Source organism: Mycobacterium sp. MUNTM1, assembly GCF_054660795.1.
This window is the reverse complement of record NZ_BAAGDE010000001.1, coordinates 114101-171771: the sequence shown is the minus strand read 5'-3', so window position 1 is coordinate 171771 and position 57671 is coordinate 114101. Positions and strand designations below refer to the sequence as shown.

Genomic DNA, 57671 nt, shown 5'->3' with positions numbered 1-57671 from the left:
GCACCCAGCCGTGCAGCACCAACAACAGGGTTTGGGTTGTCGCCGGCCTGACCACATAGCCGACGAGAATGACCTCGACGACGGCGTACATCAGGATGATGAACGCGACGGACGCGCTGGCCTGCGCGGTGACGGATGCCCCCGAGGCCGCGATGATCGCGACGATGAACAGGACACCGTCGACGGGCACCGAGATGATGCCGATCACCCATGCGACCCACGAGGAACCGCTGTCCCATGCGTTGCGCATGCGGCCGAGCAGACGCCGGAACGGCGATCGGTTGTCGGTCGATTCATCCGGCACCCGGGTCAGCAGCCGCGGCATCGCGATCGGCGCACCCGAGACCATCGACAGCTCCCGGGAGCGCGCGTCCTCGGGCGCGGGTTTCGGCGTCGGCGTCCGTGGACGGGTGAGGAAACGCACCGCCATCACCGCGGCGATCGACAGGCCGACCACGCCGAGGCCGATCTGAATCTTGCCGAGGGTCGAGTTTGTCGACGCGGACGCCGAACCGTTCGCAGCGTGTCCGAACATCGGGGTGAAGTTCAGCAGCATCAATGGGATGAGCAATTCGGGGATGCACACGGTCAACCCGCCGAGCCAGTACGCGAGCAGGCTCGGCCCGGGCCGTGGCCGAGAGATCATCAGCAGGGTGAGTCCGAGACGAACAGGATTGAGCGCAGCCAGGATCCCCAAGCCCAGCACCGACCCCCACATGGTTCGAGGCTCTACCCGCGAGTGGCGGGATGTAAACGCCGACGAATCGCACGCGTGAACGTAAAAATTCGGCTCGGCAAAGCCGGCTATGAATCAGCTGTGTGCGCCGAAACTCGATTGTGTCCAACGGATTCGGGCTGCGCCGCGGTGCGCACGGCGGCGCAGGTGAGGGTGCGGATCTGCGAGCCGACGATGCACTGGCTTATGCCAAAGGTTTTGGGGTAACCGCGTTAGCGGGCGCGCGCGGGGCACGTGCGCTGGCGAACTGTGCGCCCACCGCGGGCGCGTGAGATCAATCACAACGGGCCTGCATGACGGGCTGTCCGGTTGCCGGCGGCGGGTGCTCGGCAAACGTAGCCGGCGGCGGGGCGCGTCGGCGCAACCGGATGCGCGAGGCCGGCCCCACTCTGATGCGTCGCCGTGACACGCCGAACATCGGTAGCTACAGACGGACAGGGTCTGGCGCGGTACGCGACGATGACGTGGGCCTTCACCTAGCAAGCCGCCATACGTTTTCCCATGGTGTGCGTGTGGGATTCGACATCTGAGCGATCGACGCTAGGCTGATACGCGAATATCCGTGAATGCGCAGCTAGGAACCATTTGGTGACGTATTTACGGAGACTGCGCTCGGCGGGGCCGCGGGCAACTGTTAGCCGCGCTGGGCGAAATTGGAAGTCGGAAGCAAAGATTGGATTATCACCCCGGCTGCGTTCTGCGCGCGGCCGCGGCAAACGGCCAATGTCGGTGGGCCGGGACGATCGGGCGAGCATCCGGCCCGCGCCCTGGGCAGTGATAAATCCAACATCGGTGCGACACGGTCTTTTGCTGCACGGCAACGCAGTGGTGCGCCGGTAGAATCTGTCGCGGATCGGGTTATGTAAGAACGGAATTCAGATGTTTCGGGGAGTGAGTGTTGGGTATCCGCGCACCGTGGATCGCGACGTCGATGGCTTCGGTGCCGGCGCGCATTGGCTGCGCTGCTCGGTAACCAACGACTGTCGGCTCGGGGCCGGAATGGCTACCGCGACGATCGCGTCGCGGCGCCGCCCCTCACGACCGAGCTCGCCGCCGCCAACGTCCGGCGCGTGGCCTGGTCGACATGCCGGCCAAGCCTGTCGGCTCAATCCCTAAGCGCTGCAAAAACGTTCGGCGCTGCGGGCAGAGAATTCCGGAATTTTCGTTGGTGTAAGGGGGTCCATCCGTTGCCGCTCAATCCGTTCGATGACGACAATGGCCGTTTTTTCGTCTTGGTCAATAACGAAGAACAACACAGTCTTTGGCCAACATTCACTGTCATTCCTGCCGGTTGGAGGGTAGTTTTTGGGGAAGCCGACCGCGCCACCTGCCTGCACTACATCGAAGAAACCTGGCCCGATATACGGGCGAAAAGTCTGCGCGACACGCTGACCGCGCCGGTTCGTGATCATTAGACCAGCGTCGGTATGAAGGGTTTCGGGGTCAACTTTTAGTGGGGGGCGTGTAGTGGTGCGTGCTGACCGGGCACTTCCTGTAACGCGGGGCCAGCTGGACATCTGGCTGGCGCAACAAACGGGCTACTTCGATGTGGCCTGGCAGCTGGGTGTGCTCGTACACATTGAGGGCGCAATAGACACCAATTTGTTGCATCAGGCTATGCGACACGTGGTGAATGAGGCTGAGAGCCTACGGGCTTCGTTCTTCGAGGCCGACGGGCAGGTCTTCCAGGAGGCCGTCGAATACGACGATGTCGATCTGGTCTTCTATGACCTGACCGAGTCGCGGAATGCCGAGCGTGAAGTCCGCGAGACCGCTGCATCGATTCAGAACACGCCGATGCCCCTCACCGGTCCGATGATCAAGTTTGCGCTGTTCCGGACCGCACCCGACGAGTACTACTGGTTCACGACCTGCCATCACATCGCGATCGACGGGATGGGCATCGCGCTGGTCGGTCGCCGGATCGCGGCCATTTACTCCGCGCTCGCCGCCGGGAAACCGATTCCGCCCGCCTTCTTCGGGTCGCTGCACGACCTCGTCAGCAGCGAGTTGGAGTACGAGGCATCAACCAAATTCGTTGAGGACCAAGAATATTGGACCGCTCACCGGCCCGAGGGCGATGGAGCGGATTACCCGGCGAGCGCGGCCGACGACGGGCGCGATCCCTATTCGCCTTCTCCGCCAGTGCAACTGGATCAGTCGGTGGTCGGCAAGCTCAAAGAGCTCTCAAAGGCGCTGGGCGTCCGCCGCTCATCGGTTCTGACGGCCGCCTGCGCTCTTCTGGTACGCGGCTGGTCCGCCGACGGGTCGGACGAAGTCGTGCTCGACTTCCCGGTCAGCCGGCGAGTCGATCCGACATCCAAGACGCATCCCGGCATGCTTGCCGGCGTTGTACCGCTGGTGCTGGAGGCCGCCCCCGACGCGACGTTCGCCGACTTCTGCCGGCACGTCGACACGCGATCACGAGAAGCGCTGCGGCATCAGCAATTTCCGACGCGCACGCTTGACGGAGAAGGCGACTTCAGCGGTCCGCGGCAGGCGCCGAACCGGGTGGTCGTCAACTTCGTCCCGGCCCGCCTCACGCTCAGCCTCGGCGGCGTGCCGGCCACCGCGAAATACACCAGCTATGGCCCGGTGGGTCACTTCGGGCTGTTCTTCCTTGGATTCGGCGACCAGCAGTTCCTGAGCACCGTCGGTACCGGACAGCCGTTCTCGAACTTCGACGTCTCGGACCTGCGGGAGCGGCTGCAGCGGATCCTGGCGGCGATGGTGGCCCATCCCGACAAGCATTTGTCGTCGCTGGACGTGCTGCACGCAGACGAGCATGCCCGCCTGGAAGAGGTTGGAAACACCGGAGTTTTGACCGACCCGGTCGATTCGCCGATGTCGGTGCCGGAGTTGTTCGCCACACAGGTGGCCCGCGCGCCCGGCGCCGCGGCGTTGGTGTGCGAGGGCGTATCGGTGACCTACCGGGAGCTGGATGAGGCGTCGAACCGGTTGGCGCATTGCCTGCTGACCCATGGTGCGGGCCCGGGACAGACTGTGGCGCTGATGTTTTCGAGGTCGGCCGAGGCTGTCGCGTCGATCTTGGCGGTGCTCAAGACCGGGGCCGCGTACCTGCCCATCGATCCCACGTCGCCCAAGGCGCGGATCGAATTCATGCTTGCCGACGCCCGGCCGGTCGCCGCGGTGACGGCGGGGGAGCTGACCGAACGGTTCGACGGCCATGGCCTGACCGTCATCGACACCGCCGATGCGGGGATCGACGCCCAGCCCGCCACGGCGCCGCCGATGCCGACTCCTGACGATATCGCCTACCTGATCTACACCTCGGGAACCACCGGCGTACCCAAAGGCGTTGCGGTGACTCATCGCAACGTCACTGCGCTGATGAGCTCGCTGGATGCGGGACTGCCGGCCGAAGGTGTGTGGTCGCAGTGTCATTCCTACGCGTTCGACGTGTCGGTGTGGGAGATCTTCGGTGCGCTGCTGCGCGGCGGACGAGTGGTGGTGGTGCCCGAGGACATAACCCGATCGCCCGAAGAACTCCACGACGTCCTGGTGGCCGAGAAAGTCAGCGTCCTGACCCAGACGCCCTCGGCGGTCGCGATGCTGTCACCCGAGGGCCTGGAGTCGGTGTCACTGGCCGTGGTCGGCGAGGCCTGCCCGCCCGAGGTGGTCGACCAGTGGGCGCCCGGACGGGTGATGGTCAACGCCTACGGCCCCACCGAGACGACCATGTGTGTCGCGATCAGTGCGCCGCTGGCGCCGGGATCCGGTGTGCCGCCCATCGGTTCGCCGGTGCCCGGCGCGGCCCTGTTCGTTCTCGACGGCTGGCTGCGACCGCTGCCACCCGGGGTCGTCGGTGAGCTGTACGTGGCCGGCGCCGGAGTGGCCGGCGGCTATCTCGGCCGATCCGGGCTGACGGCGTCGCGGTTCGTGGCGTGCCCGTTCGGCGAGCCGGGCGCACGCATGTACCGCACCGGCGACCTCGCGTCCTGGGGCCCCGATGGCCAGCTGCAGTATCTGGGTCGCGCCGACGAACAGGTCAAGATCCGCGGCTACCGCGTCGAACTGGGCGAGGTCCAGGCCGCGTTGGCCGCCTTCGACGGTGTCGACCAGGCTGTGGCGATCGTCCGCGAAGACCGTCCCGGCGACAAGCGTCTGGTCGGTTACATCACCGGGGACGCCGACCCGGCCCAGGCGCGCGCCGCGCTGGCCGAACGGCTCCCGGCCCACATGGTGCCGACCGCGGTCGTGGCAATCGAGGCGCTGCCCCTGACGGTCAACGGCAAGCTGGACACCCGCGCGCTGCCGGCCCCCGAGTACACGGCGCGCGAGTATCGCGCCCCGGGCAACGCGGTTGAGGAGATCCTGGCCGGCATCTACGCCGAGGTGCTCGGTGTGGACCGCGTCGGCGTCGACGAGTCGTTCTTCGAGCTCGGCGGCGACAGCATCTTGTCGCTGCAAGTGGTGGCGCGAGCGCGCGCCGCCGGGCTGACGTGCCGGCCGCGGGACGTCTTCGTCGAACAGACCGTGGCCCGGCTGGCCCGGGTGGCCGGCGCCGCCGACGGGGCGGCCGGTGACATCGACGAGGGTGTCGGCCCGGTGCTGGCCACCCCGATCATGCGCTGGCTGCAATGTATCGAAAGCAGCGGCGGCCCGATCGACGAGTTCAACCAGACCGTGATGGTCCAGGCCCCCGCCGGGGTGACCGAGGCCGACATCGCAATTGTGTTGCAGGCCTTGATGGATCGGCACGGCATGCTGCGGCTGCGCGTCGACGACGACGAAGCCGGCGGCTGGTCGCTGCAGGTGCCCGAGCCCGGCTCGGTGCGGGCCGGCGATTGCCTGCGATCGGTGGACGAGCTGAACGACAAGGTGCTGCTGGAAGCGCGGTCGCGGTTGAACCCCGCCGCCGGGGCGATGCTGAGCGCGCTGTGGGTCGAGTCCACCGGCCAGCTGACGGTGATCATTCACCACCTGGCCGTCGACGCCGTATCGTGGTGGATCCTGTTGGAGGACCTCAACATTGCCTGGGCGCTGCACAGCGCGGGGCAACCGGTGGAGCTGCCGCCGACGGGCACGTCCTTTGCCCGGTGGTCGACGCTGCTGAGCGACCACGCCCACCGTCCCAAGGTGGTCAGCCAGCTGGGCGCCTGGAAGAAGGTGGCGGCGACTCCCGCGGCCCTGCCCGCACCCGACCCGGAGCTTGATACCTACGCCTCCGCCGGGCGCTTGTCGCTGCAGCTCGATGCCGAGACCACCGGGGCGCTGATCGGTGACGTGCCCACGGCGTTCCACGCCGGCATCCAGGACATCCTGTTGATCGCGTTCGGCCTGGCCTGGGCTGAATTCCTGGGTGAGGCAACCGATTCGATCGGCATCGACGTCGAGGGCCACGGGCGCCACGAGGAACTCGCCTCGGATGTCGACCTGTCCCGCACTGTCGGCTGGTTCACCACCAAGTACCCGGTGTCGCTGGGCGTGGCCGGGCTGAGCTGGGCGCAGGTGACGGCCGGCGACGCGGCGCTGGGCCAGGTGATCAAACACGCCAAGGAGCAGCTGCGGGCCCTGCCGGATCCGCTGACCTATGGGCTGCTGCGCTATCTCAACAACGAGGTCGAGCTGACCGGGCCCGACCCGTCGATCGCCTTCAACTACCTGGGACGTCAAGGCGCAGCGTCCGATTCGGCGGGGGAGGGCTGGCGGATCAGCCAGGACGGGCTGTCCCTGATCGGCGCCGCCGCGGCGGTGCACATGCCGCTGATGCACACCGTCGAGGTCAACGCCGGCACCATCGACACCGCCACCGGCCCACACCTGCATGCCGAATGGACTTGGGCGACTTCAGTTCTCGATGCAAGCCAGATCACCCGGCTCAGCCGGCTATGGTTCGAGGCGCTGGCCGGCGTGTGCGCGCACGTGCGTGCCGGTGGGGGCGGTTTGACCCCGTCGGACATCGCGCCCGCCCGCCTGAGCCAGCAGCAGATCGACGAGCTGCAACGCCAGCACCACGTCGCCGACATCCTGCCGTTGACCCCGCTGCAGCAGGGATTGCTGTTCCACTCCAGCACCGCGCAGGGCAGCGACGACATGTACGCGGTACAACTGGATTTCACGCTGACCGGACCGCTGGATCCCGACCGCTTGCGCGACGCGGTGCACACCGTCGTCAACCGGCACCCGCACCTGGCGGCCCTGTTCTGTGAGCAATACGAAGAGCCGGTGCAGGTCATCCCTGCCGATCCCGTCGTCGCATGGCGATACCTCGATCTCGACGGCACCGACGAGGCGGAAGCCGGCCGGCTGATCGAGCAGCTGTGCGTTTCCGAGCGCGCCGCGGTGCGCGACCTCGCCGGCCAGCCGGCGTTCCGGGTGGCGCTGATCCGCACCGCGGACCGCCGGCACCGGTTCCTGCTGACCAATCACCACATCCTGCTCGACGGCTGGTCGCTGCCGATCCTGCTGCGCGAGATCTTTACCAGTTACTACGGCGAGCGGTTGCCCACCGCCGGTTCTTACCGGGCGTTCCTCACCTGGCTGGCCGCTCGCGACCTCGACGCCGCCCGCGAGGCCTGGGGTGAGGTGCTGCACGGCTTCGAAACCCCCACCCTGGTCGCGCCGGACGGCCGATTGGGACAGGGCAGCCGCGGGTTCGAAAAGTCCTGCGTGCCTGAGGAAACCACCAGGGCGCTCACCGAGCTGGCGCGCTCCTGCCACACCACTGTGAGCACCGTTCTGCAGGCCGCCTGGGCGGTGGTGCTGACGTCGCTGACCGGTCAGCACGACGTCATCTTCGGCACCCCGAGATCTCGCGTCGGCCAGCTGGAGGTCGACGACGCCGAATCGATGGTGGGACTGCTGATCAACACGGTGCCGGTGCGAGCCGACATCAGCCCGACGACCACCACCGCGGAGCTGCTGGCCCAGTTGCAGAACAGCCACAACGACGCGCTCGAGCATCAGCACTTGGCGCTCAGCGAGATTCACCGCGTCACCGGCCACGACCAACTCTTTGACACGCTGTTCGTGTACGAGAACTACCCCGTCGAAGACGGGATGACGCTGGGTGCCGACGGGCTGGCCATCGCCGAGATCACCAACCGCGAGTACAACCACTACCCGTTGACAGTGGAGGCGCTGCCCGGCAGCGAGCTCGGCCTGCACGTCGAATACGACGCCGAGGTGTTCGACACCGCCGGAATCGCCTCGCTGCTGGACCGATTCCAGCGCGTACTGGTGGCGATGACGACCGATCCCACCCAGCGCCTGTCGACTGTGGAATTGCTGGCTCGCAGTGAGCGCGAGCTGGTGCTCTCGCAGATGTCGGGCGCCGGTGTCACCGGGCCGGTCGGGGTAGCGCCGCAGCTGTTGGCCGCGGCGCTGGCGACCGCCCCCGACGCGACGGCGGTGGTCGACGGTGATCGGGAACTGTCGTACCGCGAACTGGACGAATGGTCGACGCGGCTGGCGCGCAAGCTGATCGACGCGGGCGTCGGTCCGGAGCGCGCCGTCGGCGTGGCGATGGGCCGGTGCGCCGAACTGGTGGTTGCGTGGTGGGCCGTGGTCAAGGCCGGCGGCATCCACGCCCCGGTGGACCTCGACCATCCGGTCGACCGCGTCGCCTCGGTGCTGAACTCCGTTGACGCGGTGTGCGTTTTGACGCGTGGCGCCGACGAGGTCGCCGGGGCCGGGGCACGCCCGGTCGTGCGGATCGACGGGCTGGACCTGTCCGCGCACAGTGCCGCGCCGATCACCGACGCCGACCGTCTGGCACCCCTGACCGCGCACGACTCCGCCTACGTGATCTTCACATCGGGCTCCACCGGCACGCCGAAGGGTGTGCTGGTGAGCCATGCTGGTCTGCTGGGATGGGCTGCGGCGCAATGCAAGTCGTCTGGCTTGGACGCCGACACCCGGGTGCTGATGGTGGCCTCGCCGACCTTCGACGCCTCGGTCGGCGAAATGTCGATGGCCGCCGCGTCGGGGGCCGCGCTGGTGGTGGCTCCGCCCCAGGTGTACGCCGGCGAGCCGCTGACCGCCTTGCTGCAGAGCCAGCGGGTCAACGCCGCATTTCTGACCCCGACGGTGCTGTCGTCGCTGGATCGCGCCCGGCTGCCCGGCTTCGACAAGCTGATGATCGGGGGCGAGGCCTGCCCCAAGGAACTGGCCGCTGCGTGGGTGCCCGGGCGGCGGATGCTCAACGTCTACGGCCCGAGCGAGACCACCGTGTGGGTCACCTCCAGCGCGCCGCTGTCGGCCGATGGCCCGGTTCGCATCGGCACCCCACTTCCGGGCGTGTGCGTGGTCGTGCTCGACGCCTGGCTGAAGCCGGTTCCGGTCGGCGTGGTGGGCGACCTGTACGTGAGCGGGCCGGCGCTGGGACACGGCTACCTGGGCCGGGTGGACCTGACCGCGGAACGATTCGTAGCCAACCCATTTGGGGCTCCGGGTGAGCGGATGTACCGCACCGGCGACCTGGTGCGCTGGACCCGCGAAGGCGACTTGGACTTCGTCGGTCGCGCCGACAGCCAGATCAAGCTGCGCGGCCAGCGCATCGAGCTCGGCGAGATCGAGAACACCTTGCTGGCCTGTCCGCAGGTCACTCAGGCCGCCGTCACGGTGCGCGACGGCGGCGCCGGCTCCCACCTGGTCGCCTACGTCACGCTCGACCACACCATCAGCGCCGACAGTGACGACGACAACGTCGAAGAGTGGCAACAGCTTTACGATGACCTCTACGGCGCCGACCTCGAGTCGGGCTTCGGCGAGGACTTCCGCGGCTGGAACAGCAGCTACACCGGCGACGCCATCCCGCTCGAGGAGATGGTCGAGTGGCGCGCCGCCACCGTGGACCGGATCAACGCCTTGCAGCCGCGCCGTGTCCTCGAGATCGGTGCGGGCTCGGGATTGCTGCTGTCGCGGATCGCGCCGCAGGCGCAAGAGTATGTGGCCACCGATTTCTCGCCGGTGGCGATCGAGAACCTGGCCCGCTCGATGGAGCGGTTGCAGTTGCCGTGGCGCGACCGGGTTGAGCTGCGAACCCAACCGGCCCATATCACCGACGGGCTGCCTCGCGGTCACTTCGACACGATCATCCTGAACTCGGTCGTTCAGTACTTCCCCAACTCGGGATACCTGGCCGAGGTCATCGACAACGCCATGGAGCTGCTGGCCCCCGGCGGGGCGGTGTTCATCGGTGACGTCCGCAACCACAGCCTGCAGGGCGCGTTCCAGACCGCGATCGCGCTGGCCCGCGGCGGCACCTCCGCCACCGAGGCCGCGGAACTCCGCAAGCGGGTGCGCCACGCCATGCTCGGTGAGACCGAGTTGCTCTTGGCCCCAGAGTTTTTCACCACCTGGGCTGTCAACTGCCCATCGGCCGGTGGCGTCGACATCCAAGTCAAACGTGGATTCGCCGACAACGAATTGAACCGGTACCGCTACGACGTCGTCATCCGCAAGGTGCCGGAACCCGTGCGTTCCGTCGCCGACGCACCCACCTGGTCGTGGACCGAATGCGCGAGCTTGGACGGGCTGCGCGACGTATTGGCGTCCCAACGGCCCACCGTCGCCCGCGTCACCGACATCCCGCACGCCGGCGTGATCGCCGACGTCCGTGTCGAAGCGGCGCTCGCCGAGGGGCAACCGGTGGCCGACGCGCTCGCCCAAGCCGACTCAGTGTCCGACGTCGCGGTTGCCGAAGAGGTGCACCGCATCGGCGAGTCGCTCGGATATCGCGTCGCGGTGACCTGGGGCGCCCAATCCGGCACTCTGACCGCCGTTTTCGTCGATGCCGCCGACACCACGCCCCTGACGGATCTCTACTTGCCGCCCACCGGGATTCGGCGGCGCACCAGCCACGCCAACGACCCGCGCACCAACACCAAGATCGGTGAGGTGCGCGAGCGGCTGAGCGCGTGGCTGCCGGAATACATGGTGCCGACGCACATCGTGGCGCTGGAGGAATTCCCGATGACGTCATCGGGGAAGCTCGACCGCAAGGCCTTGCCGGAACCGGAATACCAGGACGTGGACCGTTATCGCGCCCCGGCCACCGCGGCCGAGGAGATCCTGGTGGGCATCTACGCCCAGGTGCTCGGCCTGGAACGGGTGGGTGTCGACGACTCGTTCTTCGACCTGGGTGGCGATTCCCTGTCGGCGATGCGCTTGATCGCCGCCGTGAACACCAGCATGAATTCGGATCTCAGTGTGCGCGCTGTGTTCGAGGCGCCGACCGCGGCCGAGCTCGCGCTCCTGGCAAGCGGCGACGGTGATCGGCCGGAGCCGTTGGTGGCGGGGGAGCGCCCGGCGGTGATTCCGCTGTCGTTCGCCCAGACCCGACTGTGGTTCATCGACCAATTCCAAGGGCCCTCACCGATTTACAACGTCACCGTTGCGTTGCGGCTGCGCGGGAAGCTCGACGCGGACGCGCTGGCCACGGCGCTGGCCGATGTGGTGGGCCGCCACGAAAGCCTGCGCACGGTGTTCGCGGCAGCCGACGGAATCCCTCAGCAGGTGGTGGTTCCCGCCGAGCAGATCGGCTTCGTCTGCGAGGTCATCGATGCCCGCGGCTGGCCGGACGACCGGGTGCGTGAGCGCATGTCGACGGCTGCTCAGTACGCGTTCGACCTGTCGAGCGAAAGCCCCTTACACACAGAGCTTTTCACCGTCAACGACGACGAACACATGCTGGTGGTCGCGGTGCACCACATCGCCGCGGACGGGTGGTCGATCACGCCGTTCGCGCGTGACCTGGGCGTGGCATACGCCAGCCGGTGCGAGGGGCACGCCCCCGACTGGGCGCCGCTGGCGGTGCAGTACGTCGACTACACGCTCTGGCAGCGTGCGTATCTGGGCGACGTGGAAGACAGCGGCAGCCGCATTGCCGCGCAGCTCGACTTCTGGGCAGACGCTCTGGCCGGTCTGCCCGAATGCCTGCAGCTGCCCACCGACCGGCCCTACCCGCCGGTCGCCGACCACCGCGGCGCGCGGCTGGCGGTGGACTGGCCGGCCGAGCTACAGCAACAGCTGCGCCGGGTTGCGCGCGAGCACAACGCGACGAGCTTCATGGTGATCCAGGCCGCGTTCGCCGCGCTGCTGTCCAAGATGAGCGCGAGTGACGATGTGGCCGTGGGCTTCCCGATCGCCGGGCGTCCCGAACCCGCGCTCGACGAGCTGATCGGATTCTTCGTCAACACCCTGGTGCTGCGTGTCGACGTCGCCGGGGACCCGACCTTCGCCGAGCTGCTGGCCCAGGTGCGCCGACGCAGCCTGGCCGCCTTCGAACACCAGGACGTGCCCTTCGAACTGCTCGTGGAGCGGCTCAATCCCAGCCGCAGCATGACCCATCACCCGCTGATCCAGGTGCTGCTGGGCTGGGAGAACTTCCCCGGGGAGGTCAGCGCCCCCGCGGCCGGGTTGGCGCTAGGCGACCTGCAGGTCACCCCGATGCCTTTGCACACCGACACCGCGCGCATGGACCTGACGTTCTCGCTGGCCGAACGGTTCACCGAGTCCGGTCAGCGCGCCGGCATCGCCGTGACGGCCGAATACCGCACCGACGTCTACAACTCGGACACCGTCGAGGCGATGATCGAACGGCTGCAACGGCTGTTGACGGCGGTGACCGCGGAGCCCGAGCGGCGGTTGTCCTCGGTGGATCTACTGGATTCCGCCGAGCACGCCCGGCTGGCGAAGTGGGGCAACCGGGCCGTCCTGGCCGAGCCGATGGAGCCCGTGACGGTCGTCGGGCTGTTCGCCGAGCAGGCGGCGCGCACCCCGGACGCGGTGGCGCTGACGTTCGAGGACCGGTCGATGACGTACCGCGAACTCGACGAGGCCGCCAACCGATTGGCGCACGTCCTGGTCGACCGCGGCGTCGGCCCGGGAGAGTCTGTCGCACTGCTGTTTTCGCGCTCGGCCGAGGCGATCGTGTCGATCCTGGCGGTGCTCAAGTCCGGGGCGGCGTACCTGCCGATCGACCCCGCGCTGCCGGCCACCCGCGTCGAGTTCATGCTGACCGACGCCGCCCCGATGGCCGCGATCAGCACCGCCGACCTGGCCGCCAAGTTCGGCGGCTTCGACCTGACCGTCGTCGACGTGGCCGATCCCGCCATCGCGACGCGGCCCAGCACCGCGCCGCCCACACCGGCGCCCACCGACCTGGCCCACATCATCTACACCTCCGGAACCACCGGTGTGCCCAAAGGCGTTGCGGTAACCCAACACAACGTCGCGCAGCTGTTCGACGACCTGCGCCTCGGTTTCGCCTTGTCCGCCGAGCAGGTGTGGACGCAGTTCCACTCGTACGCCTTCGACTTCTCGGTGTGGGAGATCTGGGGCGCGCTGCTGCACGGCGGCCGGCTCGTCATCGTGCCCGATTCGGTGTCGCGTTCACCCGAAGAGTTCCACGCCCTGCTGGTCCGCGAGGGCGTCACCGTTTTGACCCAAACCCCTTCGGCCGTGGGATTGCTGCCCACCGACGGCCTGGGCGGGACGTCGCTGGTGATCGGCGCCGAGCCCTGCCCGCCCGAACTGGTCGACCGCTGGGCACCGGACCGGGTGATGGTCAACGTCTACGGCCCCACCGAGACCACGATGTGGGCCTGCAAGAGCACGCCGCTCAAGGCCGGGTCGGGATTCCCCCCGATCGGTTCACCCGTGACCCGCGCGGCGTTCTTCGTGCTCGACGAGTGGCTGCGCCCGGTGCCCCCCGGCGTGGTGGGCGAGCTGTACCTGGCCGGCCAGGGCGTCGGCGTCGGGTACTGGCGTCGCCCCGGGCTGACTGCGTCGCGATTCATGGCCTGCCCGTACGGCGAGCCGGGCGCCCGCATGTACCGCACCGGCGACCTCGTCTGCTGGGGCCCGGACGGGCAACTGCGCTACTTCGGTCGCGCCGACGAGCAGGTCAAGGTCCGCGGCTACCGCATCGAACTCGGCGAAATCCAGGCCGCGCTGTCCGCGCTCGACGGCGTCGAGCAGGCCGTCGTCGTCGCCCGCGAGGACCGTCCCGGCGACAAGCGCCTGGTGGGTTACATCACCGGGACGGCGGCTCCCGGCTCGGCGCGCGCCGCGCTGGCCGAGCGGCTCCCGGCGTACATGGTCCCGGCCGCGGTGGTGGTGCTCGACGCGTTGCCCGTGACGGTCAACGGCAAGCTCGACGCCCGCGCCCTGCCGGCGCCCGATTACCGGGCCGTGGACAACTATCGCGCCCCGAGCACCGCGGTCGAGGAGATCCTGGTCGGCATCTACGCCCAGGTTCTCAATGTCGAACGCGTCGGCGTCGACGACTCGTTCTTCGACCTGGGTGGCGATTCGCTGTCCACCATGCGCCTGGTCACCGCCATCAACGCCGCCCTGGAAAGCGACCTTCCGGTGCGCGTCGTCTTCGAGGCCCCCACCGTCGCGCAGCTGGCACCGCGCGTCGCGGAGAGCGCGGGCGGCCTCGAGCCGCTGCTGGCCTGCGAGCGGCCCGCGGTGGTGCCGTTGTCGTTCGCGCAGAACCGGTTGTGGTTCATCGATCAATTCCAGGGCCCCTCACCGCTGTACAACATGGCGGCCGCGCTGCGGCTGCGCGGGCAGCTCGACACCGAGGCCCTCGGCGCAGCGCTGGCCGACGTGGTGAGCCGCCACGAAAGCCTGCGCACCCTGTTCCCGGCGCACGAGGGAACCCCCCAGCAGGTGGTGGTGCCCGTCGAGCGCGCCGAATTCGGCTGGGACGTCATCGACGCCACCGCATGGTCGGCCGGCCGTCTGGACGATGCCATCAAGGCGGCGACCCGCTACACATTTGACCTTGCCGCCGAAATCCCCATGCGGGCACGGCTTTTCGCGGTCGCCGAGGACGAACATGTGCTGGTGATCGTGGTGCACCACATCGCCGCTGACGGCCTGTCGCTGACGCCGCTGGGCGCCGACCTGAGCGTGGCCTACACCAGCCGGTGCGCCGGGCGGGCCCCCGGCTGGGCCGAATTGTCGGTGCAGTACATCGATTACACGCTGTGGCAGCGGGCCCAATTCGGCGATCTCGACGACAGCACCAGCCGCATCGGCAGCCAGCTGGCCTACTGGGAGCAGGCGCTGGCCGGAATGCCCGAGCGGCTGGCGTTGCCCACCGATCGGCCCTACCCGCCGATGGCCGATCAGCGCGGCGACAGCGTGGTCGTGGAGTGGCCGGCGGAGCTTCAGGAGCAGGTGCGCCGACTCGCTCGCGAGCACAACGCGACCAGCTTCATGGTGGTGCAGGCCGCGCTGGCGGTGCTGCTGTCCAAGCTCGGTGCGAGTTCCGATGTGGCGGTGGGCTTCCCGATCGCTGGTCGCCGCGATCCCGCGCTCGACCAGCTGGTCGGCTTCTTCGTCAACACCCTGGTGCTGCGCATCGACCTGGCCGGCGACCCCAGCTTCGCCGAACTGCTGGAGCGCGTGCAGGCGCGTAGCCTGGCGGCGTTCGAGCATCAGGACGTGCCGTTCGAGGTGCTGGTGGAGCGGGTCAACCCGACCCGCAGCCTGGCGCATCACCCGCTGGTGCAGGTGTTGCTGGCCTGGCAGAACTTCGCCGGGCACGACGACCCGGCCGCCGGTTTGGCGCTGGGTGACCTCGAGGTCACCTCCGTGCCGGTGGAGGACCAGTCGGCCCGGATGGATCTGGTGTTTTCGCTCGCCGAGCGCTGGAACGCCGCCGGCGAGGCCGCCGGCATCGGTGGGCGGGTCGAATTCCGCACCGACGTGTTCGACGCGGCCACCATCGAGACGCTGATCGCGCGGTTGCAGCGGGTGTTGACGGCGATGACCGCCGATCCCACCCACCTGCTGTCGTCGGTGGACCTGCTCGACGAGGCCGAGCGCACCCGCCTGAAAGAGCTTGGCAACAACGACGTTCTGACCGGCCCGGGTAACGCACCCGCGTCGATGCCCGAATTGTTCGCCACCCAGGTCGCCGCCGCGCCGGACGCCGTCGCGCTGGTGTGCGACGGCCTGTCGGTGACCTACCGCGAGCTGGACGAGGCGTCGAACCGGTTGGCGCATTGCCTTGTGGAGCGCGGCGCCGGCCCGGGACGAACTGTGGCGCTGCTGTTTTCGCGGTCGGCGGAGGCGATCGCGTCTATCCTGGCGGTGCTCAAGACGGGGGCGGCCTACCTGCCGATCGATCCGTCCTCGCCGGACACCCGGATCGAGTTCATGCTCGGTGACGCCAAGCCGGTCGTCGCGGTTACCACCGCCGATCTGGCTGGGCGGTTCCACGGGTACGACGTGACCGTCGTTGATGTCGACGATCGACGCATCGACACCCTGCCCGAAACCGGGCTGCCGCTGCCGACGCCGGACGGTGTCGCCTACCTGATCTACACCTCGGGAACCACAGGTGTCCCCAAAGGCGTTGCCATCACCCACCGCAACGTGACCCAGCTGCTCGGATCTCTGGATGCCGGCCTGCCGGCGGCGGGGGTGTGGTCGCAAAGCCACTCGCTGGCGTTCGACGTCTCGGTGTGGGAGATCTTCGGCGCGCTGCTGCGCGGCGGCCGGCTGGTGGTGGTGCCCGAATCCGTCGCGCGTTCGCCGCAGGACCTGCACGACGTCCTGGTCGCCCAGGAGGTCAGCGTGTTGACCCAGACCCCGTCGGCGGTGGCGATGCTCTCGCCCGAGGGCCTGGAGTCGGTGTCGCTGGTGATGGCCGGCGAGGCCTGCCCGGCCGAGGTGGTGGACCAGTGGGCGCCCGGACGGGTCATGGTCAACGCCTACGGCCCGACCGAGACCACCATGTGCGTGACCATCAGCGCGCCCCTGGCGCCGGGCTCGGCCGCCGCCGGGCCGGTGCCGATCGGGTCCCCGGTGCCGGGGGCGGCGCTGTTCGTGCTCGACGAGTCGCTGCGGCCGGTGCCGCCCGGCATCGTCGGGGAGCTGTACGTCGCCGGATCCGGTGTGGCCGCAGGATATGTCGGCCGCCCGAGCCTGACCGCGTCGCGATTCGTCGCCTGCCCGTTCGGCGGAGCCGGCACCCGCATGTACCGCACCGGCGACCTGGTGCGCTGGAACGCCGAGGGCCAACTGCAGTACTTCGGGCGCGCCGACGAACAGGTCAAGGTCCGCGGTTACCGCATCGAACTCGGCGAGATCCAGTCCGCGCTGGCCGGACTCGACGGCGTCGAGCAGGCCGCCGTCATCGCCCGCGAAGACCGCCCCGGTGACAAACGCCTCGTCGGTTACATCACCGGCGGCGCCGACGCGGCCGTGGTGCGCACCGCGCTATCCGAACGGTTGCCCGCCTACATGGTCCCGGCCGCGGTGATGGCTCTCGACGCACTCCCGTTGACCGCCAACGGCAAACTCGACACCCGCGCCCTGCCGGCACCCGAATACACCGCCGGTGAATACCGCGCCCCGGAGACCCCCACCGAGGAGATCCTGGTCGGCATCTACGCCGAGATCCTCGACGTGGAACGGGTCGGCGTCGACGACTCCTTCTTCGACCTCGGCGGCGACAGCATCTCCGCGATGCGGCTGATCGCCGCGATCAACGCAAGCCTGGACGCCGGCCTCGCGGTGCGCGTCGTGTTCGAGGCGCCCACGGTGGCCCAGCTAGCGCCCCGGATCGGCGAGGGCGGAACCGGGCTGGACCCGCTGACGGCCGGCGAGCGGCCGACGATCGTCCCGCTCTCGTTCGCGCAGAACCGACTGTGGTTCCTCGATCAATTGCAAGGTCCCTCACCGGTTTACAACATGGCCGCCGCGCTGCGGCTGGACGGTCCGCTCGACGCCGATGCGCTCGGAGCGGCGCTGGGCGACGTGGTGGCCCGCCACGAGAGCCTGCGCACCCTGTTCGCGGCCCCCGAGGGGACCCCGCAGCAGGTGGTAATCCCGGCGGACAAGGCCGATTTCGGCTGGGAGGTCGTCGACGCCACCGCATGGTCGGCAAGCCAGCTGGAAGAGGCGATCGGCGACACGGCCCGCTACACCTTCGACCTTTCGGCCCAAATCCCATTGCGGGCAGAGCTTTTCCGCCTCCGCGACGACCGGCATGTGCTGGCGGCCGTGGTGCACCACATCGCCGCCGACGGCATGTCCATCACCCCGCTGGTGCGCGACCTGGGGGTGGCGTATGCCAGCCGGGCCGCCGGGCACCGCCCCGACTGGACGCCGCTGCCGGTGCAGTACGTCGACTACACGCTATGGCAGCGCGCGCAATTCGGCGACCTGGACGACGGCAACAGCCGCATCGCGGCCCAGCTGTCCTACTGGGAAGACGCCCTGACCGGGATGCCCGAGCGGGTGCAGCTGCCCACCGACCGGCCCTACCCGCTGGTGGCCGACCAGCGCGGCGCCACCGTCGAAATCGATTGGCCGACCGAGCTGCAGCGGCGTATCGGCGAGGTGGCACGCCAGCACAACGCGACCAGTTTCATGGTCGTCCAGACCGCGTTGACGGTGCTGCTGTCCAAGCTCGGCGCCAATCCCGATGTGGCGGTGGGCTTTCCGATCGCCGGCCGGCGCGACCCCGCGCTCGACGAGCTGGTGGGCTTCTTCGTCAACACGCTGGTGCTGCGCGTCGATGTCGCCGGCGACCCCACCTTTGCCGAGGTGCTGTCGCAGGTGCGCCAGCGCAGCCTGTCCGCCTACGAGCACCAGGACGTGCCGTTCGAGGTGCTGGTGGAGCGGCTCAACCCGACCCGCAGCCTCACGCATCACCCGCTGGTGCAGGTGTTGCTGGCCTGGCAGAACTTCGCCGGGCACGACAGCGGCCCCGCCGCCGGGCTGTCGCTGGGCGACGTCGACGTCACACCGATGCCGGTGGACACCCAGACCGCCCGCATGGACCTGACCTTCTCGATGGGCGAGCGCTGGACCGACGGCGGTGATCCCGACGGCATCGGCGGCACCGTCGAATTCCGCACCGACGTCTTCGACGCCGCCAGCATCCGGGCGCTGATCGACCGGCTGCAGCGCGTGCTGCTCGCGATGACCGCCGATCCCGCGCGGGCGGTCTCGTCGGTCGATCTGCTCGACGACGCCGAACACGCCCGCCTCGACGAGTTCGGCAACCGCGCCGCGCTGACCGGATCGGTCGGCCACACCGATTCGGTCCCCGCGCTGTTCGCCGTCCAGGCGGCGCGCACCCCGGACGCCGTCGCTCTGGTCTGCGACGGCCGTTCGCTGACCTACCGCGAGCTGGACGAGGCATCGAACCGGTTGGCCCATTGCCTCGCGGAGCACGGTGCCGGTCCGGGACAGACTGTGGCGCTGCTGTTTTCGCGGTCGGCCGAGGCAATCGTCTCGATCCTGGCCGTGCTCAAGTCCGGGGCCGCCTACCTGCCGATCGACCCGGCGCTGCCCGAGGCGCGGATCGGATTCGTGCTCGGCGACGCCGCCCCGATCGCCGCGATCACCACCGCGGAGCTGACCGACCGGTTCGACGGCCACGACGTCGAGGTCATCGACGTCAACGACCCCGCCATCGCCAGCCAACCCACCATGGCGCTGCCGGCGCCGGGTCCGGAGAACCTCGCCTACCTGATCTACACCTCGGGCACCACCGGTGTCCCCAAAGGCGTTGCCGTCACGCATCGCAACGTCACCCAGCTGCTGACGTCCGGCGACTCGGGACTGCCGCGCTCCGGCGTGTGGTCGCAATGGCACTCGCTGGCCTTCGACGTCTCGGTGTGGGAGATCTTCGGTGCCCTGCTGCACGGCGGCCGGCTGGTCGTGGTCCCCGAAGCGATCGCGCGCTCACCCGAAGACCTGCACGCCCTGCTGATCGCCGAACAGGTCAGCGTGCTCAGCCAGACCCCGTCGGCTGCCGGGGCGCTCTCGCCCGCCGGGCTGGAGTCGGTCACGCTGGTGGTCGCCGGTGAGGCCTGCCCGTCGGAACTGGTGGACCGGTGGGCGCCGGGCCGGGCGATGATCAACGCCTACGGCCCTACCGAGGCCACGGTCTACGCCGCCATCAGCGCGCCGCTGGAGGCGGGAGCACCGGGCGTGGTGCCGATCGGCTCCCCGGTGCCGGGCGCCGCGTCGTTCGTGCTCGACGAATGGCTGCGGCCGGTGCCCCCGGGTGTGGTCGGCGAGCTGTATGTGGCCGGTGCCGGTGTGGCCTGTGGCTATTGGCAGCGGTCCGGCCTGACCGCTTCGCGTTTCGTGGCCTGCCCGTTCGGTGGGCCCGGCGCGCGCATGTACCGCACCGGCGACCTGGTGCGCTGGCGCGCCGACGGGCAGCTGGACTACCTGGGCCGCGCCGACGAGCAGGTCAAGATCCGCGGCTACCGCATCGAACTCGGCGAGGTGCGCGCCGCGCTGGCCTGGGTGAAGGGCGTCGAGCAGGCGGTCGTCATCGCCCGCGAGGACCGTCCCGCCGCCTTGCGCCTCGTCGGCTACGTCACCGGCACCGCCGACCCGGCCGCGGTGCGCGCCGCGCTGGCCGAGCGGCTGCCGGGCTATATGATTCCGACCGCGGTGGTGGTGATGCAGGCCCTGCCGCTCACCCCGAACGGCAAGCTCGACACCCGCGCCCTGCCCGCACCGGATTATCAGGACGCGGACCGGTATCGCGCCCCCGACAACGCCATCGAAGAAATCCTGGCCGGAATCTTCGCCCAGGTGCTCGGCCTCGAGCGCGTCGGCGTCGACGATTCCTTCTTCGACCTTGGCGGCGACAGCATTTCGTCGATGCAGGTGGTGACGCGGGCGCGGGCCGCCGGCCTGGTGTGCAAGACGCGCGACATCTTCGTCGAGCAGACCGTGGCCCGGCTGGCCCGGGTGGCCGAAGTGGTCGATGCCGAATCCGCCGTCGCCGACGAAGGCCTCGGGCCGGTGCAGGCCACCCCGATCATCCGGTGGCTGCAGCACGTGGAAAGCCTTGGCGGCCAAGTCGATCAGTTCAACCAGACCATGGTGGTGCAGGCTCCCACGGCGGTCACCGAGGCCGACGTCGTCACGGTGCTGCAGGCGCTGCTGGACCGCCACGCGATGCTGCGGCTGCACCTCGACACGGACGCCGCCACCGGCTGGTCGCTGACGGTGCCCGAGCCCGGCTCGGTCGATGCCCGCGCGTGCCTGCACACGGTGGACGAACTGTCCGACGAGGCGGTCATCGAGGCGCGATCGCGGTTGAACCCGGCCACCGGCGTGATGCTCAGCGCGGTGTGGGCCAGCGCCACCCGTCAACTGGTGGTGATCGTGCACCACCTGGCCGTCGACGGCGTGTCTTGGCGAATCCTGTTGCAGGACTTGAACATCGCCTGGGCCCAGCACCACAGCGGGCAGCCCGTGACGCTGCCGATGGCGGGCACCTCGTTCGCGCGGTGGTCGTCGCAGCTGGCCGAGCACGCGCACCACCCGGACGTGGTGGATCAGGCCGACACCTGGAAGCGGGTGGCGGCAACCCCCGCGGCGTTGCCCGCGGTGCGTCCCGACGTGGACACCTTCGCCACGGCCGGACACCACTCCATGGAACTCGACACCGAGACCACCGGCGCGCTGCTCGGTGACGTCCCGGCCGCGTTCCACGCCGGCGTGCAAGACATCCTGCTGATCGCATTCGGGCTGGCGTGCGCCGAATTCGCCGACGATTCCGGCGCGCCGATCGGCATCGACGTCGAAGGCCACGGGCGCCACGAGGAACTCGGACGCGACGTCGACCTGTCCCACACCGTGGGGTGGTTCACCACCAAGTACCCGGTTTCTCTTGCGGTACAAGGTGTTTCGTGGGCTCAGGTAGCTTCCGGCGGCGCCGCGCTGGGCGCGGTGCTCAAAGACGCCAAGGAACAGCTGCGGGCCCTGCCGGACCCGCTGAGCTACGGATTGCTGCGCTACCTGAACACCGACGTCGACCTGGACGCCCCGGAGCCGCCGATCGGCTTCAACTACCTGGGGCGCCAAGGCGGCGCGGCCGAGCTCACCGACGACATGTGGCGCCCCGAGCCGGACGGCTGGTCGGTCACCCGGGCGGCGACCGCGATCCCGATGCCGCTGATGCACACCGTCGAGCTGAACGCGGTCACGGTCGAGGCCGAGGGCGGCCCGCGGCTGCACGCCAACTGGACCTGGGCGCCGTCGGCGTTCAGCGACGAGCAGGTCACCCGCCTGGGACGGCTGTGGTTCGAGGCCCTGGCCGGCATCTGCGCGCACGTGCGTTCCGGCGGCGGCGGCCTCACGCCGTCGGACATCGCCCCGGCCCGCCTGAGCCAACAGCAGCTCGATCAGCTTGCGCGGCAACACCACATCGCCGACGTGCTGGCGCTGACCCCGGTCCAGCAGGGCCTGCTCTTCCACGCCAACACCGCGCAGGCGACCGACGACCTCTATGCGGGACAGCTGGACATCGGCATCGCCGGCCCGCTCGACGCCGGCCGCCTGCGGGACGCGGTGCAGGCGATGATCCGGCGCCATCCCAACCTGGTGGCCCGGTTCTGCGACCAGTACGACGAGCCCGTGCAGGTCATCCCGGCCGACCCGGCGGCGGCCTGGCAGTACCTCGAACTGGACGGCGACGCGGGCGCCGACGCGCGGGTCGAGCGGCTGTGCGCCGCCGAACGCGCCGCGGTCTGCGACGACCTCGCCGACCAGCCGGCCTTCCGGGCGGCGCTGGTCCGCACCGCACCCGAGCGCCATCGGCTGGTGCTGACCAACCACCACATCGTGCTCGACGGCTGGTCGATGCCGATCCTGCTGGGGGAGATCTTCGCCGGCTACTACGGCCAGCGCCTGCCGGCGGCCGCGCCCTACCGCGGCTTCGTCGACTGGCTGGCCCAGCGGGACATCGACGCCGCCCGCACGGCCTGGGCCGAGGTGTTCGCCGGCTTCGACGCGCCGGCCCTGGTCGGCCCGCAGAACCGCACCGAACTCGGGCCGCAGAGCGTCGAGTCGTTCACGCTGCCGGCCGAGCTCAGCCAGGCCATCACCGACCTGGCCCGCGCGCACCACACCACCGTCAACACCGTGCTGCAGGCCGCCTTCGCGCAACTGCTCTGCGGCCTGACCGGGCAAGGCGACGTCGTGTTCGGCACCACCGTGTCGGGCCGTCCCGCCGAGGTCGCCGGCGCCGACACCATGGTGGGCCTGCTCATCAACACGGTGCCGGTGCGGGCGAACATCACCGCGACCACCACCACCGCCGAGCTGCTCGACCAACTGCAGGGCGCCTACAACCACACGCTCGACCATCAGCACCTGGCGCTCAACGAGATTCACCGCATCACCGGCCAGGACCAGCTGTTCGACACCCTGTTCGCGTACGAGAACTATCCGATCGACGCCAGCGCGCTGTCGGCCGACCAGGAGCTGGCCGTCACCGACATCACCAGCCGGGAATCGACCCATTACCCGCTGACCGTGCAGGCCCAGCCCGGCGAAAAACTGCGCCTGCAGGTCGAATACGACACCCACGTCTTCGACGCGGCGCGGGTCGCAACGCTGATCGAGCGGCTGCACCGGCTGCTGGTCGTCATGACCACCGACCCGACGCGGCGGCTGTCCTCGATCGACGTGCTCGACGACGCCGAACACGACCGGCTGGACGGCTGGAGCAAGCGGGCCGGATTGGCCCAACCCGGCACGTCGGAGTCGATCCCGGCGTTGTTCGCCGCGCAGGCGGCGCGCAGCCCGGGGGCCGCGGCGGTCACCTTCGAGGGCCGGTCGATGTCGTACCGGGAGCTCGACGAGAAGTCGAACCGGTTGGCGCACTTGCTGATTGAGCGCGGGGTGGGCCCGGGCGAGTCCGTTGCGCTGTTGTTCCCGCGCTCGGCCGACGCGATCGTGGCCATCCTGGCGGTGCTGAAAGCCGGTGCGGCCTACCTGCCGATCGACCCGGCGCTCCCGGCGGCGCGCATCGAGTTCATGCTCACCGACACAGCGCCGATGGCCGCGGTCACCGTCGCTGCGCTGGCGGACAAGCTGGGCGCGCACCACCTGACCGTGATCGACATCCACGACCGCGCCGTGGGCCGCCAGCCGCGCACGGCCCCGCCGGCGCCGGCCCCCGAACACGTCGCGCACATCATCTACACGTCTGGCACCACCGGTGTGCCCAAGGGAGTGGCGGTCAGCCACCGCAACGTGACCCGGCTGTTCGACGCGCCGACCGTCTGCGTGCAGCTGTCGGCCGACCAGGTGTGGACCCAGTTCCACTCGTACGCCTTCGACTTCTCGGTGTGGGAGATCTGGGGCGCGCTGCTGCACGGCGGCCGGCTGGTCGTGGTACCCGATTCGGTCGCCCGCTCGCCCATGGAGTTCCACGCCCTGCTGGTCGCCGAGCAGGTCACCGTGCTGAGCCAGACGCCGTCGGCGGTGCGGATGCTGTCGCCCCAAGGCCTGGACTCTGCGGCGCTGGTGATCGGCGCCGAGCCCTGCCCGCCCGAGCTGGTGGACCGCTGGGCGCCGGGGCGCACGATGGTCAACGTCTACGGCCCGACCGAGGCCACCATCCTCGCGACGGCGAGTACGCCGCTGGCCGTCGGGTCGGGAGCGCCGCCGATCGGCTCGCCGGTGCCCGGCGCCGCCTTGTTCGTCCTGGACGGGTGGCTGCGCCCGGTGGCGGCCGGGGTGGTCGGCGAGCTGTACGTCGCAGGTCGCGGCGTCGGTTACGGGTACGTGCGCCGCCCCGGGCTGACGGCCACGCGGTTCGTGCCCTGCCCGTTTGGCGAACCCGGATCGCGGATGTATCGCAGCGGCGACCTGGTGCGCTGGGGCCCCGACGGGCAGCTGCAGTACCTGGGCCGCGCCGACGAGCAGGTCAAGATCCGCGGTTACCGCATCGAGGTCGGCGAGGTGCGCTCGGCGCTGGCCGCGCTGGACGACGTCGACCAGGCCGTCGTCATCGCCCGCGAGGACCGGCCCGGCGACAAGCGCCTCGTCGGCTACATCACCGGCGCCGCCGATCCTGCCGAGGCCCGCGCGCAGCTGGTCGAGCGGCTGCCGGGCTACATGGTCCCGGTGGCGGTGGTGGTGCTCGACGCGCTGCCGATGACCCTGAACGGCAAGCTCGACGTGCGCGCGCTGCCGGCCCCCGAATACTCGGCGGCCGGGTACCGCTCGCCGACCACCCCCACCGAGGAGATCCTGGCCGGCATCTACGCCCACGTGCTCGGTGTCGAGCGAGTCGGCGTCGACGACTCCTTCTTCGACCTCGGCGGCGACAGCATCTCCGCGATGCGGGTGATCGCGGCCGTCAACAGCGCCATGGACGTCGGCATCCAGGTCCGCGTCATCTTCGAGTCGCCCACCGTCGCCCAGCTGGCGCCGCGCGTCGGCGAGGACACCGGCCGGCTGGACCCGCTGGTGGCGGGCGAGCGGCCGGCGGTCATCCCGCTGTCGTTCGCGCAGAGCCGGCTCTGGTTCCTCGACCAGCTGCAGGGGCCGTCGCCGGTCTACAACATGGCGGCCGCGCTGCGGATGCACGGACGCCTCGACGTCGGAGCGCTGGGCGCGGCGCTGGCCGACGTGGTGGGCCGCCACGAGAGCCTGCGCACGGTGTTCGCCGCCACCGACGACACGCCGCAGCAGGTGGTGATCCCGGTCGAGCAAGCCGACCTGAGCTGGCGGACCGTCAACGCCCGCGGCTGGTCGGCGAGCCGGCTGCGGGAGGCCATCGACGCCGCGGCCCGCGAGACCTTCGACCTGGCCACCCAAATCCCGTTGCGCGCTTCGCTGTTCCGCGTCGACGACGACGAGTACGTGCTGGTCGCGGTGGTGCACCACATCGCCGCGGACGGCTGGTCGCTGCGGCCGCTGGTCCGCGACCTGGGCATGGCGTATGCCAGCCGGTGCGCCGGGCGGGCCCCCGACTGGGACCCGCTGGCCGTGCAGTACGTCGACTACACGCTGTGGCAGCGCGCCCAGTTCGGCGAGCTCGCCGACAGCGGCAGCCGCATCGCCGGGCAGCTGGCCTACTGGCAGGACGCGCTGGCCGGCATGCCGGAGCGGTTGCAGCTGCCCACCGACCGGCCCTACCCGGCGATCGCCGACCAGCGCGGCGCGGCCGTCGAGGTGGACTGGCCCGCCGACCTGCAGCAGCAGGTCGCGGGGCTGGCCCGCGAGTACAACTCCACCAGCTTCATGGTGGTGCAGGCCGCCCTGGCGGTGCTGCTGTCCAAGATCAGCGCCAGCACCGACGTGGCGGTCGGCTTCCCGATCGCCGGAAGGCGCGACCCCGCGCTCGAGGACCTGGTCGGCTTCTTCGTCAACACCCTGGTGCTACGCGTCGACCTGGCCGGCGACCCGAGCTTCACCGAGCTGTTGACCCGGGTGCGCACGCGCAGCCTGGAGGCCTTCGAGCATCAGGACGTGCCGTTCGAGGTGCTGGTCGAGCGGGTCAACCCGACCCGTAGCCTGACGCATCACCCGCTGGTGCAGGTGATGCTGGCCTGGCAGAACTTCGCCGGGCAGGACAGCGAACCGGGCGCCGCCCTGGCGCTGGGCGACGACGTGCAGGTCACGTCGATACCGCTGGACACCCAGGTCGCCCGCATGGATCTGGTGTTCTCGCTGGCCGAGCGCTGGGCCGAGGACAACGAGCCCGCCGGGATCGGCGGGCGGGTGGAGTTCCGCACCGACGTGTTCGACGCGGAGACGATCCGGACGCTGATCGCGCGGCTGCAGCGTGTGATGGAGGCGATGACGGCCGATCCCACCCGCGCGCTGTCGACGGTCGATCTGCTCGACCGGCGTGAGCACGCCCGCCTGGACGTCCTCGGCAACCGCGCGGTGCTCGCCGCCCCCGCCAGCACCGAGGCGTCGGTGCCGGGGTTGTTCGCCGAGCAGGTGGCCCGGATCCCGGACGCGGTGGCGCTGCGCTGCGACGACCGCTCGTGGACCTATCGCGAACTCGACGAGGCCGCCAACCGGCTGGCCCACCGCCTGGCCGGGCTGGGCGTCGGCCGCGGCGACCGGGTGGCCCTGCTGTTCCCGCGGTCGGCCGAGGCCATCGTGTCGATCCTGGCCGTGCTCAAGGCCGGGGCCGCGTACCTGCCGATCGATCCGGGGCTGCCGGCCGAGCGGATCGGGTTCATGCTGGCCGACGCCGCGCCGATGGTCGCGATCAGCACCGCCGAGCTGGCAGAGCGGCTGTACGGCCACCACGTCGCCGTCATCGACGTCGGTGATATCGAGGCCCCCGCCGTCCGGAACCTCAACGCCCAGCCGTCGACCCCGCTGCCGATGCCGAACGCCGACGACATCGCCTACCTGATCTACACCTCTGGCACCACCGGTGTCCCCAAAGGCGTTGCCGTCGCGCATCGCAACGTCGCGCAGCTGCTGGCGTCGGGGGAGTCCGGCCTGCCGCGCGAGGGCGTCTGGTCGCAGTGGCACTCGCTGGCCTTCGACGTCTCGGTCTGGGAGATCTTCGGCGCGCTGCTGCAGGGCGGGCGGCTGGTGGTCATCCCCGACTCGGTGGTCCGGTCGCCGGACGACTTCCACGCGCTGCTGGTCGCCGAAGGGGTCACCGTGATCAGCCAGACCCCGTCCGCGGCCGACGTGCTGTCGCCCGAGGGGCTCGAGTCCGCGGCGCTGGTGGTCGCCGGTGAGGCCTGCCCGACCGAGCTGGTCGACCGGTGGGCGCCTGGCCGCGCGATGATCAACGCCTACGGCCCCACCGAGGCGACGGTGTACGCCGCGGTCAGCGCGCCGCTGCAGGCGGGATCGCCCACTACCGGGCCAGTGCCCATCGGCTCCCCGGTGCCCGGGGCGGCGGCGTTCGTGCTGGACGAATCCCTGCGACCGGTGCCGCACGGCGTGGTCGGCGAGCTGTATGTGGCCGGCGGCGGCGTCGCGGTTGGGTACTGGCGCCGCGCCGGGCTGACCGCGTCGCGCTTCGTGGCCTGCCCGTTCGGGGCGCCCGGCTCGCGCATGTACCGCACCGGCGACCTGGTCCGCTGGGGCGCCGACGGGCAGCTGCAGTACCTGGGCCGCGCCGACGAGCAGGTCAAGATCCGCGGCTACCGCATCGAACTCGGCGAGGTGCGCTCGGCGCTGTCCGCGCTCGACGGCGTGGAGCAGGGCGTGGTCATCGCCCGCGAGGACCGTCCCGGCGACAAGCGCCTGGTCGGCTACATCACCGGGGGAGCGGACCCGGTCGAGATCCGCAGCCGGCTGACCGATCACCTGCCGGCCTACATGGTCCCGGCCGCCATTGTGACGCTCGACGCGCTGCCGCTGACGCCCAACGGCAAGCTCGACGCGCGGGCCCTGCCGGCACCCGAATACCGCGACGTCGACCGGTACCGCGCGCCCGGCACGCCCGTCGAGGAGACCCTGGCCGGCATCTACGCCCAGGTCCTGGGCGTCGACCGGGTCGGCGTCGACGACTCCTTCTTCGACCTCGGCGGCGACAGCATCTCCTCGATGCAGGTGGTCACCCGCGCGCGGGCCGCCGGCCTGGCGCTGCGCACGCGCGACATCTTCACCGAGCAGACGGTGTCCCGGCTGGCCCGGGTGGCCGGCGTGACCGACGGCGAATACGGCGTGGCCGACGAGGGCGTCGGCGACATCGCCGCCACACCGATCATCCGCTGGCTGCGCAGTGTCGACGGCCCCGTCGATCAGTTCAACCAGACGATGGTGCTGGCCGCACCTGACGGCGTCACCGAGGCGGACGTGGTGACGGTGTTGCAGGCCCTGCTGGACCGGCACGCCATGCTGCGGCTCCGAGTCGACGACGAATCCGGCGAATGGTCGCTGACGGTGCCCGAGCCCGGCTCGGTCGACGCGGCCCAGCGCGTGCACGCCGTGGACGAGCTGTCCGACGCGGCGATCATCGAGGCGCGGTCGCGGTTGAACCCGGCCGCCGGCGTGATGCTCAGCGCGCTGTGGGTGGCCTCCAGCCGCCAGCTGGTGCTGATCGTGCACCACCTGGCCGTCGACGGTGTGTCCTGGCGGGTGCTGCTGGAAGACCTCAACATTGCCTGGGGCCAGCACCACCACGGGCAGCCGATCGCGCTGCCGCCGGGCGGGACGTCGTTCGCCCGCTGGGCCGCGCTGCTCGCCGAGCACGCGTCGTCGCCGGCCGTGGTCGCGCAGGCCGACGCCTGGCGGCAGGTCGCCGCGACGCCGGCCGCCCTGCCGCCGGTGCGGCCCGAGGTCGACACCTACGAGACCGCCGAGAACATGTCGGTGACGCTGGACGCGAAGACCACCCGCACGCTGCTGGGCGAGGCGCCGGCCGCGTTCCACGCCGGCATCAACGACATCCTGCTGGTCGGGTTCGCGCTGGCCTGGGCCGAGTTCTTAGGTTCCAGGGGTGCTGTCGGCTCGCCGATCGGCATCGACGTCGAGGGCCACGGCCGCCACGAGGAGCTGGCCCCCGGAGTGGACCTGTCCCGCACCGTGGGCTGGTTCACCACCAAATACCCGGTCGCGCTGAACGTCGGCGGGCTGTCCTGGGCGCAGGTCACGGCCGGCGGGCCGCTCCTGGGCGCGCTGGTCAAGGACGCCAAGGAGCAGCTGCGCGCGCTGCCGGATCCGCTGAGCTACGGGTTGCTGCGCTACCTGAACACCGAGGTCGACCTGGACGGCGCCGACCCGGCGATCGGGTTCAACTACCTGGGCCGGTTGGGCGGCGCCGCCGCCGAGCTGTCCGACGAGCTGTGGCGGGTCAGCCCGGACGGCTCGTCGGCCACCGCCATCAGCACCGCGGTGCCGATGCCGCTGATGCACACCGTGGACCTCAACGCCGGCACCATGGACACCGCAGACGGCCCGCAGCTGCACGCCAACTGGACGTGGGCGGCCTCGGCGCTGGACCGCGAGCAGGTCATGCGGCTGAGCCGGCTGTGGTTCGAGGCACTGGCCGGCATCTGCGCCCACGTGCGCTCCGGTGGCGGCGGCCTGACGCCGTCGGACATCCTCCCGGCCCGCCTGGGCCAGCAGCAGATCGACGAGCTCGAGCGGCGCCTGCGGATCGCCGATGTGCTGCCGCTGACCCCGCTGCAGGAGGGGCTGCTCTTCCACGCCAACACCACGCGGGGCAACGACGACCACCTGTACGTCGTGCAGCTCGATCTCACCCTGACCGGGCCGCTGGACGGCGACCGGCTGCGCGACGCGATGCACGCCGTGGTCGGCCGGCACCCGCACCTGGTGGCCCGATTCTGCGACCAGTACGACGAGCCGGTCCAGATCATCCCGGCGAATCCCGCGATGGTGTGGCGGCGCCTCGAGTTCACGCCGAACGGCAGCGAGCCCGAAGAGAAGATCCGGCGGCTATGCGCCTCCGAGCGTGCCGCGGTCTACGACCTGGCCGACCAGCCCGCCGTCCGCGCGGCGCTGGTACACACGGGCGACGACCGGCACCGGCTGGTCCTCACCATCCACCACATCGTGCTCGACGGCTGGTCGGTACCGATCCTGCTGAACGAGACGTTCGCCTGCTACACCGGGCAGCGGCTGCCCGCGCCCGCGCCGTATCGCAGGTTCGTCACCTGGCTGGCCGGCCGCGACCTGGACGCCGCGCGCGCGGCGTGGGGTGAGGTGCTCGACGGCTTCGACACCCCGACGCTGGTCGGCCCGCCGCAACGGCTGGAGTTCGGCGCCCGCGGCGTGCAATCGTTCGCGCTGTCCGAGGACACCACCCGGGCGCTCAGCGAGCTGGCCCGCTCCAGCCACACCACCGTCAGCACCGTGCTGCAGGCCGCGTGGGCGCAGCTGTTGGCCTGGCTGACCGGCCAGCACGACGTCGCCTTCGGCACCACGGTGTCGGGCCGGCCGGCCGAGGTCGCCGGCGCCGAATCGATGGTGGGTCTGATGATCAACACCGTCCCGGTGCGCGCCAACATGGCGCCGGCGACCACCACGATCGAGCTGCTCGGCCAGCTGCAGCGCGGTCACGCCGAGACGCTCGACCATCAGCACCTGTCGCTGAGCGAGATGCACCGGATCACCGGCCACGAGAAGCTCTTCGACACCCTGTTCGCCTACGAGAACTATCCGCTGGACGCCTCGGCGATGGCGGTCGATCACGAACTGACGATCGCCGACGTCAACATGTTCGAGCGCAACCACTATCCGCTGACCATTCAGGCGGCGCTGTCCGGGCAGGAACTGGGCTTGCGGGTGGAGTATGACACCGGCGTCTTCGACACGGCGACCATCGAGGCGCTCGGCGACCGGCTGGAGCGGGTGCTGCTGGCGATGACGGCCGATCCGGACCGCCCGCTGTCGGCGGTGGACCTGCTCGACGCGCCGGAGCACACCCGCCTGGACGAGATCGGTAACCGCGCGGCGCTGGACCGGCCGCTGCCGGCGCTGCCGTCGATTCCCGCCCTGTTCGACGCTCAGGTCACCGACCGGCCCGACGCGGTCGCGATCACCTGGGGCGGCACGTCGATGACCTACCGCGAGATCGACGAGGCCGCCAACCGGCTGGCCCACCTGCTCGCCGCGCAGGGTGCGGGCCCGGGAGAGTCTGTGGCGCTGCTGTTCTCGCGGTCGGCGCAGGCGATCGTGGCGATCCTGGCGGTGCTCAAGACGGGCGCGGCCTACCTGCCCATCGACCCGGCGGCGCCCGGCACCCGGATCCGTTTCATGCTCGACGACTCCGCGCCTATCGCCGCCGTCACCACGGCGGGCCTGCGGTCGCGGCTGAACGGGTCCGACCTGACGGTCATCGACATCGAGGACCCGCGGATCGAGCACCAGGCCGCCACGCCGCTGCCGGCACCCCCGGCGGACGACATCGCCTACGTCATCTACACCTCGGGCACCACCGGTGTCCCCAAGGGCGTCGCCATCACCCACCGCAACGTGACCCAGCTGCTGGTGTCCCTGGACGCGGGCCTGCCGCGGGTGGGCGTGTGGACGCAGAGCCACTCGTACGCCTTCGACGTCTCGGTCTGGGAGATCTTCGGCGCGCTGCTGCGCGGCGGCCGGCTGGTCGTGGTGCCCGAGTCGGTGGCGCGCTCGCCGAAGGACTTCCAGGCCCTACTCGTCGACGCGGAGGTCACCGTGCTGACCCAGACGCCGTCGGCGGTCGCGATGCTCTCGCCGGAGGGGCTGGATTCGGTGGCGCTGGCGGTGGTCGGGGAGGCCTGCCCGCCCGAGGTGGTGGACCGGTGGGCGTCGGGCCGGGTGATGATCAACGCCTACGGCCCGACCGAGACCACCATGTGCGTGGCGATCAGCGCCCCGCTGACGCGGGGTTCCGGGACGCCGCCGATCGGGTCGCCGGTGGACGGCGCGGCCCTGTTCCTGCTCGACCCGTGGCTGCGGCCGGTGCCCGCGGGTGTGGTCGGCGAGTTGTATGTGGCCGGCGACGGTGTGGCCGCCGGGTACGTCGGGCGGCCCGGGCTGACGGCGTCGCGGTTCGTGGCGTGCCCGTTCGGGGCACCGGGAACGCGCATGTATCGCACCGGTGACCTGGTCTGCTGGGGCCGCACTGGTTCCGGTGACGGGCAGCTGCACTACTTCGGCCGCGCCGACGAGCAGGTCAAGATCCGTGGCTACCGCATCGAACTCGGCGAGGTCCAGGCCGCGCTGGCCGCACTCGACGACGTCGACCAGGCCGTGGTGATCGCGCGCGAGGACCAGCCCGGCGTCAAGCGTCTGGTCGGGTACATCACCGGGACCGCCGACCCGGGCGAGGCGCGCACCGCGCTGGCCGGGCGGCTGCCCGTCTACATGGTTCCCGCGGCGGTGGTCGCGCTCGATGCGCTGCCGTTGACGCCCAACGGCAAACTCGATACGCGAGCCCTGCCGGCGGCGCAGTACACCGGCAGCGGGTACCGGGCCCCGTCCACGGCGACCGAGCGGGCCCTGGCGGACATCTACGCCCAGGTGCTCGGCGTCGAGCGGGTGGGGGTCGACGACTCGTTCTTCGACCTGGGCGGCGACAGCATCGCGGCGATGCGCGTGGTCGCCGCGGTCAACGCCGGGCTCGGCGTTGACCTGGCGGTACGCACCCTGTTCGACGCGCCCACCGTCAAGGCGTTGAGCGAGCGGCTGCAGGGCGGGGCGACGGACGCCGACGAGGTGGTCCCGGTGCAGACCCTGAAGGAGGGGTCCGGCGCGCCGCTGTTCTGCATCCACCCGGCGGGCGGGGTGAGCTGGCCCTACCAGGTGCTCGGCAGGTACGTGGACTCCGCGATCTTCGGCATCCAGCAAATCCCGCAGGACGGCAAGGCCGCTCCGCGGTCCATCCGGGAAATGGCCGAGATCCACGCCGACCGGATTCAGGAGGTCTATCCGGGCGGGCCCTACAACATCCTGGGCTGGTCGTTCGGCGGCGTCGTCGCCCACGAGATCGCCATCGAGCTGCAGCGCCGCGGCTGCGTGATCGGGCGCCTGATCCTGCTCGACGCCCAACCCAGCATCGACGACGGCATCGCCCTGCCGGAGCATGCGCTGAGCGAGCGGCAGGTGCTTGACGACGTCTTGCGGGCCTACGACATCAGCACCGACGGGCACACCGGCCCGCCCACCGATGAGCAGCTGGCGGAACTGCTGCGCGAGTCGGGCGTCTCGGACGTCTCCCGGCACCGGCAGCTCGTCGATTTGCTGGTCGGCAACCTCAACGACAACATCGAGCTGTACCGGCTCCACGAACCGAGGCTCTTCGACGGTGACCTCAGCGTCTTCTCCGCGGTGCGGGATCAAAGCGATCGAGGTTCGCTGCTGGCCCGATCCTGGGAGCCCTACGCCTCCGGTGACGTCCTGACGTTCGCGGTCGACTGCACGCACAACGAGATGCTGACCGCCGACTCGGTCGAGATGTACGGCGAACAGCTTCGGCGTCTGGTCCGCGCGGATCAGCGTCGCGAACTGGCCCCGCACGAACGGTTCAACGCGGCGTCCGGCGACGACGAGCGGCCCACCACGTCATGAGCGTTCCCGCCGATTCGGGGCGACGATGCGACCCAGTTCACACATCGGTCGATCGCGGTGATCACCATGTGTTGATCGCCGCCGCAGGTGGCCTTTTGCAGCGCTTTTCGCGGAGCTCATGCGCGCTTCGAATCGGACAACGGTAGGGTCGAAGACGTGTGCGGAGTCACCGGGGAGGTACGGCTCGACGGGCAGGCGCCCGACGTAGCGGCGGTCTCAGCGATGGCGGCGGTGCTGACACCACGGGGCCCGGATACCGGCGGCGCCTGGTCGCAGGGCCGCGTTGCGCTCGGCCATCGTCGCCTCAAAATCATTGACCTGACCGAGGCCGGCGCCCAGCCGATGGTCGACTCGGAGCTGGGTCTGTCGCTGGCGTGGAACGGCTGCATCTACAACTACAAGGAGTTGCGGCAGGAGCTCAGCGGGTACGGCTACCGCTTTTTCTCGCACAGCGACACCGAGGTGCTGATCAAGGCCTACCACCGGTGGGGCGACGACTTCGTCAGCCATCTGTTCGGCATGTTCGCCTTCGCCATCGTCGAACGCGACAGCGGGCGGGTGCTGCTCGGCCGGGACCGGCTCGGCATCAAGCCGCTGTACCTGACCGAGGACAACCACCGGGTGCGGTTCGCGTCGACGTTGCCGGCCCTGCTGGCCGGCGGCGGCGTGGACACCCGGATCGACCCGGTCGCCCTGCACCAGTACATGAGCTTCCACTCGGTGGTGCCCGCGCCGAACACCATCCTGCGCGGCGTCCGCAAGGTGCCGCCCGCGTCGCTGGTGGCCATCGAGCCCGACGGCCGGCGCACCGTCACCACCTACTGGGCGCCCGACTTCACCCGCCACGCCGACCGCGCGGACTGGTCGGAGCGCGACTGGGAAGACGCCGTGCTGTCCACGCTGCGGCTGGCGGTCAAGCGCCGCCTGGTCGCCGACGTGCCGGTCGGATGCCTGCTGTCCGGGGGCGTGGACTCGAGCCTGATCGTGGGTCTGCTCGCCGAGGCCGGCCAGCACGGGCTGTCGACCTTTTCCATCGGCTTCGAGTCGGCGGGCGGCGTCAAGGGCGACGAATTCCAGTACTCCGACATCGTGGCCCGGCGCTTCGAGACCGACCATCACCAGATCCGCATCGATTCCGACCGGATGCTGCCCGCGCTGGACGGTGCCATCGGCGCGATGAGCGAGCCGATGGTCAGCCACGACTGCGTCGCCTTCTACCTGCTGAGCCAGGAAGTGTCGCGGCACGTGAAGGTCGTGCAGTCCGGCCAGGGCGCCGACGAGGTGTTCGCCGGTTACCACTGGTATCCGCCGATGGGCGAGACCGCCGCGGCCACCCTGGACGGTGCCGTCGCCCAGTACCGCGGCGCTTTCTTCGACCGCGACAACGCGGGGGTGGACGCGCTGGTCGGATCGGGCATGGTCGCGCCCGGCGATCCCAGCCTGCGCTTCGTCACCGAGCATTTCGCGCAGGCCGGCGCCGAGACCGGCATCGACCGCGCGCTGCGCCTCGACACCACCGTGATGCTGATCGACGACCCGGTGAAGCGGGTCGACAACATGACGATGGCGTGGGGGCTGGAGGGCCGGGTACCGTTCCTCGACCACGAACTGGTCGAGCTGGCGGCGACCTGCCCGCCGGAACTCAAGATCGCGCACGAGGGCAAGGGCGTCCTGAAACAGGCTGCGCGACGGGTGATTCCGTCGGAGGTCATCGACCGCCCCAAGGGCTACTTCCCGGTCCCGGCGCTGACCCACCTCGAGGGCCCGTACCTCGACATGGTCCGCGACGCCCTCTACGCGCCCACCGCCAAGGAGCGCGGTCTGTTCAACACCGACGCGGTGGACGCGCTGCTGGCCAACCCGAACGGCAAACTGACCCCGCTGCGGGGCAACGAGCTCTGGCAGATCGCCCTGCTCGAGCTCTGGTTGCAGCGTCATGGTGTAACGGGCCCGGTTGCATGACCACGGTCGATCCGTCCGGCGACCACACCGAGGCGATCACGCTCGGTCTTCATGACGCTTCGCCGCCAGAGCTGGTCGACGCGATGGCCAAGGATGTCGAGCTCGAATTGGGTTGGGGCCGGCTGATTTTCGGGCAGACCTTCGCCAATTCCCAGGAACTTGTCGAGGCGCTGCGCCGCGAGGGGCCCGGGCGTCGCGACATCTGCATCTACGCCCGCGAGTCGCACGTGGTGGTCGCCGAGGCACCCACCGAGCTGTTCATCGACCCCAGCCACACCTACCGGCTGCGTTTCACCCCCAAGACGCAGAACCTGGCGCCGGCGCCGCTGGGCGTGACCGTCCGCACGCTCAACGACCCGATCGACGCCGACGCGATGAACCGGGTCTACGTGCGCTGCGGCATGGTCCCGGCCGGCGTCGACGTGATCTGGGACAACCATCAGCACGTGCCGGCGGTGAAGTATCTGCTCGCGGTGCGCGACGAGGACGGGGCCGTGGTCGGCACGGTCACCGGCGTCGACCACGAGTTGCTGTTCAACGACCCGGAAGAGGGATCGAGCCTGTGGACGCTGGCGGTCGATCCGGCCGCCGGGCTGCCGGGGGTCGGGGGCGCCCTGACCAAGGCGCTGGCCGAGCACTTCCGCAGCGCGGGCCGCGCGTACATGGACCTGTCGGTGGCGCACGACAACGCCGCCGCCATCGGCCTTTACGAGAAGCTGGGTTTTCGGCGCGTGCCGGTGCTGGCGATCAAGCGCAAGAACGCGATCAACGAGCCGCTGTTCACCCCGCCCCCGGAGACGATCGACGACCTCAACCCCTACGCCCGGATCATCGCCGACGAAGCGTTGCGCCGCGGGATCTGGGTCGAGGTGCTCGACGCCGAGACGGGCGAGATGCGCCTGACCCACGGCGGCCGCAGCGTCGTCACCCGGGAATCGCTGTCCGAGTACACCTCCGCGGTGGCGATGTGCCGCTGCGACGACAAGCGGCTGACGCGGCGCCTGGTCTCCGAGGCGGGCATCACCGTGCCGCGCGCCCGGTTGGCCACCTTCGACGAGGGCGACTTCGCCTTCCTCAAGGAGGTCGGCGAGGTCGTCGTCAAACCGACGCGAGGCGAGCAGGGCAAGGGCATCACCGTCGGCGTCCTGCCGGACAACGGGCCCGACGACCTCAGCTCCGCGCTGGCGCGGGCCCGCCAGCAGCACTCGGACGTGCTGATCGAGCAGCGGGTGACCGGCGACGACCTGCGCCTGGTGGTGATCGACGGCCGCGTCGTCGCCGCCGCGCTGCGGATGCCCCCGGAGATCATCGGCACCGGGGAGCACAGCGTGCGGGACCTGATCGCGGCCGAGAGCCGGCGCCGCTCGGCGGCCACCGGCGGCGAGTCCCGCATCCCGCTCGACGACCTCACGGAGTCGACGATCGCCGAGGCCGGCTGGAACCTGGATGACGTGCTGCCGCAGGGGACTCGGCTGCGGGTCCGGCGCACGGCCAACCTGCATCAGGGCGGCACCATCCACGACGTCACCGCGCACGTGAACAGCGAACTGTGCCGCGTCGCGGTGAAGGCGGCCGAGGCGATCGGCATCCCGGTGACCGGCATCGACCTGCTGGTGCCCGACGTCACCGGCGCCGACTACGCCTTCATCGAAGCCAACGAGCGCCCGGGGCTGGCCAACCACGAACCCCAGCCCACGGCCGCGGCCTTCATCGACTTCCTCTTTCCCGGCCACCCCGGCCAGCCGCAGGCCTGGACTCCCGAGGAGTCCCGGTCCGATCGTGGGTGACGCCCGCTGAGTGGGTAGATCTCTGTCACAGCCGAACGGAGACCGCATGAGTGCGAGCGCGCAAACCAAGACCATCTCGACGCATGTGCCGGCCCGGTTGGACCGGCTGCCGTGGTCGCGGTTTCACTGGCGCGTCGTCGTCGGCCTCGGTGGCGTGTGGGTGCTCGACGGGCTCGAGGTCACCATGGTGGGCAACGTCTCAGCCCGGCTCATGGAGCAGGGCAGCGGCATCTCGTTGAACGCCGCGCAGATCGGCATGGCGGCCGCGATCTATATCGCCGGGGCGTGTTCGGGGGCGCTGTTCTTCGGCCACCTGACCGACCGCTTCGGCCGGCGCAACCTGTTCATCCTCACCCTGGCGATCTATCTGGTGGCCACCGTCGCCACCGCGTTCGCGTTCGCCCCCTGGTATTTCTTCCTGACCCGGTTCTTGACCGGCTCCGGCATCGGCGGCGAATACGCCGCCATCAACTCGGCCATCGACGAACTGATCCCGGCGCGGGTCCGCGGCCGGGTCGACCTGGTGATCAACGGAACCTATTGGCTGGGTTCGGCCGCCGGTGCGGGCGGCGCGCTGATCCTGCTGAACACGTCGAACTTCCCAGCCAACGTCGGCTGGCGGCTCGCGTTCGGGATCGGCGCCATCCTCGGCATCTTCGTGCTGCTGGTGCGGCGCAACGTTCCGGAGAGCCCGCGTTGGCTGTTCATTCACGGCCGCGACGAGGAGGCCGAGCGGATCGTCGGCGAGATCGAAGAGGCGGTCGAGCAGGAGACCGGCCAACCGCTGCCCGAACCGCGGGGCAAGGCGCTGCGGATCCGCCAGCGGACCGCGATCTCGTTCCGCGAGATCGCCGCCGTCGCGTTCAAGCTCTATCCCCGCCGCGCGATCCTCGGTTTGGCGCTGTTCATCGGGCAGGCGTTCCTCTACAACGGCGTCACGTTCAACCTCGGCACGCTGCTCAGCCGGTTTTACGCCGTGCCGTCGGACATGGTGCCGGTGTTCTTCGTGCTGTGGGCCCTGAGCAATTTCGCCGGGCCGCTGGTGCTCGGGCACCTGTTCGACACCGTCGGCCGCAAGCCGATGATCACGTTGACCTACATCGGTTCCGCTGTCGCGGTGGTGGCGCTGGCGATCGTGTTTGTGACCCAGGCCGGCGGCGTCTGGGCCTTCATCGGCGTGCTGATCGTGGCGTTCTTCTTGGCGTCGGCGGGCGCCAGCGCGGCGTACCTGACGGTCAGCGAGATCTTTCCGATGGAGACCAGGGCGCTGGCGATCGCGTTCTTCTACGCGATGGGCACGGCGATCGGCGGCATCACCGGCCCGCTGCTGTTCGGTCAGCTGATCAACTCGGGCATGCGCAGCGAGGTCGTCTGGTCGTTCCTCATCGGGGCGGTCGTGATGGCCGCGGCGGGCCTGGTCGAGCTGTGGCTGGGCATCAACGCCGAGCGGCGCCCGCTCGAGGAGCTGGCGTTGCCCCTGACCGTGGAAGACGCTGAGCGCCAAGAGGATTCGGAGCCGGTCACGGACTAGAGTGGGCCGAGCAGCCGCCCCAGGCGGTACGGGCCGAACATCGTCCCCGACCGCGACCCCTGCGCGTCGCTCATCGCCGACTCCCATCCACTCGCCGCAGGAAAAGTACAACATTCCCGCGTGCGGCGATCGCGGCTCGCCCGGCCGGCGGCCCCTTTGGGCGGCTTACTATCCGGTGAGTTTCGTCAGCCAGGCCGGGTTCTGGTAGTTCACCGCGATCGTGCCGTCCCACACGAAGGGCGTGGAATTGCCGTTGTCCGCCGACAGGGTCGCGTAGCCGTTCGCCGCTTTCGCCTTGGCGCCACCGGCGTTCGTCCAGACCGGCGGGCGCCCCACGCGGTGGGCTGCAGCCCCGGTGCGACGGACGCCAGGGGTTGCCCGGCGGCCGACGGTGCCGGCCAGGCGCCGACGGGCTGTTGGTGCGGCGCGGGGGCGCCGGCCGCGCAGCCGGCGGCGGGCTGGCCGGCGAATGCGGCCGGGGGCGTTGCCATTTGGCTGCGCTGCAGGATGTCGGTGGCCCGATCCTGGTCGGGTGCGGCCAGCGCGCTGTAGGCGGCCGCCGACAGGTCGCCGCAGGTGAGGAACCCGTCCGCGGGGTCCTTGGCCATGCCGCGGGCGATGACCCCGTCGAAGGCGGCCGGGATGCTGGGCCGGGCCGCGCTCGGACGCGGGATCGGCTGGTGTACGTGCGCGCCCATCACGGTGAGCTGGTCGCCGGTGTAGGGCGGCGAGCCGGTCAGGCATTCGTACAGCACGCAGGCCAGCGCGTAGATGTCGGCTTTCGCGGTGACCTCGCAGTCGCCGAACCGTTCCGGGGCCATGTATTTGGCGGTGCCCACGGTGGTTCCGAATTGCGTGAGTTTTTCGTCGGAAGTGGCGCTGGCGATGCCGAAATCGACAAGGTAGGCGAAGTCGTCGGCGCTCACCAGAATGTTTTCCGGCTTCACGTCGCGGTGCAGGATCCCGGCGGCGTGGGCGGCGTCGAGCGCCGAACCGATCTGGCGGACGATCGCTATCGCCCGCGGCGGGGAGATCGGCCCGTAGCGCTTCAGCATGCCGGCCAGGTCTTTGCCGTCGATCAGCCGCATGTCGACGTACAGCTGACCGTCGATCTCGCCGAAATCGTGGATGGGGACGACGTGCGGTTCGTGCAGCCGTCCGGCGGTGCGGGCCTCGCGTTGCATCCGCGAGCGGAAGACCGGGTCGTTGGACAGGGTGCGCGACATCAGCTTCAGGGCCACGATGCGCTCGCGGACCGTGTCCTCGGCCTCGTAGACGTCGCCCATGCCGCCGCGACCGACCAACCGCCGCAGCCGATACGGCCCGAATTGCGTACCCTCCCGCGAATCCGCGGTCGTGTCACCCATCGAACACTCCTCACCCGCCGGCCGTGCGCCGCAAAACCGGCCGCCGGCCCCGGCGCCCTTGCCGGCGACCGCGCCGTCTCCGCGTATGCGGTGGCATGCAGGCATAAGGCTAAGGTTTTCGCGACCGGGCGGCACGGCGAATTGCGAAAGCCAGCTAATTCGACGGCACGGAATTAACGGGTGTCGTCGTCACCGGTGGCGCGTTCGGTGAGCCCTTCTCGGGACAGCGCCCGGACGAATCCGTAGGCTTGCATCCCGGCCGGTCCGGGATTGTCGAAGATCCATTCGTTGATCTTTTCCAGCGCATTGGCCAGGTCGTCGCGCTTGACCCGCACCAGGTAGGTCTTCCGGTCGTCGTCGGGATCCTCGATGGAGTCCGCGACAGCGACGGGATTTTTGAACGCATACGCGATGCCGTGCACCGCATCGTGGTTCAGCGCCCATTGAATTTCGCTGGGGCGCAGTCGGTTCACCGCCAGATTACGGTAATCATGATCGTGGTCTGAACTGCTCACCTGGCCGGTGATCCTATTCTTGATCGGGTTGGAAACCGGGCATTTTCATCATAGGAACAGGCGCCGTCGGCTGCATGTTGAGCGCTTTTGCGCACCCCCATTCCGGCGGGCCCGGCCGGCTCATCGGCGATATTTCAAATACAGGTAGCCGTCGCAGACGAAAGCGTGCTCGAGTTGCATGGTGACCGGGGTGGGCAGCCGCGCCGGATGTGTCCGGTGGCCCACCGGCTGGCTCGCCGCCAATTTCGGGGCGAGGGTCACGCAGATCTCGGTGACGGCGTCGGCTTCCACCAACTCGTCCAGCAGCGTCGGTCCGCCCTCGCACAGGATGCGGTGCATGCCCCGGTCACGCAGCATCGCGACCGCACGTGCGACGTCCACCGCGTCCTCCCCGGCGACCATGACGTGTTGCCGATCGTCGTCGGGGTCCTGTCGTGCGGCGGCCTGCGCACAGGTCACCAGGATCGGCGGCTGATCCGGATTGCTGAACAGCCGGGGCGGTAGCTCACCGCTGCGGCTCACCACGGCGATCGGGGGCGGTTCGGCCCGCCCTTCGTGGTGCCGTCGGTGGCGCGCCGCATCGCTGAGCTTTACCGGTCCATAGTTTTCGGCGCGGGCGGTGCCGGCGCCGACGAGCACGACGTCGGCCAGGCCCCGCAGGATGTTCAGTAGCCGCTGATCGGTGGGGCAGGACAGTGGACCGGCGCGGCGGCCGAACGCGGCGGCACCGTCGGCGCTGAAGATCATGTTGGCGCGCACGCCATCCGGGGGATCGGCGTAGAACGGCGCGAGTTCGATGATGCTGGGGACGGCACTGATCCTGGGCGACTCGCTCACGCGCTAGGCCTCATGGCCGGGTTCCAGGTCGCGTACGTCGCCGAAGGACACCCAGGTTTCCAGTTCCTTTGGCGGACTGCCGCTCACCGGCGCCAGCAGGTGGCCGACGTGGTCGCCCAGCGAGAAGCGTTCCAGGATTTCGCCGACGAACCAGGCGGCGGCGTCGTCGAGGATGGGCAGCCGTTCGGGGCCGGGGTGCCAGGAGCATCGGCCGAACTTGTCGACCTTGTCGCTGGTCTGGCTGCCGAACAGCTCCACCACGTCCAAGTGGTCGTGGTCGAAGACGTGCACGGCCAGGTGGGAGGCGTCGTGGGCGATGCGGAAGGTGTGGTTGCGCCGGGACAGGCCGACCAGGAACCGGGGCGGATGGATGCTGGTCTGGCTGGCGAAACCCACCAGGCAGCCGGCCGGCGTGCCGTCAGCCTGCGTGGTGACGACGAACATCGGGTAGTTCAGCAGCGCCACCAGCTTGTCGAACGCTTCGGTTTCCGGGTCGGACACCCGCTCAGTCTTCCCCGTCCGGCCCGTCGGGAATCGCGCCGCCGCGAATTGCCCGGTGGCGCTGTGCGGGCGGCCTGGTGACATTTCGCCGACGTCAGGTGCGATTGCGGTTGCGCCGCAACCTCATCGGGGCAATGCGGCGCCGAATCAGGTAGGCGGCGGCGCCGACGCCCAGCACCAACACCCCGGAAAAAACGGACCACGACGGCATCGCGAACGCCAGCACCACGCAGCCCAGCAGCCCGATCACCGGAATGGCTCGGTGCGGGCGCCCCTCGTCGGGGCCGAGCGTGAACGCGGACGCGTTGGCGACGGCGTAGTAGATCAGCACGGCGAACGACGAAAACCCGATCGCGCCGCGAAGGTCGGTGGTGGCGGCCAGGATCGCGACGACGGCGCCGATCAGCAGCTCCGCGCGGTGGGGCACCCGAAACCGCGGGTGCACGGCGGCCAGGGCGTGGGGCAGGTGGCGGTCGCGCGCCATGGCCAACGTGGTGCGCGAGACGCCGAGGATGAGCGCGAGCAGGGAGCCGACCGCCGCCACCACCGCGCCCACCCGGACGACGGAGACCAGCCAACCGGCCCCCACGGCGCGGGCCGTTTCGACGAGCGGGGCGGCGGTCTGGGCGAGGCGGCCCGGTCCCAGCACCGACAGCGCCGCCACGGCCACCAGCGCGTAGACGGCCAGGGTGATGGTCAGCGCGAGCGGTATCGCCCGTGGAATGGTGCGCGACGGGTCGCGCACCTCCTCGCCCAGCGTCGCGATGCGCGCGTAGCCGGCGAAGGCGAAGAACAGCAGACCCGCGGCCTGGATGACGCCGCCCGCGGTTGCCCCCGACAGGCGGAGTTGACCGGCGCCGGACGCCCCGCAGGTGAACGCGGCGACGACGACCGCGGCCAGCACCGCCAGCACCGCGGCGACGATGATGCGGGTCAGCCAGGCCGACTTCTGCACACCGCCGTAGTTCACCGCGGTGAGCGCGACCACCGCCGCGACGGCCACCGCGTGCGCCTGCGCGGGCCACGCATAGGCGCCGACGGTCAAGGCCATCGCCGCGCACGACGCGATCTTGCCGACGACAAACCCCCACCCGGCCAGGTATCCCCAAAAGTCTCCCAGCCGTTTTCGCCCATAGACGTAGGTGCCGCCCGACGCGGGGTAGCGCGCCGCCAGCCGCGCCGAGGAGGTGGCGTTGCAGTAGGCCACCACCGCGGCCACCGCCAGGCCCAGCAGCAGGCCCGATCCGGCGGCCCGCGCGGCCGGACCCAGCGCCGCGAAAATGCCGGCGCCCATCATCGACCCCAGCCCGATCACCACCGCGTCGAAAACGCCGAGGCTCCTGCGCAGTTCGCCGCCGGTCGGGGAGACGTCGTGCACCGCTTAGCCCAGCGGGTCGTTCTGGCGCACCCCGCGGTACATGCCCCAGCGCACGATCCACGGCATCACCACGCGCTCGACCGACCAGGACGGGAAGCGGAACGCATGGCCGGTGGGCAGGAAGACCTCAAGCCCGTTGGGCTGTATACCCACCAGCGAGCCCCACCGCCGCGTCGGTGCCCGGTAGGTCCGCAACGGCCGGCCGGCGAAGTCGGCGAGGACGTTGCGCGCCACCAGGGCGTCGCCGCGGTTGCGGGCGGAGCTGCGCAGCGGATCGGTCGCCGCGACGTCGCCGACCGCGAACGCGCCCGGATGGCCGGGCACCCGCAGCTCCGGCGTGACGCGCACGAACCCGCGCTCGTCGAGCAGCTCCGCCGGCAACCATTCGGTGTTGGGCCGCACCCGCCCGATCGCCCACAGCACGGCGTCGGCGTCGGCCGGGGGTTGCCCGGTGCTCCACTGGACCGGCCCGCTGGTGAGTTCGTCGCCCGCGAACCCGTCGGTCAGCACCGCGCGGTGTCCCGGGTGCACGCCGACGCCCAGCTGGGTCAGCCGGCCCCGGATCCGCTGCCAGATCCGGGGGTGGTGCCCCTCGAGGGCGGACTGGCCGGGGAAGTACAGGTCGATCCGCTTGTCCGGCCACGTGGTTGCCATGTTGAGCGCGCTGCTTACCGCCGCGGCCCCGCCGCCCACCACGACCACCGACGCGGCGGCGGCCAGCCGGTCGTGCGCGGCGCGCAGGCCCGCGCCGATCTCGGCGGCCGACTGCATGGTGGGCTGGCGCCAAAAGCCGTTGCTGACCCCGGTCGAGATGATCAGTGCGTCGTACGGTTCCGTGAAGTCCACGCCTTCGTCGCTGCGGCCGACGACGGTTTGGGCGGCCAGGTCCACCCCGGTCAGCGTCGCCTGCACGATGCGAACGCCGTCGAGGCGGCGGAACCGATCGAACGGAATCCAGTAGTCGCGTGCCCAATCGTGCGGACGGGAGAGCCGCACGCCCAGTTCCTGGCCGCTCACCAGCGCGGGTTTGGCCGAGATCCCGATGACGTCGGCGTGCCGCGACAGCCGGATCGCCGCGAGGACGCCCGCGTCCCCGAGCCCGGCGACGATGACACGCTTACGGTCCATGCCGCTATCCTGCCCTGCGTGGATTGCGGGCGAGCCGTTGACCGATCCGAGAGCGAGGGGGCACGTCAGTTGATCGTCTCGCGCAGAATCCGGGGCCCGGAGTTGGGGGAGGCCGGGGCGCCGGCGCATCCGCGGGTGAGTGCCGCGCTGCGCACCGCGGTGCGTGTGTCGGCCCCGCGTCCCGCCGCGGCCCGGCGCGCCGCCAAGGACTTCGAGAGGCCGCTGATTCCGGCGGTCATCGCCGAGATCCGGTGGTCGTTCACCCGGCCGCGCACCTGGCTGATGGGAGTGGTGGCCAACGTGGTCTTCGCCGCCGGCTGGTTGCTGGTGCAGCCGCTGACTCCGGTGGGCCGTCACCCCGACTGGGTGATCCTGGTGGGGACCTACTTCTCCTCGTGGGTGCTCGCCGACGTCACCACCACCAACTTCCTGGGCGCTGATCATTACCGCATCGTTCGGGGGCTAGCGGCCGGCGTGCCATTTTGGCGAATCCTGTTGATCAAGAACCTCGCCCTGCTCGCGATCGTCGGGCTGCCCACCCTGGCCGCCGCCGTCGCATTGACGCTGTGGCTGGAAACCCCTGCGCGGCTTGGCATTACGATCCCTACCGTTGCGGTGCCCATCGTGTCCTGGCTGGGGGTGGGCAATTTCATCTCGGTGCTGCACCCGGTCAGTGTCGAGCCGCTGATCCGCCGCTGGCGCCAGCGCGGCGACCTGCGCCGCACCCGCAGTTGGGTGCTGGCCCTGACGTTGCCCTATGCGTTGTATTACGTGGCCGATCCGATGAACGGTGTGGAGCACCGCGTGTTGTGGCAGCAGGCGCCCGCCTTGATCTGGCCGGTGTTCGGGCGCGACACCAAGAGTTTCGTCCACCTCGCCATCGCCATCAGCGTGTGGGTCGCGGGCAGCATCGCCGCGGTGTATTGGGTGCGTCGGCGCGGGCTGCAGATCCGCTAGGACACCTGGGGTTTGATCTCCTCGATGACCCATTGCGCGTAATCGAGGTATTCGTCCACGCCGCTGACGGCGGGGACGGGAACCGCGGTCACGGTCACGCCCTGCGCGGCGAGCCAGTTCAGCCGGTCGACGATCTGAGCGGCGCTCATGCCCGGCCGGTCGCTCGCGCGGCGGGCGACGTGTCCTTCGCCGACCCGGTTGGTGCCCAGCCCGTGCATCACCTCGAAATCCCGGCCGTCGTAGCCGGGCTGCGACTTGATGTAGTCGAGTTTTCCGGCGATCTGCTCGGGTTGCGTGAGGAACGGCCACCACCCGGACCCGAAGGTGGCCGCCCTGCGCAGGGCGGCGTCGGCGTCCCCGCCGATCCAGATCGGAAGATGGGGCTTTTGAACGGGTTTCGGCTCGAACGCGATGTCGGCGAACGACACGTATCGGCCTTCGAACCGGGGCGTGTCGCTCGTCCACAATTCGACGATGGCGGCCAGATACTCATCGGCGATGTGGCCCCGCTCCTTGAAAGGAACGCCGAGCAGCTCGAATTCGCGCGCCAGCCACCCCACCCCGAACGTCACCATCATCCGGCCGCCGCTCATCCAGTCCGCGGTGGCCAGCGCCTTGGCCACCACGATGGGGTGCTGCAGCGGCAGGATGGTGACGCAGGAGTTGATGGCCACCCGCTCGGTGGCCCCGGCGATGAAGGCCTGAGCGGTCGTCGAGTGCAGATAGTGCGAACCGGACAACTCGACGTGGTCGGTCGGGATGACGAGATGCTCGGGCACCGCGATCATGTCGTAGCCCCACCGGTCGGCGCATTGCATCATGCGGCGCTGGTCGGGCCCGGTGACGGCCGCCTCCCAAGGCTGCGTGATCGCCTTGAGGCGCAGCAGGTGCGGAACGGGGAAGGCGAATTTCACGGGCATCCCAGCCAGCGGTCCATGTCGTCCAATCTAGGGCTCGGTGTTGTTAACCTGGCGACATGGCCTCCGAAACGGACCGTGCCGGCCAAAAGCTGACCAACGCAGCGCTCGCCGCCACCAGCTGGGCGCTGCTGGGCATGATGTCCTACGAAGAGGAAGTCTCGGGCTACGACCTCAAGAAATGGATCGACTGGAGCGTCGATCTCTACTACTGGAGCCCGTCCTACAGCCAGATCTACACCGAGTTGAAGAAGCTGGAATCGCTGGGACTGGTGACGTCGCGCGTCGAGCGCGACGAGGGCACCCGCAGCCGCCGGCTCTACAAGATCACCCCGGCGGGGATGGACGCCGTCACCGAGTGGACCAACCACGCGCGGGTGGACCCGCCGGTGCTCAAGCACAGTGTGCTGCTGCGCGTTACGTTCGGGCACCTCAGCAACCCGAGTCGGCTCAAGGAATTACTGCAGGAGCATGTGGTGTCTTCGGAAGCCAAGCACCGCAAGGCCGTCGAGGACGCCGAGGGGGCCGAGGCCGAGCCCGCGTGGGCGTACTCGGTGCTCGCGCTGCGCTGGGCGGCAAAGTACTACGCCGCCGAACGCGAATTCGCGCTGGAGATGATCAAGGAGATCGACGAGGCCGACGCGGTCTTGCAGAGCGCCGCGAAGGGTGGCTTCGGCAAGCCCCGCCCCACGCCGGGTTACTGGCGCGAGGTCGAGAAGCAGGTTCAGGCCAAGCGCGAGGCGGATTAGTTCTGGTGGTGGCGACGGTTTCGTCCCGCGTGGCCGGCCCTAACCGACGACATTCTGGATATCAAAAACGCATAGCGAAATACCTTGTGCCACTTTGGTTTCAGTGGTCACAAGGCGGCGTTTTCTGTCGGTGGGCTCCGATAGCTTCGGGGTGTGAGTGTAGATCGGGAGGCCTGGACGGCGGCGTTTGACACCATCGACGCTGCCCTCGGAGACCTGGTCGGGTATGACTGCGACACTCTGGTCACCCGCGAGCAGTTGGCGATGTTGGAGCGCTGCGAGAAAGTGCGGCGTCAGTTGCCGGCCCTCGAGCACCCCCTGATCAATTCCCTTGCCCGCCAGGCACCATCCGAAGAGCTCGGCGGCACGCTACCGCATGCGATCGCGGAGGCGACGCTGATCAGCCGCTCCGAGGCGTCCCGGCGCATCAAGGAGGCAAGGGATCTGGGCCCCGGGCGTGGCCTCACCGGCGAACCCGTGGCGCCGGCCTTGGCCGCCACCGCGGCCGCCCAACGCCAGGGCACCCTGGGACCCGGGCAAGTCTCGGTGATCCGAAAGTTCTATCACCAGCTGCCTGGCTGGATCGACGCGGCCACCCGCGAGCAGGCCGAGGCCAAACTCGCCCTGGAGGGAACCCGGTATCGGCCCGAACAACTCGCCAAGCTGGCCGACCTGCTGGCCGATTGCCTCAACCCCGACGGCACCTTCACCGACGACGACCGCGCCCGACAGCGCGGGCTGATGCTGGGTAACCAGCAGGCCGACGGCATGTCGGCGCTGCGCGGCTGGCTGACCCCCGAAGCCCGCGCCACCCTGGAAGCCGTGCTGGCCAAACTCGGCGCACCGGGCATGTGCAATCCCCTCGACGAGATTCCGTGCGTGGAGGGGTCTCCCGGTGAACAGGCCATCGAACGGGATAGCCGCAGCGCCGCCCAACGCCAGCACGACGCGCTCAATGCGGCACTGAGAGGACTGCTCGCCTCGGGAAACCTCGGGCAACACAACGGCTTACCCGCCTCGATCATCGTCACCACCACGCTGGCCGAACTCGAAGCGGCCGCCGGGCGCGGGTTGACCGGTGGAGGCACCATGTTGCCGATGAGCGACGTGATCCGCCTGGCCCGCCACGCGCATCACTATTTGGCGGTCTTCGACAAGGGCAAGGCACTGGCGCTCTATCACACCAGGCGCCTGGCCTCGCCGGGGCAGCGAATCGTGTTGTACGCCAAGGACCGCGGCTGTAGCGCCCCGGGGTGCACGACACCCGGCTACTACTGCGAGGTCCACCACACCCGCGAATTCGCCAAGTTTCACACCACCGACGTCAACGACCTCACCCTGGCCTGCGGACCCCAGCACCGCCTCCTGCGACCCGGCGGCTGGACCACCCGCAAAAACGCCAAGGGAGAAACCGAATGGCTGCCGCCCCCGCATCTCGACCGGGGACGGCCCCGCACCAACGTGTTTCACCATCCCGAAAAACTGCTCCGCGACGGAGACGACGGAGACGAGGAAGACGGCCCGGAGGCGGCAGACACGTCGTAGATCGGATCGCCGATCCGCTTAGTCCGGCGCACCCGTGCCCGCCGCTTCCCGCGCCGCGATGTAGCCGTACACTAGTCCCTGCGCGATCGTCGCCCCCGCACCCGGATACGTCGTGCCGAACGCGTTGGCGGCCGTGTTGCCGATCGCGTACAGACCGGCGATCGCGCCGCCGTCTTCGCGCAGCACCCGCGCCCGCTCGTCGGCCTTCAACCCGCCGCAGGTGCCCAGGTCGGACAGCACCATCTTCACCGCGTAGAACGGACCGTTGATCAAGGGGCGCAGGTTCGGGTTCGGCTTGATGGTCGGATCTCCGTAGTAGCGATCGTAGGCGCTGCTGCCGCGGCCGAAATCGGGATCCTCACCGGCGGCGGCATTTTGGTTGAAGCGGGTCATCGTGGCAAAGAACTCCGACACTCCCACGCCGATCTCGGTGCCCAGATCGGTGAGGTTGCCGGCCCGCACCGCGATACCGGCGTCATACCACGCCTGCGGGATGCGCATCCGTGGAAACAGTTCGGCGCCAAAGACATAACTGTTGCGGTACTGCTGATCGAAGATGATCCACATCGCCTCGACCGGGCTGCCGGCGCGTTCCAGCTCGAGCACCCGCTGTCCGAACGACATGTAATCCGACGCTTCGTTGGCGAACCGGCGCCCGTGCTGGTCCACGATCAGGCAGCCCGGCAGCGACCGCTCGGCCAGCATCACCGCGGGCGCCTTGCCGGGCAGCGGCGCAACGGCGGGGAACCACCACGCCTGATCCATCAGGTCGATATCGGCGCCGATATCCTGGCCCGCGCGGATTCCGTCCCCGGTGTTGGCCGCGGCGCCCAGACTCAGGTTGGCGCCCAACGATTCCGACTGAAATTTCCACCGCATGTCCATCCGGTGGTCGAAGCCACCGGTGGCCATCACCACGCCGCGCCGCGCGCTGATCGTCACCTCGCGCCCGCCGTGCTCGACGACGGCGCCCGTCACGCGGTCGCCGTCGCCGGCGAGGCGCGCGAGCGTGGTCCCGGTCCACACCGGGATGCCGGCGCGCAACACCCCGGTGAACAGCCCGGCCATCAGGCCCTGTCCGCCCGCGGCGTAGCGCCGCCCCACCATGCGGCCGCCCACACCCTGAGCCAGGCGCTTGCCGTAGACAGGAATTCCCTTGCGCGGCATCCGGGCCACCAGGTTCATCCACCGGTAGTCGGCGCCCGTCGTCGGCATCGGGACCGTCACCTCCATCAGGCCGGGCTCCAACCGGGTCCGGTAGGCACCCAGCAGCGAGGTGTCGAAGGGGCGGCACTCGCAGGTGCGCCCGGCCGCGCTGCCGCCCGGCTCTTCGGGGTGGTAGTCGGAGTAATCGCGGGCCCAGAACAGCCGCAGCGGCGTCGTCCGGCGCAGCATCTCCACCGTCGCGGACACATGGCCCACGAATGCCGCCGACCGCTGCGCGGGTGCCGACCCCGCGACCACCGCATCCAGGTAGGCGCCGGCGCGCTGCGTGGTGTCACCGGCCTTCGCCTCGTTCAGCACCGGGCTGGCCGGCAGCCACAGCGCGCCGCCGGACCGAGCGGTGGAGCCGCCCACGAACGACGATTTTTCCACGATCAGCACCGACAGCCCCAGTTCGTGGGCGGCCAGCGCCGCGGCCATGCCAGTACCGGAGCCGACGACGAGCAGGTCGACGGCGGTGTCGGCCACGGGAAGCCCGGCAGGAATCGTCGCGCTGTGCGTCGTCACGTTCAAAACGGTAGGCCGCAACACCACGACACAGGAAGAGCCGTCCTGATCAGTGGAACAACGGGCCCCGCCGGCGGGCCCGGAGGAGTTGAATCGGTTCCATGACGTCGCACACCGAGGCCGACCAGATTCGGTTCATTGAAGCGCAGGCCGCGCCGACGCGGTTCGCCCGCGGCTGGCACTGCCTGGGCCTGACCAGGGATTTCGGTGACGGAAAACCCCACGCGATCAACGCCTTCGGCCAGAAGCTTGTGGTCTTCCGCAGCGGCGACGGGAACATCAACGTGCTCGACGGCTACTGCCGGCACATGGGCGGCGACCTTTCCCAGGGCGAGGTCAAGGGCAACGAGATCGCCTGCCCGTTCCACGACTGGCGCTGGGGCGGTGACGGCCGCTGCAAGCAGGTGCCCTACAGCAGGCGCGCGCCCAAACTGGCCCGCACGCAGGCGTGGACCACGCTGGACCAGGACGGCATGTTGTTCGTGTGGAACGACCCGGAGCGCAAACCGCCGCCACCGGAGGTGACGATCCCGCGCATCGAGGGCGCCACCAGCGACCAATGGACCGACTGGCATTGGTACACCACCGTGGTGCAGAGCAACTGCCGCGAAATCATCGACAACGTGGTGGATATGGCGCACTTCTACTACATCCACGGCGCATTGCCCACCTACTTCAAGAACATCTTCGAGGGGCATGTCGCGACGCAGTACATGAACGGCGAGGGTCGCCCCGACGTGGGTGGCACCGAAGGCGCGCAGATGCTGGGCAACACCTCGGTGGCGTCCTACTACGGGCCATCCTTCATGATCGACGACCTGACCTATCACTACGAGCACGGCGACGCCAAGACGATCCTGATCAACTGCCACTATCCGATCGATGCGAATTCCTTTGTGCTGCAATACGGCATCATCGTGAAGAAGTCGGAGGCGATGCCCGGTGACGAGGCGATGCGGACCGCGATCAAGCTGGGCGACTACGTCAAGCTCGGTTTCGAGCAGGACGTCGAGATCTGGCGACACAAGGCACGCATCGACAACCCGCTGCTGGTCGAAGAGGACGGGCCGGTCTACCAGTTGCGGCGCTGGTATCAGCAGTTCTACGTCGATGCCGCCGACGTTCAACCGGACATGGTGGACCGCTTCGAATTCGAGCTCGACACCACCCGGCCCTATGAGACGTGGATGAAAGAGGTCCAGGCCAACATGGCGGCCAGGGCCTGATGACGCTTAAATCGTCGGTGCGCGAAGACAATCGGCTCGACGAAGTGCCCATGGTGCCGGTGGCGTGCCGGAACTGCGGCGCGCGGGTGCTAGCCCGCAAGAGCAGCTGGAATCAGACCAGTGTGCAGTGGAACGCCGAGGCGACGGCCCGGTGCGTCGAGCGCGCCGACGCGCGCAAGATCGTCATGCCGGGAAGCCGGGGTGTCTTCCTGGTGTGCTCGGCGCTGAGTGCGTCGATCCTGGACGCGGTGCGCCAGGGAGATTTGTCCGTCGTCGACGAGAAAGACGGCAGCCCAAGCTAATTCGAGAGATGCCTGTCCCGGGGGGTCTCATCTCTCTTCGATCAGTCGCGATCCCGTTACGGCCGAAAAGCCGGCCCGAATGAATCGACACTTCCCACGAGTGACAGCCGTCCTCAGGCGTGTGCGCCGCCGTCGATGCGGATTTCGGTGCCCGTGATGAACGCGCCGTCGTCGGAAGCCACCATGGCGATCACTGATGCCACCGCGCTGGGATCCCCGAGGATTTCGGTGTCCCTGCCGTGAAGCAGCGGAGTCTGTTTGGCCCACAGCCCGAGGTCGTACCCCTGCGGCATCTTGTCCAGGGTGGACAACGCAAGCGCGGTGGCGACCCCACCCGGCTGGATATTGACTGCGCGCAGCCCCTGCTTGGAGTATTCGAGCGCCAACGAGTGGGTGAACGACAGCACCCCGCCCTTGCTGGCGGCATAGGCCGCCATGTAGGGGTGGGCGAATGTTGCTGCGGTGGAAGTGAAGTTGACCACCACGCCGCGGCCCGAGGCCAGCAGCGCCGGTAGCGCCTGGCGCGTCATGAGAAACGTTCCCGTCAGATTGACCGCCAGTGTGGCGTTCCAGTCGGCCAACGTGTGCTCGTGGGTATTGGCGCAGCGCTGAATGGCCGCCGCGTTGACCAACACCTCGAGGCCGCCGAGCTCGGCCAGGGCCGCGCCGACCGCTGTTGCGACGGCATCCTCCGACGAGATGTCGAGAATCGCGGTAGTCAGTCGCGCGGCGGTGCCGGCGTCTTCGGCAGCGGTCGCGGTGTGCGCCAGACCCACAGCGGAGACGTCGTACGCGACGACTGTGGCGCCCTCGTCGAGGATCCGCAGTACGGTGGCCTGTCCGATTCCGGAGCCGGCGCCGGTGACGATGACCCGGCGATCTACGAAACGCTGCATTAGGCAAGACTTTTCGGTCATGCCATCTGGAAGGCGCTGATCGGCGCCTCTTCGGGGTAAGCGGTGGGTCCGCCCAGATCGTAGGCGGCGTTGAGCGCACCGATGAAAGCCGCGTCGTGTAGGGGTTCGCTGGGGATGTCGAGCCTGATCCCCCTGCGGCTGAGGTCGTCGACCATCATGCCGATGGCCCGCTCGACGGTCAGATCGTCTGAACCCTCCATGTTCTTCTTCAGCTCGTCGAAATCGGCGAAGACCTCGGCCGACCAGTGCACCAGGAACCGCAACTCGTCCGTGTGGTGGCGGGCGATCACATGGGAGCCGTTTTTCAATAGCCAGTGGTTGCGGTCGTCAGGATCGCCGGTGAAAACGGTGTCGAACGCCAGGCCCATCGGAATCTGTTGCTGTAGAGGGCCGTTCGCCTCGCCGCGGTGTACCATCATCTCGTTCTGCACCACCACGCCGCGGTTGTTGATCGGCGGCAGGACTCGCTTGGGAGCCTTGAGTGGCCCGTCGGGCCAGTAGGTGAATCCACTGTTGCCATCCAACGAAAACCAGGTGATCACCTGCGCCATCTTGATCAGGTAATCCGTGAAAAGCCCGGACTTGCCCATGACACTGGTGAGCCAGGTCGGCGCATTTTCGTGCCGCACACCGCGGAAGCTCGGCGAATCCAGGTGCCCCGGATCGCGATTGGCGCACGGCCCGTTGATGTTGAACAGCATCAGCTGTGGTTTGGCGTACTCGGCGTTCCAGTAGCCCTTGGCCAGTTCCAGGAATTGCGCGTTGTAGAAGCAATCATGTAGCTGCGGGTACAACACGGCGCCGTAGTTGGCCAGGTAGCCGCGGAACGTCGGGGTGAGAAAGAGGTCCAGCGACGGCGTGAACCCCTCCGGGAAGGCGCCACTCATGGTGGCGATCAGCTCGTCGGCGGAGGCGAAGTGCTGCGCGATGATCAGCTTCCACGGGCCTTCGGTGCGCACGACGTCGAGGAGTCGTTCCCGTTGATCATCGGTGTAGACATCCCTGATTTCCCGGGGCGGTGCGGCGGGGCGCAGGATGTCGGACAACTCTATCCGCCGCTCGTCGGTCAGCATCGAGGTCTCCTTCGGCATGCGCTCGATCATCTTGCTGCGGTCGATCTTGGCCGGATCGGCACGCCAGCGGGGCACCTATGTCCGGTGATCGGGAGACGCGTCGAAAACCTGCAGCGACCCGACTGTCGCCCGGTTGCGCTTGATCCGTTCGACGAGCCGCCACGCGCCATCCCGGCGCTCCCACCGGTCGCGATAATCGCCGAGCGTATGAAAGGTGGTCTGCGGCTCGCGGGCCGACAGGTGCAGATCGTGGACGTACGCCACGCTGACCGCTGCTTCGCCCGAGACGTCGACGAGGACGTTGCCCAGCAGGTGCTGGGTTGGCCCACAGGAGTCGAGGTAGCCGCGGATGAGGTCGATGATCGCGGCGCTGCCCTCCAGCCGCCCGCTGCCCGAGTCGCCGATGGCGTCATCCGCGATGATGTCTGCGAGGGTCGCCCAGTCGCGATCGTCCATGGCCCGGGCGAGCCGGACCAATGCGCGTTCAATCGCCCGCTCGTCGGCGATTGAACGAAGGTCGTCGGTTGGCATTCTGTACCACCTTTCGAGTCAAAGGGGAGTGCGCTGCCGGGCGTCAAAACGGCAGCGGATTCGCGAATTTCGCCCTGAGCAGCGCGCCGGTCTCGGCGAGCGCGAGGCGGGCACGTGCCACCGATTCCGAACGCATCAGAAAGCCGTGATACACACCGGGATAACGAGTGACGGTGGTGTGCACACCGGCATCCCGCAACCGCTCCGCGTAGCGTTCTCCCCAGTCCCGGATCGGATCGACGGCGGCGGTCGCCACGATGGCCTGCGGGAGGTCGGACAGGTTGGTGGCGTACGCCGGCACCAGATACGGATGATCGGGCGGACCGGTTCCCGCATCGGCCAGTTCGTGCATGTAGTGGATGTCGTCGAGGCAAAGCATGGGCGCCGATTCCAGCGTTGCGAGCGACGGCACCGTCATGTCTCGATCCAGACCCGGGTACAACAACACCTGGCAGAACAATGGCGGGCCGCCCCGGTCACGTGCGGCCAGGGCGACGGCCGCGGCCAGCGCGCCGCCCGCGCTGTCGCCGATCACCCCGATTCGGATTGGGTCCAGCAGCAATTCGGCCGCGTTCGCGGCGACCCAGGCGGTCGCGCCGAACGCGTCGTCGAACTGTGCGGGTGGTGGGGCTTCCGGGGCGAGGCGGTACTCGACGGCGACGATGGTTGCACCAGACGACCGGGCGAGATTGCGGGCCAGCGGCTCGAAGGAACGGTTGGACCCCAACACCATGCCGCCACCGTGGAAATAGACCAATGCCGGCGCATCGAAGTCTCGGGTCGGTCGGTAGATGCGCAGTGGAAGCTCGCCGTTCGGGCCGGTGATGGCGTGATCGATCACTTCGGCCATGTCGGGCATCGGTGGCAGTGGCATTGATTCGAGGGAGTCGCGCACCATCGCAAGACCTCGTTGCCGCATCGGGGCGACGCGGCCCAGGGAAGCGACCCGGGCGGCGGCATCGGGGTCGAGGGGCGGCACGTTCATTGTTGCGTGGGATCGAAGCGGCGTTCGGTGCGCAGCATTGGTGGCCGTTGCGCCGCAAGCACATTGGCTCGTTCGCGCATCGCGTTCCCCACGAATTCGGGTTGGGTCAGGAGATAGAACCGCCCTTCGGCGGCCTGCTCGAACACCGCTTCGGCGGCGGTGAGCGGATCCATGGCGTCGGCCTTGATGTCCAGCATCGACGATCGCTGCGACTCGGCCGCCCCAGCGTCGCTCGCGTCGGCGTCGACGCCGCCCGCCGAGTCGAAGATGTTGGATACCACCGCACCCGGCAGCACGGCCTGCACGTGAATGTGATGGTCGTGCCCGGCCGACTGGACGTCAAGGTTCAGACATTCGGTCAACGCCAGCACCGCGTGCTTACTCACGATGTACGGCGCTTGCAACGGAATCGATACCACCCCGCCGACCGACGACAGGTTCCACACCCACGCCTGCTCGTCAGTGGCCATCATCCTGGGCAGGAAGGCTCGCACACCGTGGAAGACGCCGCTGATGTTGATGTCGATCACGCGCTGCCAGTTGGCAACGGGTGTATCCCACAGATAGCCGAACTGTTCGACCCCAGCGTTGTTCACCAGTAGCCGCACCGCTCCGACGTCGCGGTAGGTCATTTCTGCCAGCGCCTGCATGGCGTCGTAGTCGCGAACGTCGCACACAACGTCGAGTGCTGAGCCCCCCGCAGCGCACAGCTCGTCGCGCAGCGCGGCGATGGCCGCGGCGTCGACGTCGGCCAGCACCACCGTCATCCCCAACCGGGCGGCGTGTCGCGCCAGGCCGGCGCCGATGCCGGCGCCGGCGCCGGTGATGACCGCCACGCCGCCGGAGAATATTTCGTGGGCGTTCACCGGTTACGACACGGCGGCGCTGTTGGCGGGTCGCTCGAACAGCAAGACCGAATTGGTGGTGTCGAGAACAATGTCCATCTCGGTGAATTCCAGCCCGTCGGCGCCGCGGCGCACGCCGACATCTGCCACGCCGCTGGACACCGCGAACGGTACGAAGTTCGCGGTCTGATTGACGAAGATGTAGAACCGCGCGCGGGTGATGTCACCCTCGGTGCCCGTGCGGTGCACGTTCGTCGCGTGGTGGCGCAGCGGGTGCGGACTTTGGTTGCGGTGTTCCGACAGCCATTCCATGACGGCGGCGCGGCCGTGCAATTCGGGTGACATCAGTCCCTCGAATGGGCTTGTGCCGGAATCGCTTCGGGTCACGTAGCGCACGTTCTCGGCGTAGCGCGCTGCGAGCTCGTCGTAGTGCGCCTCGTCGTAGTGGTACCAAAACCCGGCGATGAACTCCTGCAGGTCGGACACCGTGATGGCGTTGCTCATGGCATCAGTCAACTCCCGGTGCGGTCAGGCGAACACCGGGATGCCCGGTCAGTGGAACGCGGCCCGACCAACCCGCCGCCACCCGCCGATACTCTCCGCCATGACCTCCGCCACGGAATCGACGTCGCCCCCCGGTTCGGCCGCGCTCGATCTCGAGGAGCTGCGGGCGAACCTTGGTCAGGCCGACCCCGGTGTGCTCGTCGCGGTCCTGGCTCAACTGACCGGCGACCTATCGGTGATCGAGAAGTTCGGGCCCAAGATTTCCCACGTTCCCGATCCCCCCGAGCGGGCCGGCGTCACCGATGACGACACCGCGCAGGAATTGGTGAGCGCCCTGGTTGCCGCGCTCGCGGAAGGCCGGCAGGCGAGTGCTCCGCCCATCGACATCGAGCTGTTCAGGCACCTACTTCCGCTGGCTCTGGGATCGGAGGTGGACGACGAGTTCGTTCCGTTGCTGCTCGAGCAGGGCGGCTTTCAACTCCCACGCCCGACGCTGCCGCGGACGGTGCCGATCCCCGAAACGACGAACGTGGTCATCATCGGTGCCGGCATCGCCGGCATCATCGCTGCGCTCGCGTGCGCCGAAGCCGGGGTTGGCTACGAGGTCATCGATCGCAACGACGAAGTCGGCGGGACGTGGCTGACCACGACCTACCCCGGCATCGGAGTCGAACTCCCTCGGCGTACTACTCGTTGTCGCGCGAGGTGAATCCCGAGTGGACGAGCTATTACCCGCAGGGTGCCGAGTACCAGGCCTATCTGGTTGCGTTGGCCGACAAGCACGGACTGCGCGAGCACATACGATTCGGCACCGAGGTGACGGCGCTGTGGTGGGACGAGGACCACGCCCACTGGCGGATCCACTCGGTTGATCGCGACGG

Annotated in this window: 24 protein-coding genes and 2 pseudogenes (2 of these 26 running past the window's edge); 11 read left to right on the top strand and 15 right to left on the bottom strand. The window is 69.3% G+C overall.

What is annotated here, in order from left to right:
- Window positions 1-718 carry the 5' portion of a GAP family protein gene (locus ACYQ8K_RS00650; RefSeq protein WP_459966406.1) on the bottom strand. 83 nt of this gene lie to the left of the window's left edge, so the window shows 718 of its 801 coding nt (coding positions 1-718); its start codon is at window positions 716-718; the stop codon falls past the left edge of the window.
- 1205 nt (window positions 719-1923) lie between these two features.
- On the opposite strand from ACYQ8K_RS00650, the gene ACYQ8K_RS00645 reads away from it, so the two are divergent.
- From ACYQ8K_RS00645 to ACYQ8K_RS00625, 5 genes are all read left to right on the top strand, one after another.
- On the top strand, window positions 1924-2151 hold the full coding sequence (locus ACYQ8K_RS00645; protein WP_459966608.1) for an MbtH family protein: 228 nt from the start codon (window positions 1924-1926) through the stop codon (window positions 2149-2151).
- A 94-nt stretch (window positions 2152-2245) separates the two neighbouring features.
- Entirely contained in the window at window positions 2246-33502 is a 31257-nt protein-coding gene (locus tag ACYQ8K_RS00640; RefSeq protein WP_459966606.1) for a non-ribosomal peptide synthase/polyketide synthase, read from the top strand.
- Window positions 33503-33658: 156 nt separating this feature from the next.
- Window positions 33659-35464, top strand: coding sequence for an N-acetylglutaminylglutamine amidotransferase (locus ACYQ8K_RS00635; RefSeq protein ID WP_459966405.1), 1806 nt, complete (start codon window positions 33659-33661; stop codon window positions 35462-35464).
- Window positions 35461-37251, top strand: coding sequence for an N-acetylglutaminylglutamine synthetase (ngg, locus tag ACYQ8K_RS00630; protein WP_459966404.1), 1791 nt, complete (start codon window positions 35461-35463; stop codon window positions 37249-37251). The genes ACYQ8K_RS00635 and ngg overlap by 4 nt, the downstream gene beginning before the upstream one ends.
- Window positions 37252-37297: 46 nt before the next feature.
- The gene (locus ACYQ8K_RS00625; protein ID WP_459966402.1) at window positions 37298-38782 is read left to right on the top strand and encodes an MFS transporter; all 1485 of its coding nucleotides are present in this window, start codon (window positions 37298-37300) and stop codon (window positions 38780-38782) included.
- A gap of 305 nt (window positions 38783-39087) precedes the next feature.
- Here ACYQ8K_RS00625 and ACYQ8K_RS00620 read toward each other — a convergent pair.
- From ACYQ8K_RS00620 to ACYQ8K_RS00595, 6 genes and pseudogenes are all read right to left on the bottom strand, one after another.
- A pseudogene (locus ACYQ8K_RS00620) lies at window positions 39088-40149 on the bottom strand (serine/threonine-protein kinase); the annotation flags it as partial.
- A gap of 173 nt (window positions 40150-40322) precedes the next feature.
- Window positions 40323-40664 carry a hypothetical protein gene (locus ACYQ8K_RS00615; protein WP_221043095.1) on the bottom strand — a complete coding sequence of 114 codons (342 nt, stop codon included), beginning with the start codon at window positions 40662-40664 and terminating at the stop codon, window positions 40323-40325.
- A gap of 120 nt (window positions 40665-40784) precedes the next feature.
- Window positions 40785-41501 (bottom strand): pyrimidine reductase family protein, encoded by a 717-nt coding sequence (locus ACYQ8K_RS00610; protein ID WP_459966400.1) that lies wholly within the window; start codon window positions 41499-41501, stop codon window positions 40785-40787.
- 3 nt (window positions 41502-41504) lie between these two features.
- Window positions 41505-42002: a flavin reductase family protein gene (locus ACYQ8K_RS00605; RefSeq protein WP_459966399.1), complete on the bottom strand. Its 498-nt coding sequence runs from the start codon at window positions 42000-42002 to the stop codon at window positions 41505-41507.
- Window positions 42003-42096: 94 nt separating this feature from the next.
- A complete protein-coding gene (locus ACYQ8K_RS00600) occupies window positions 42097-43380 on the bottom strand; it encodes an APC family permease (RefSeq protein ID WP_459966398.1) in 1284 nt (427 codons plus the stop codon).
- A gap of 3 nt (window positions 43381-43383) precedes the next feature.
- The gene (locus ACYQ8K_RS00595) at window positions 43384-44508 is read right to left on the bottom strand and encodes an FAD-dependent oxidoreductase (RefSeq protein ID WP_459966397.1); all 1125 of its coding nucleotides are present in this window, start codon (window positions 44506-44508) and stop codon (window positions 43384-43386) included.
- A 69-nt stretch (window positions 44509-44577) separates the two neighbouring features.
- Between ACYQ8K_RS00595 and ACYQ8K_RS00590 the strand changes: the two genes are divergently transcribed.
- On the top strand, window positions 44578-45465 hold the full coding sequence (locus ACYQ8K_RS00590) for a hypothetical protein (protein ID WP_459966605.1): 888 nt from the start codon (window positions 44578-44580) through the stop codon (window positions 45463-45465).
- Here the strand turns inward: ACYQ8K_RS00590 and ACYQ8K_RS00585 are convergent.
- A complete protein-coding gene (locus tag ACYQ8K_RS00585) occupies window positions 45462-46379 on the bottom strand; it encodes a TIGR03619 family F420-dependent LLM class oxidoreductase (RefSeq protein WP_459966604.1) in 918 nt (305 codons plus the stop codon). The two genes, ACYQ8K_RS00590 and ACYQ8K_RS00585, sit on opposite strands and share 4 nt — an antisense overlap.
- A 62-nt stretch (window positions 46380-46441) precedes the next feature.
- Between ACYQ8K_RS00585 and ACYQ8K_RS00580 the strand changes: the two genes are divergently transcribed.
- Together ACYQ8K_RS00580 and ACYQ8K_RS00575 are read left to right on the top strand one after the other, a co-directional pair.
- On the top strand, window positions 46442-47131 hold the full coding sequence (locus tag ACYQ8K_RS00580) for a helix-turn-helix transcriptional regulator (protein ID WP_459966396.1): 690 nt from the start codon (window positions 46442-46444) through the stop codon (window positions 47129-47131).
- Between the two features lie 153 nt (window positions 47132-47284).
- Window positions 47285-48676 carry an HNH endonuclease signature motif containing protein gene (locus ACYQ8K_RS00575; RefSeq protein WP_459966395.1) on the top strand — a complete coding sequence of 464 codons (1392 nt, stop codon included), beginning with the start codon at window positions 47285-47287 and terminating at the stop codon, window positions 48674-48676.
- An 18-nt stretch (window positions 48677-48694) separates the two neighbouring features.
- Here the strand turns inward: ACYQ8K_RS00575 and ACYQ8K_RS00570 are convergent, their stop codons facing one another.
- The gene (locus ACYQ8K_RS00570; protein WP_459966394.1) at window positions 48695-50407 is read right to left on the bottom strand and encodes a 3-ketosteroid-delta-1-dehydrogenase; all 1713 of its coding nucleotides are present in this window, start codon (window positions 50405-50407) and stop codon (window positions 48695-48697) included.
- 101 nt (window positions 50408-50508) lie between these two features.
- Between ACYQ8K_RS00570 and ACYQ8K_RS00565 the strand changes: the two genes are divergently transcribed.
- A complete protein-coding gene (locus ACYQ8K_RS00565; RefSeq protein ID WP_459966392.1) occupies window positions 50509-51633 on the top strand; it encodes a Rieske 2Fe-2S domain-containing protein in 1125 nt (374 codons plus the stop codon).
- Window positions 51633-51935: a ferredoxin gene (locus ACYQ8K_RS00560; protein WP_459966391.1), complete on the top strand. Its 303-nt coding sequence runs from the start codon at window positions 51633-51635 to the stop codon at window positions 51933-51935. The genes ACYQ8K_RS00565 and ACYQ8K_RS00560 overlap by 1 nt, the downstream gene beginning before the upstream one ends.
- A gap of 113 nt (window positions 51936-52048) precedes the next feature.
- Here ACYQ8K_RS00560 and ACYQ8K_RS00555 read toward each other — a convergent pair whose 3' ends face one another.
- From ACYQ8K_RS00555 to ACYQ8K_RS00530, 6 genes are all read right to left on the bottom strand, one after another.
- Window positions 52049-52831 carry an SDR family NAD(P)-dependent oxidoreductase gene (locus ACYQ8K_RS00555; RefSeq protein WP_459966390.1) on the bottom strand — a complete coding sequence of 261 codons (783 nt, stop codon included), beginning with the start codon at window positions 52829-52831 and terminating at the stop codon, window positions 52049-52051.
- A 17-nt stretch (window positions 52832-52848) separates the two neighbouring features.
- The gene (locus tag ACYQ8K_RS00550) at window positions 52849-53925 is read right to left on the bottom strand and encodes a hypothetical protein (protein WP_459966603.1); all 1077 of its coding nucleotides are present in this window, start codon (window positions 53923-53925) and stop codon (window positions 52849-52851) included.
- A 75-nt stretch (window positions 53926-54000) separates the two neighbouring features.
- The gene (locus tag ACYQ8K_RS00545; protein WP_459966389.1) at window positions 54001-54456 is read right to left on the bottom strand and encodes a nuclear transport factor 2 family protein; all 456 of its coding nucleotides are present in this window, start codon (window positions 54454-54456) and stop codon (window positions 54001-54003) included.
- A gap of 43 nt (window positions 54457-54499) precedes the next feature.
- The gene (locus ACYQ8K_RS00540; protein WP_459966388.1) at window positions 54500-55441 is read right to left on the bottom strand and encodes an alpha/beta hydrolase; all 942 of its coding nucleotides are present in this window, start codon (window positions 55439-55441) and stop codon (window positions 54500-54502) included.
- Window positions 55438-56307 carry an SDR family NAD(P)-dependent oxidoreductase gene (locus tag ACYQ8K_RS00535; protein WP_459966387.1) on the bottom strand — a complete coding sequence of 290 codons (870 nt, stop codon included), beginning with the start codon at window positions 56305-56307 and terminating at the stop codon, window positions 55438-55440. The genes ACYQ8K_RS00540 and ACYQ8K_RS00535 overlap by 4 nt, the downstream gene beginning before the upstream one ends.
- A gap of 3 nt (window positions 56308-56310) precedes the next feature.
- A complete protein-coding gene (locus tag ACYQ8K_RS00530) occupies window positions 56311-56790 on the bottom strand; it encodes a nuclear transport factor 2 family protein (RefSeq protein WP_459966386.1) in 480 nt (159 codons plus the stop codon).
- Window positions 56791-56890: 100 nt separating this feature from the next.
- Between ACYQ8K_RS00530 and ACYQ8K_RS00525 the strand changes: the two are divergent.
- A pseudogene (locus ACYQ8K_RS00525) lies at window positions 56891-57671 on the top strand (flavin-containing monooxygenase) (it continues 1144 nt past the right edge of the window).

Excerpts from the sequence above, each read along its gene's own strand:
- ACYQ8K_RS00625 (WP_459966402.1), top strand. The coding sequence starts at position 37,298 with ATGAGTGCGAGCGCGCAAACCAAGACCATCTCGACGCATGTGCCGGCC.
- ACYQ8K_RS00555 (WP_459966390.1), bottom strand. The coding sequence starts at position 52,831 with ATGCAGCGTTTCGTAGATCGCCGGGTCATCGTCACCGGCGCCGGCTCC.
- ACYQ8K_RS00565 (WP_459966392.1), top strand. The coding sequence starts at position 50,509 with ATGACGTCGCACACCGAGGCCGACCAGATTCGGTTCATTGAAGCGCAG.
- ACYQ8K_RS00530 (WP_459966386.1), bottom strand. The coding sequence starts at position 56,790 with ATGAGCAACGCCATCACGGTGTCCGACCTGCAGGAGTTCATCGCCGGG.
- ACYQ8K_RS00550 (WP_459966603.1), bottom strand. The coding sequence starts at position 53,925 with ATGCTGACCGACGAGCGGCGGATAGAGTTGTCCGACATCCTGCGCCCC.
- ACYQ8K_RS00595 (WP_459966397.1), bottom strand. The coding sequence starts at position 44,508 with ATGGACCGTAAGCGTGTCATCGTCGCCGGGCTCGGGGACGCGGGCGTC.
- ngg (WP_459966404.1), top strand. The coding sequence starts at position 35,461 with ATGACCACGGTCGATCCGTCCGGCGACCACACCGAGGCGATCACGCTC.
- ACYQ8K_RS00540 (WP_459966388.1), bottom strand. The coding sequence starts at position 55,441 with ATGAACGTGCCGCCCCTCGACCCCGATGCCGCCGCCCGGGTCGCTTCC.
- ACYQ8K_RS00560 (WP_459966391.1), top strand. The coding sequence starts at position 51,633 with ATGACGCTTAAATCGTCGGTGCGCGAAGACAATCGGCTCGACGAAGTG.
- ACYQ8K_RS00545 (WP_459966389.1), bottom strand. The coding sequence starts at position 54,456 with ATGCCAACCGACGACCTTCGTTCAATCGCCGACGAGCGGGCGATTGAA.
- ACYQ8K_RS00580 (WP_459966396.1), top strand. The coding sequence starts at position 46,442 with ATGGCCTCCGAAACGGACCGTGCCGGCCAAAAGCTGACCAACGCAGCG.